General features: G+C 35.8%; 44 protein-coding genes, 1 tRNA gene and 1 pseudogene. 23 read left to right on the top strand and 23 right to left on the bottom strand.

Translation table 11 applies throughout. The features are described from left to right. Nucleotides 1-82 precede the first annotated feature (82 nt). Together QRN68_RS03695 and QRN68_RS03690 are read left to right on the top strand one after the other, a co-directional pair. On the top strand, nucleotides 83-220 hold the full coding sequence (locus QRN68_RS03695; protein WP_285395338.1) for a hypothetical protein: 138 nt from the start codon (nucleotides 83-85) through the stop codon (nucleotides 218-220). 467 nt (nucleotides 221-687) lie between these two features. Then, on the top strand, nucleotides 688-2,169 hold the full coding sequence (locus tag QRN68_RS03690) for a malate:quinone oxidoreductase (RefSeq protein ID WP_285395337.1): 1,482 nt from the start codon (nucleotides 688-690) through the stop codon (nucleotides 2,167-2,169). Between the two features lie 94 nt (nucleotides 2,170-2,263). Here the strand turns inward: QRN68_RS03690 and QRN68_RS03685 are convergent, their stop codons facing one another. After that, nucleotides 2,264-2,398 (bottom strand): hypothetical protein, encoded by a 135-nt coding sequence (locus QRN68_RS03685; RefSeq protein WP_285395336.1) that lies wholly within the window; start codon nucleotides 2,396-2,398, stop codon nucleotides 2,264-2,266. Between the two features lie 363 nt (nucleotides 2,399-2,761). Between QRN68_RS03685 and QRN68_RS03680 the strand changes: the two are divergent. Together QRN68_RS03680 and QRN68_RS03675 are read left to right on the top strand one after the other, a co-directional pair. Then, nucleotides 2,762-2,931, top strand: a pseudogene (locus QRN68_RS03680) (Crp/Fnr family transcriptional regulator); the annotation flags it as partial. A gap of 202 nt (nucleotides 2,932-3,133) precedes the next feature. After that, nucleotides 3,134-4,213: an ankyrin repeat domain-containing protein gene (locus QRN68_RS03675; protein ID WP_285395335.1), complete on the top strand. Its 1,080-nt coding sequence runs from the start codon at nucleotides 3,134-3,136 to the stop codon at nucleotides 4,211-4,213. 182 nt (nucleotides 4,214-4,395) lie between these two features. Here QRN68_RS03675 and QRN68_RS03670 read toward each other — a convergent pair whose 3' ends face one another. After that, nucleotides 4,396-5,151 carry an SDR family NAD(P)-dependent oxidoreductase gene (locus tag QRN68_RS03670; RefSeq protein ID WP_285395334.1) on the bottom strand — a complete coding sequence of 252 codons (756 nt, stop codon included), beginning with the start codon at nucleotides 5,149-5,151 and terminating at the stop codon, nucleotides 4,396-4,398. Between the two features lie 198 nt (nucleotides 5,152-5,349). Here QRN68_RS03670 and QRN68_RS03665 point away from each other — a divergent pair, with 198 nt between their 5' ends. Continuing rightward, the gene (locus tag QRN68_RS03665; RefSeq protein ID WP_285395333.1) at nucleotides 5,350-6,003 is read left to right on the top strand and encodes a TetR/AcrR family transcriptional regulator; all 654 of its coding nucleotides are present in this window, start codon (nucleotides 5,350-5,352) and stop codon (nucleotides 6,001-6,003) included. Nucleotides 6,004-6,059: 56 nt separating this feature from the next. Here QRN68_RS03665 and QRN68_RS03660 read toward each other — a convergent pair whose 3' ends face one another. From QRN68_RS03660 to QRN68_RS03645, 4 genes are all read right to left on the bottom strand, one after another. After that, nucleotides 6,060-6,341: a hypothetical protein gene (locus QRN68_RS03660; protein WP_285395331.1), complete on the bottom strand. Its 282-nt coding sequence runs from the start codon at nucleotides 6,339-6,341 to the stop codon at nucleotides 6,060-6,062. Beyond that, entirely contained in the window at nucleotides 6,338-6,994 is a 657-nt protein-coding gene (locus QRN68_RS03655) for a hypothetical protein (protein ID WP_285395330.1), read from the bottom strand. The genes QRN68_RS03660 and QRN68_RS03655 overlap by 4 nt, the downstream gene beginning before the upstream one ends. Before the next feature lie 313 nt (nucleotides 6,995-7,307). Further along, a complete protein-coding gene (locus QRN68_RS03650) occupies nucleotides 7,308-7,622 on the bottom strand; it encodes a DMT family transporter (RefSeq protein ID WP_285395329.1) in 315 nt (104 codons plus the stop codon). Next, a complete protein-coding gene (locus QRN68_RS03645) occupies nucleotides 7,623-7,970 on the bottom strand; it encodes a DMT family transporter (RefSeq protein WP_285395328.1) in 348 nt (115 codons plus the stop codon). A 504-nt stretch (nucleotides 7,971-8,474) separates the two neighbouring features. Between QRN68_RS03645 and QRN68_RS03640 the strand changes: the two genes are divergently transcribed. After that, entirely contained in the window at nucleotides 8,475-9,041 is a 567-nt protein-coding gene (locus QRN68_RS03640; protein ID WP_285395327.1) for a TetR/AcrR family transcriptional regulator, read from the top strand. Between the two features lie 206 nt (nucleotides 9,042-9,247). Here QRN68_RS03640 and QRN68_RS03635 read toward each other — a convergent pair whose 3' ends face one another. The 7 genes from QRN68_RS03635 to QRN68_RS03605 all read right to left on the bottom strand — a co-directional run bounded on the left by QRN68_RS03635 (nucleotide 9,248) and on the right by QRN68_RS03605 (nucleotide 14,080). Further along, entirely contained in the window at nucleotides 9,248-9,661 is a 414-nt protein-coding gene (locus QRN68_RS03635) for a MarR family transcriptional regulator (RefSeq protein ID WP_285395326.1), read from the bottom strand. 122 nt (nucleotides 9,662-9,783) lie between these two features. Then, nucleotides 9,784-10,005: a hypothetical protein gene (locus tag QRN68_RS03630; protein WP_285395325.1), complete on the bottom strand. Its 222-nt coding sequence runs from the start codon at nucleotides 10,003-10,005 to the stop codon at nucleotides 9,784-9,786. A gap of 179 nt (nucleotides 10,006-10,184) precedes the next feature. Then, nucleotides 10,185-11,216, bottom strand: a complete 1,032-nt coding sequence (locus QRN68_RS03625) for an alpha/beta hydrolase (RefSeq protein WP_285395324.1) — start codon at nucleotides 11,214-11,216, stop codon at nucleotides 10,185-10,187. 39 nt (nucleotides 11,217-11,255) lie between these two features. Further along, on the bottom strand, nucleotides 11,256-11,915 hold the full coding sequence (locus tag QRN68_RS03620) for a hypothetical protein (RefSeq protein WP_285395323.1): 660 nt from the start codon (nucleotides 11,913-11,915) through the stop codon (nucleotides 11,256-11,258). Between the two features lie 3 nt (nucleotides 11,916-11,918). Beyond that, complete coding sequence (locus tag QRN68_RS03615) at nucleotides 11,919-12,326, bottom strand: permease prefix domain 1-containing protein (protein ID WP_285395322.1); 408 nt, start codon at nucleotides 12,324-12,326, stop codon at nucleotides 11,919-11,921. Further along, complete coding sequence (locus tag QRN68_RS03610) at nucleotides 12,323-12,652, bottom strand: PadR family transcriptional regulator (RefSeq protein ID WP_285395321.1); 330 nt, start codon at nucleotides 12,650-12,652, stop codon at nucleotides 12,323-12,325. The genes QRN68_RS03615 and QRN68_RS03610 overlap by 4 nt, the downstream gene beginning before the upstream one ends. 237 nt (nucleotides 12,653-12,889) lie before the next feature. Then, nucleotides 12,890-14,080, bottom strand: a complete 1,191-nt coding sequence (locus QRN68_RS03605; RefSeq protein ID WP_285395320.1) for a M14 family metallopeptidase — start codon at nucleotides 14,078-14,080, stop codon at nucleotides 12,890-12,892. A 326-nt stretch (nucleotides 14,081-14,406) separates the two neighbouring features. Here QRN68_RS03605 and QRN68_RS03600 point away from each other — a divergent pair, with 326 nt between their 5' ends. Together QRN68_RS03600 and QRN68_RS03595 are read left to right on the top strand one after the other, a co-directional pair. After that, complete coding sequence (locus QRN68_RS03600) at nucleotides 14,407-17,121, top strand: ATP-binding protein (protein WP_285395319.1); 2,715 nt, start codon at nucleotides 14,407-14,409, stop codon at nucleotides 17,119-17,121. Between the two features lie 5 nt (nucleotides 17,122-17,126). After that, the gene (locus tag QRN68_RS03595; RefSeq protein WP_285395318.1) at nucleotides 17,127-17,966 is read left to right on the top strand and encodes a CheR family methyltransferase; all 840 of its coding nucleotides are present in this window, start codon (nucleotides 17,127-17,129) and stop codon (nucleotides 17,964-17,966) included. Nucleotides 17,967-18,031: 65 nt separating this feature from the next. Here the strand turns inward: QRN68_RS03595 and QRN68_RS03590 are convergent, their stop codons facing one another. Further along, complete coding sequence (locus QRN68_RS03590) at nucleotides 18,032-19,171, bottom strand: fused response regulator/phosphatase (protein ID WP_285395317.1); 1,140 nt, start codon at nucleotides 19,169-19,171, stop codon at nucleotides 18,032-18,034. Between the two features lie 155 nt (nucleotides 19,172-19,326). Further along, nucleotides 19,327-20,334: a hypothetical protein gene (locus tag QRN68_RS03585; protein WP_285395316.1), complete on the bottom strand. Its 1,008-nt coding sequence runs from the start codon at nucleotides 20,332-20,334 to the stop codon at nucleotides 19,327-19,329. A gap of 386 nt (nucleotides 20,335-20,720) precedes the next feature. Here QRN68_RS03585 and QRN68_RS03580 point away from each other — a divergent pair, with 386 nt between their 5' ends. After that, nucleotides 20,721-21,977 (top strand): GNAT family N-acetyltransferase, encoded by a 1,257-nt coding sequence (locus tag QRN68_RS03580; RefSeq protein WP_285395315.1) that lies wholly within the window; start codon nucleotides 20,721-20,723, stop codon nucleotides 21,975-21,977. Between the two features lie 23 nt (nucleotides 21,978-22,000). Here QRN68_RS03580 and psiE read toward each other — a convergent pair whose 3' ends face one another. Further along, entirely contained in the window at nucleotides 22,001-22,456 is a 456-nt protein-coding gene (psiE, locus tag QRN68_RS03575; protein ID WP_285395314.1) for a phosphate-starvation-inducible protein PsiE, read from the bottom strand. 241 nt (nucleotides 22,457-22,697) lie between these two features. On the opposite strand from psiE, the gene QRN68_RS03570 reads away from it, so the two are divergent. Next, nucleotides 22,698-22,880, top strand: a complete 183-nt coding sequence (locus QRN68_RS03570; protein WP_285395313.1) for a hypothetical protein — start codon at nucleotides 22,698-22,700, stop codon at nucleotides 22,878-22,880. 96 nt (nucleotides 22,881-22,976) lie between these two features. Continuing rightward, nucleotides 22,977-23,198: a phosphate-starvation-inducible protein PsiE gene (locus QRN68_RS03565; protein WP_285395312.1), complete on the top strand. Its 222-nt coding sequence runs from the start codon at nucleotides 22,977-22,979 to the stop codon at nucleotides 23,196-23,198. Nucleotides 23,199-23,679: 481 nt separating this feature from the next. Here QRN68_RS03565 and guaC read toward each other — a convergent pair whose 3' ends face one another. Further along, nucleotides 23,680-24,663, bottom strand: coding sequence for a GMP reductase (guaC, locus tag QRN68_RS03560; RefSeq protein ID WP_285395311.1), 984 nt, complete (start codon nucleotides 24,661-24,663; stop codon nucleotides 23,680-23,682). A gap of 288 nt (nucleotides 24,664-24,951) precedes the next feature. Between guaC and QRN68_RS03555 the strand changes: the two genes are divergently transcribed. After that, a complete protein-coding gene (locus tag QRN68_RS03555) occupies nucleotides 24,952-25,371 on the top strand; it encodes a VOC family protein (protein WP_285395310.1) in 420 nt (139 codons plus the stop codon). A gap of 57 nt (nucleotides 25,372-25,428) precedes the next feature. Here the strand turns inward: QRN68_RS03555 and QRN68_RS03550 are convergent, their stop codons facing one another. After that, complete coding sequence (locus QRN68_RS03550) at nucleotides 25,429-27,378, bottom strand: methyl-accepting chemotaxis protein (protein WP_285395309.1); 1,950 nt, start codon at nucleotides 27,376-27,378, stop codon at nucleotides 25,429-25,431. 229 nt (nucleotides 27,379-27,607) lie between these two features. Between QRN68_RS03550 and QRN68_RS03545 the strand changes: the two genes are divergently transcribed. Continuing rightward, nucleotides 27,608-27,982 (top strand): VOC family protein, encoded by a 375-nt coding sequence (locus tag QRN68_RS03545; protein ID WP_285395308.1) that lies wholly within the window; start codon nucleotides 27,608-27,610, stop codon nucleotides 27,980-27,982. Nucleotides 27,983-28,095: 113 nt separating this feature from the next. Here the strand turns inward: QRN68_RS03545 and QRN68_RS03540 are convergent, their stop codons facing one another. Continuing rightward, the gene (locus QRN68_RS03540; RefSeq protein ID WP_285395307.1) at nucleotides 28,096-28,842 is read right to left on the bottom strand and encodes a hypothetical protein; all 747 of its coding nucleotides are present in this window, start codon (nucleotides 28,840-28,842) and stop codon (nucleotides 28,096-28,098) included. A gap of 254 nt (nucleotides 28,843-29,096) precedes the next feature. On the opposite strand from QRN68_RS03540, the gene QRN68_RS03535 reads away from it, so the two are divergent. From QRN68_RS03535 to QRN68_RS03515, 5 genes are read left to right on the top strand one after another with little or no spacing between them, the layout of a single operon-like run. Then, nucleotides 29,097-30,266 (top strand): acyl-CoA dehydrogenase family protein, encoded by a 1,170-nt coding sequence (locus tag QRN68_RS03535; protein ID WP_285395306.1) that lies wholly within the window; start codon nucleotides 29,097-29,099, stop codon nucleotides 30,264-30,266. Between the two features lie 31 nt (nucleotides 30,267-30,297). Further along, the gene (locus QRN68_RS03530; RefSeq protein WP_285395305.1) at nucleotides 30,298-31,167 is read left to right on the top strand and encodes a transporter substrate-binding domain-containing protein; all 870 of its coding nucleotides are present in this window, start codon (nucleotides 30,298-30,300) and stop codon (nucleotides 31,165-31,167) included. A gap of 48 nt (nucleotides 31,168-31,215) precedes the next feature. Then, nucleotides 31,216-31,965 carry an amino acid ABC transporter permease gene (locus QRN68_RS03525; protein ID WP_285395304.1) on the top strand — a complete coding sequence of 250 codons (750 nt, stop codon included), beginning with the start codon at nucleotides 31,216-31,218 and terminating at the stop codon, nucleotides 31,963-31,965. Nucleotides 31,966-31,977: 12 nt separating this feature from the next. Next, nucleotides 31,978-32,679 (top strand): amino acid ABC transporter permease, encoded by a 702-nt coding sequence (locus tag QRN68_RS03520; protein WP_285395303.1) that lies wholly within the window; start codon nucleotides 31,978-31,980, stop codon nucleotides 32,677-32,679. A gap of 13 nt (nucleotides 32,680-32,692) precedes the next feature. After that, the gene (locus QRN68_RS03515; RefSeq protein WP_285395302.1) at nucleotides 32,693-33,448 is read left to right on the top strand and encodes an amino acid ABC transporter ATP-binding protein; all 756 of its coding nucleotides are present in this window, start codon (nucleotides 32,693-32,695) and stop codon (nucleotides 33,446-33,448) included. Between the two features lie 69 nt (nucleotides 33,449-33,517). Here QRN68_RS03515 and helD read toward each other — a convergent pair whose 3' ends face one another. Continuing rightward, on the bottom strand, nucleotides 33,518-35,824 hold the full coding sequence (gene helD / locus QRN68_RS03510; protein WP_285395301.1) for an RNA polymerase recycling motor HelD: 2,307 nt from the start codon (nucleotides 35,822-35,824) through the stop codon (nucleotides 33,518-33,520). A gap of 608 nt (nucleotides 35,825-36,432) precedes the next feature. On the opposite strand from helD, the gene QRN68_RS03505 reads away from it, so the two are divergent. From QRN68_RS03505 to QRN68_RS03495, 3 genes are all read left to right on the top strand, one after another. Further along, the gene (locus QRN68_RS03505; protein WP_285395300.1) at nucleotides 36,433-37,389 is read left to right on the top strand and encodes an AAA family ATPase; all 957 of its coding nucleotides are present in this window, start codon (nucleotides 36,433-36,435) and stop codon (nucleotides 37,387-37,389) included. A 23-nt stretch (nucleotides 37,390-37,412) separates the two neighbouring features. Next, nucleotides 37,413-38,048, top strand: coding sequence for an RNA ligase family protein (locus QRN68_RS03500; RefSeq protein ID WP_285395299.1), 636 nt, complete (start codon nucleotides 37,413-37,415; stop codon nucleotides 38,046-38,048). A gap of 92 nt (nucleotides 38,049-38,140) precedes the next feature. After that, nucleotides 38,141-38,213 (top strand) — tRNA-Tyr (locus QRN68_RS03495). Nucleotides 38,214-38,386: 173 nt separating this feature from the next. On the opposite strand, the gene QRN68_RS03490 is transcribed toward QRN68_RS03495, so the two are convergent. Both QRN68_RS03490 and QRN68_RS03485 read right to left on the bottom strand, forming a co-directional pair. Beyond that, the gene (locus QRN68_RS03490; protein ID WP_285395298.1) at nucleotides 38,387-38,536 is read right to left on the bottom strand and encodes a hypothetical protein; all 150 of its coding nucleotides are present in this window, start codon (nucleotides 38,534-38,536) and stop codon (nucleotides 38,387-38,389) included. A 52-nt stretch (nucleotides 38,537-38,588) separates the two neighbouring features. Then, nucleotides 38,589-39,779, bottom strand: coding sequence for a coenzyme F420-0:L-glutamate ligase (locus QRN68_RS03485; protein ID WP_285395297.1), 1,191 nt, complete (start codon nucleotides 39,777-39,779; stop codon nucleotides 38,589-38,591). Nucleotides 39,780-39,909: 130 nt separating this feature from the next. Between QRN68_RS03485 and QRN68_RS03480 the strand changes: the two genes are divergently transcribed. Then, nucleotides 39,910-40,830 (top strand): LysR family transcriptional regulator, encoded by a 921-nt coding sequence (locus QRN68_RS03480; protein WP_285395296.1) that lies wholly within the window; start codon nucleotides 39,910-39,912, stop codon nucleotides 40,828-40,830. 19 nt (nucleotides 40,831-40,849) lie between these two features. On the opposite strand, the gene QRN68_RS03475 is transcribed toward QRN68_RS03480, so the two are convergent. Beyond that, nucleotides 40,850-41,734 (bottom strand): LysR family transcriptional regulator, encoded by an 885-nt coding sequence (locus tag QRN68_RS03475; RefSeq protein ID WP_285395295.1) that lies wholly within the window; start codon nucleotides 41,732-41,734, stop codon nucleotides 40,850-40,852. Between the two features lie 113 nt (nucleotides 41,735-41,847). Between QRN68_RS03475 and QRN68_RS03470 the strand changes: the two genes are divergently transcribed. Beyond that, nucleotides 41,848-42,864: a YeiH family protein gene (locus QRN68_RS03470; protein WP_285395294.1), complete on the top strand. Its 1,017-nt coding sequence runs from the start codon at nucleotides 41,848-41,850 to the stop codon at nucleotides 42,862-42,864. Nucleotides 42,865-42,951: the final 87 nt, after the last annotated feature.

The following is a 42,951-nucleotide window of genomic DNA, read 5'->3' as shown; positions in this document are numbered from 1 at the left end:
TTAGATTTAAAGCAAAATCTCAATTTTCCCTGTCCATTTTCTTGACATAGTATCAGTTTTTCCTGATTCAATATTTAAGGAAATGTTTTTAAAAGCATTATTAGAAGAGGACAAACAAAAGATGATGGAGGCATATGAAGAGTTAGTAAACCATGTATTTAATCAGATGGGTGGTTTTAAAATAGATGGTTGGAAAATAAAAAGTCCTGTTGATGTATAGATCTTTCAACTTGCGTTAAAATAAAAAAAATAATTTTAAAATAGCACTAGAAAATATTGAGAAAATTCGCTATATTTTAATGTGGAGTGGGGCAGGTGCAAAAACAAGACTGGGTCCATATTTTTATGTTATTATATAGATATAATAATTAAAAAAACCTCATTATTATATGAAAATGCTAGCCATTTTTAGGCCAATTATTCCATAAAGATTAAATAAAGAGTGGATTTTTTGGTGAGGGAATAGGAGGTTTTTCTCTTGATTTATTAAGAGGAAGGCTCGAAAAATGCACATAACTCTCATATAGATAGTTAATATTTTAATCTTTAGGTAATTGTGATACACTGCAATAAGGTAATAATTGATACAGAAAAGGTGTGCTCCAAGGTTACTCCATGGCTTACTGTACATCTAAGCAGGAGAGCTTACATCCTTTCTGCAAATCTTAATATATAAGGAAGGTAAAAATGAGTAACAGACAAATTAAATCAGATGTTATCTTAATTGGTGCCGGAATCATGAGTGCGACTTTGGGGACAATACTCAAAGAATTAGCACCAGATTGGAAAATTACAGTATTTGAGAAGCTCGATAAAGCTGGTGAAGAAAGTTCTCACGAATTAAATAATGCGGGAACTGGACATGCGGCACTTTGTGAGCTTAACTATACTTCAGAGAAAAAAGACGGATCAATCGATATTAGTAAAGCGATTAACGTTAATGAACAGTTCCATGTTTCAAGACAGTTTTGGTCTTATCTTGTGAACAATAAACTAATCAATAATCCAGAAAACTTCATTATGCCTTTACCTCACATGAGTTTAGTACAAGGTAAAGACAATGTAGAGTTTCTAAAAAAACGTCATGAAACGATGACAAAAAATCCTTTATTCCAAGGGATGGAGTTTTCTGATAACCCAGAAACACTTAAGGAATGGATTCCTCTTATTATGCAGGATCGTCCAGCAGATGAAGCTATCGCTGCAACAAAAATCGACACTGGTACAGACGTTAACTTTGGTGCATTAACACGTATGTTGTTCGACCACTTAAAAACTAAAGACGTTGACATCAACTACAATCACAGTGTTGAAAGCATGAAACGTACTAGCGACGGCTCATGGGAAGTACGAGTGAACGACAAAGATGGCATTAAAATGGAATACCATACAGCAAAATTTGTCTTCCTTGGAGCTGGTGGAGGAAGCCTAGAATTACTACAAAAATCAGGTATTCCTGAAGGGAAACATATTGGTGGATTCCCAATCAGTGGATTATTCCTAGCATGTAAAAACCAAGAAGTTGCTGAGCAACATCATGCAAAAGTATACGGAAAAGCTAAAGTTGGTGCTCCACCAATGTCTGTTCCGCATCTTGATACACGTTATATTGATAACAAAAAATCATTACTATTTGGACCGTTCGCAGGTTTCTCACCTAAGTTCTTAAAAACAGGTTCAAATATGGATTTATTTGCTTCTGTAAAACCGCATAATATTACAACGTTATTAGCGGCAGGGGTTAAAGAAATGGGATTAACAAAATATTTAATCCAACAGCTTATGCTATCTAAAGAACAACGTATGGACGAACTACGTGACTTCATCCCGAATGCTAAGAGCGATGATTGGGATATTATTGTAGCTGGTCAACGTGTACAAGTTATTAAAGATACTCAAGCTGGTGGTAAAGGAACGCTTCAATTTGGTACGGAAGTAGTAAGTGCTACTGATGGCTCAATTGCTGCATTACTTGGAGCTTCTCCTGGTGCTTCTACTGCTGTACACGTTATGCTTGAGGTAATCAATAAATGCTTCCCTCAACATGTTAAAGAATGGGAACCTAAAATTAAAGAAATGATCCCATCTTATGGCAAGTCATTAGCAGAGAATCCAGAGCTTCTTAAAGAAATTAATGCATCAACAGACGAAGCGCTTGGTTTAAAATAAAAACTTGATGTAGAAGCTAAGGATGTAAGCGTTTAAGCAATTGTTTCTACAAAATATACTATAGAACCTTTAATCTAATTTTGGATTGAAGGTTCTATTTTTTTATTTCATAAATCATTATCGGAACGAAGATCACCTTATATTTCATGGCATACGCTTTAACAATTGTCATATCCACTTTTGGTAATAAGTTAAAATAAGGCTCATCGCCAAAAGTTGTGGATGACATTTTTTAAAATATATGCGCTGTATTTTAGTTGATTGTAGTGGAGACTGGGCGACTCCTTGGGGATCAGCGTCACAGATGAGACCCTGGAGCGAGCAACGCGAGTGAAGCGGCTCATCGGACGCCCCCAGGAAGCTCTGCTCTGCGCGAAAGCGAAGCGTCAGCGGCAAATGTTTTAGCTGTGCGAAAGCGAAGCGGCAGCAACAAAGCGCCCAGCCGGAACGGAAATCAACTACACGTTTTGGTGAAGAGCCTAAAATAATCTATAGCGGTGATTTTCATCCATATTAACTAATATATTAAAATTGGCATTAATTAATGACAAATAAACGAGGATTGGATGAAATAAGTTGAATGGAGTTTAAGATGAGAAAAATACTAATGAAGTATATGACGAAGTATTCAACACTTAATGAAGAACAACAACAGGCGATTGTTGAAGAGATAGAAATTGAGGAATTTAAAAAGGAACGATTCTCCTTAGACAAGGAGATGTTCCAACTAAATGTTACTTTGTATTAAAGGGATGTATTAGGTAGTTTGCTGTTGATGAAACAGGAAAAGAGGTCACTTTAACTGGAGCATTGACTTAAATCAAGGGATAAAAATTATTAAATAATGTTACGAATCTTGCAATTTCCAAGACATCTTCCCATTTTCCTGTAAGACTTATGGACCGTTGTGTTCTATAAAGTTGTTTTCTATACTTTTCATAAACTCATGGAAGGAGCAGAATGGATGATAAAGCTAAAAGATATTGGGAATTTTAATGAACTGCCGGAAATTGCAATGCATATATATAACGGAAATATTCCTGCTTTACTGGTTGCTATTGAAGAGGGCTGGGATATTGAAGAAGATATTATATTGAGTAAACATATCTCATTAAGTCCGTTAGATTTGGCGCTTATTTCGCAAAGATTGAATGTAGTAAAGTTATTAGTAGAGCTTGGTGTCGACTTGAACGTTAACAATAATCCAGCTTTTTTGCAGGCTGTTCGTTATTGCAAGGAGGATGTAGTTCGCTATATTGTGGCGCATGGAGCGAAGCTGGACATGCTCAATCAAGTGGGGTCTGGCGCCTATTCACAGGCTTACTATGGTAACAAAAAAAATATTCCACTCATTCATGAACTAGGTTTGGATATAAAGCAACATGGTGGCCCCGTATTGCGTCAAGCTGTGTCGAATCATGATATGAAGACCCTTACATATTTACTCGATCAAGGGGTGGATATTAATTATAATCAGCCGAATATGGTTTACCCTTTTGGAGCGACACCATTAACAGAGGCAACACGAATGGGAAATCTAGCAATGGTGAAATACTTGGTTGAGCGTGGCGCCGACGTTTCTTTAGCAGAAAAGGATGGCGACCGTCCATATACAATTGCAATTGGCAATAAAAATACAGCTCTGGCCGACTATTTGAAATCACAGGAGCCATCTGAGCTGCATGATTTAGAAAACAAAAAATGTGAGCTGAAAAAATATAAATTGAGCGATGAGCTGATTAGCTTTCTAACAGGAGATAAGCTGCATCTTGAGCTAGATGAAAATGATTTTGAAATCAGATATATCGACTTCTTCACACTAACGGATACTATTGAAATGAAGATTGGTCGTCAAAAGCTACTACGTTTGTCAGCGCGTGTCGACAATTATTCAGATTTAGAAATAGTATGGAATCCAAAGAAAGAAGGGCAAATTGGCTGCTATGATGTGGAGCATCAGGAGTATGCTGATTTGTGTAGCTTTAAAGAATTTCTTGTGAAGCCTGAAACATATCTCATCAATTTTCTTGAAGGGGAACTGTAAAGGGGAATAACCATGAATGAAGCATTTATTTTTCCATCGGGCTATCCAGGAAAGTCCCAGCCGGAACGGAGATCAACCCCTTATTTTGTCGAAGAGCCATACTTTATTTACTAGTTTTTCAAAAACAGGAAGCTCCTCTTTTACTTTTAAAGAGGAGCTTTTAGGTTTATTGTAAGTTTTTATTAATGTAATATCGATCCGCCATCTATAATTAATTCAATGCCAGTAACAAATTTTGATTCATCTGACGCTAAGTAGAGAACACCATAGGCAATATCAGATGGTTTCCCTAGAACATTTAAAGGAATGCCTGCTAATGTTGCTTCTCTTACTTCTTTATTATTAGTAAACATTTCAATCATCGGTGTTTCAATTGTACCAGGGTGTACTGAATTCACACGAATATTATATTTTCCGTAATCTAGCGCAACATTTTTAGTTAATAGTCTAAGTCCACCCTTTGAGCTATTGTAAGCAGCATTTCCCACACCGTTTATGCCAGAGAGTGAGGAGATATTGACGATACTTCCACCACCGGCTTTTTTCATTTCGGGAAGGACAGCTTTAATACCTAAAAATGGACCTTTTGCGTTTATGTCTAGAATTTTATCCCAAGTGGATTCATCTAAATCTTCAATTGGTTGCGTAATTAAACCAGTAATCCCTGCATTATTGACAAGAATATCAACCTTTCCAAACTTCTCCGCAGCTGTTTCAACGACATTTTTCCAATCGTCAGTAGATGTTACATTATGTTTAATGGCTAAAGCTTGCCCGCCATTTTCATTAATTTCTTTTACCACGTTTTCGAGCAATTCAAACTGTACATCTGTTGCAACTACTTTAGCTCCTTCACGTGCAAATAATCTTGCTTCTTCTGCTCCTTGACCACTTGCTGCCCCTGTAATGATAGCTACTTTGTTTGCTAAACGTGCCATTAAAATCTCTCCCTTATTTTGCGATTTTAAAAGTGGAACTATAGTGATGATAGCATTACTATCATCGCTATAGTTATATTATAATCTTAGTTTTTATTAATGACAATTAAAGAGATTCATAAGCTAAATCAACAAATTGACGGTCATTAGGTTATTTGTTAGCATCTTAAATATGAATTGCTAAAGGGAGTTGTCAATGTGGATCCTCGAAGTAGATGGGAACAAGAACGACAAGAGGGAAAAAATAAACGAGCGAAAGTCATTATAGAGGCTGCAGAACAAGTTTTTAGTAGAAAAGGCTTCGAAAAGACTACAATGCAAGATATCGCTGCTGAACTAAATTTAGGTATTGCTACGGTTTTTCGTTATTTTCCTAAAAAGGACAAACTAATTGTAGCAGTAGCTGTAAATGTCTTAGCGAGATATCACAGTCTTTTTATTTCTGTTGCATCGAAAAATACTACTTGCTTTGAAAAAATTGAAGAACTTTTTGATTATTTTATTTCAGATATTGAACCCGAGAATTTAGAGTGTACAAAATTACTAGAAACCTTTGATAGCTATGCCTCTACATCGCTTGATGAATTCGGTGATTACGAACAATATATTGTAATTCGTAAGAAAATTGCAGATTTACTTAGTGTCATAATCGAAGAAGGCGTAAAGGATGGTTCTATTAGAACAGATATCCCTGCAAAAGACGTTTTAGCCTCTGTTATCAATGCATTTGGATTATTTTCAAGAAAGCTTTCTTTGTTTGAAAGAATTCCATTTTTTGAAGATGAATTAGATCCTCGTGTACAATTAACGATTATTAAACAAATATTTATGGACTATATAAAAGTAAAATAAATAATTAAAAGCACACCTTTTATGTCAAAACAAAAGGTATGCTTTTCTTTTCCATTTTAAAACTTAAGCTTGGAAAAACAGAATTGGATAGAGCGTTTGACATACATTGAACAATAGAATAGCAACAAGGCAACCAAGAGTGCTAGAGGAATACTGAAAGCGACCGGAAGCTCAACACTATTCCAAATGCTCATTTGTATTTGTTCTAAGCCAAACGTTCGCAAAATACCGGCTACTATTGATAGTAATGCACTTAAGACCAGCCCTGCATAGAGGACAGATAATACGAGAAGGGCTAATGAGCAAAAAAAGCCTTGAATGATTTTTATGAATGTCATTCCTTTTCCCTCCGTATAATTTGATGCACCTTGGCATTTTTAGCAATTGAATAGCTTTTTGTATAATAAAGCGTTTGGATATGACAATTATCGCCTACTACTACAATATCACCGTCAACGATTTCTGCATCTGTATAGGAAAGATGTATTTGTTCACCTTTAATACATTTACAATTAAGCTTTTTCTTTAGAAAAGATATAGATAACGTATCTTTTTCTACATGTATCACATCTGCAATAAGCTTTCCAATCTCATTTCCACCAGACATTTTTAATTGAAAATGTTTAGCCTCTATTTCCTTCGCTTTAACAAAACCGACTGCATGAAACTGTTCTGCTTGTATGTTTTGTTCAATTGTCAGCTTCCCCGAGCTATTAATTTTTTTTACTTGCCCATTGCGCATTTTTAAACTACCGGCACACTTCATTTCATTAATCTCACAATAATCTTTTATCGTACATGATCCGGTACTGTTTAAAACGTGTGCGACCACGGGGGAGTGAAAAGAACTATGTCCATGAGTGGAGATTTTTTGTAGTCGTACTCCTTGATGTACAGCAACAGATCCACGGATATTTAATTGCTCACAATCTGCTGCTAAGTCTTTAATATTACCATTCGTAACGGTTACGGTACGTAGTTTTTGAATCATGGATAATCACCTCGTGTTAATTTAATTAATATATATTTCAATTATTAAAACATATATTAATTAAAGTATATGTTACTTTGTTTTGTCAAGAACAAATAATTTGAAATGAGCTTTTTATGTATTTTCTGGGCAATAAAAAAAGGATTTCAATTTTATGAAATCCTAAAAAATTTTTTTCATGAACTAATTAACTTCACTTAGTACTCTTGCCATATTTGCAAGTTTCTTTCGTAATTCTCACTCATGTAATGGGGAAAGGTTGTCAGCTTAGCCCCGCTGCCTTAAATATCCCAATCTCTTTGTCTTTTGTTTATTATGAAACATATTTTAATCCAGAAACACCGATGACGATAACTATAACAGCGACAATTCTCCCCATGCTTTTTGATTCTCCGAAAAACAGCATATTAATAATCACAGCAGCCGTAGTACCTATACCAATCCAAACAGCATACGCTATACTGACTTGTAAATAATCAAATGAAGCATATAAAAAGAAAAATGCTCCACCAAAACCAGCCATTAATATAATGGCGTCTTTAATACTTTTGGTTGTGCTGAATTTCTTTAAACCTATTACGCCGATCGTTTCTAAAATTGCTGCCAGAAAAACAAGTAACCAACCCATTTACGCCGCCTCCTTTTGAAGCTTGCGCTCATCTAAAGTATCTGCAATATTTAACATTATTACTCCAATAATAATCACACAAATAAATATAATTTTTGGAGTAGTGAAAGTTTCATTGAAGATGAAAATATCCATTAGCGCAGTTCCTACTGTACCTGCAGCTGCGAATATTGCATATACCGTACCGGTTGGCAAACCTTGACATGCTTTTGAAAGGAACCAAAAATCTACAAATATCATTGGTATAATGAGAGCCCAATGCCACCATACACTAGCAACATTGAAGCCAAAAATCCATAATAATTCACATAAACTGGTCAATCCGACATAAATCCAAGACTTGTTCATCTTTTACCTCCAATAGTATGAATGCATTTATTAATTTTAATTAAAGAGTTGATGCACGAAAAAAATTAAAGAAAACCAAGTGTATTGATTAACCATTTTTATATATTTTAAGAGGTTGATTTCCTCTGCGGGCTACTCGCTTTCTCGCAGGAATCGAGTAGCCCTACGCTATAATCAGTTAAAATGGAAATGGATTGGCAAAGTGATAACGAAAAATCCATGTTCACTCGATAATAAACCGATTTTTTCCTAATCAACACCATGAAAAAACATTACAAATTATGAATGACGTTCATTCATAATTTAACATAAAATAGGATGGAAATCAAATTTATTTTTCTGGACTAGAGTAAGGGAGCAATAAATTTCATTGCTAATCTCTCGGCGTACTTCTTTCATTTAGAAATGCTTGTGTTAATAGATGATTGTTCTTTCTTTATATTTTCGTTATGATAAAAATAGCTAATGAATGAAAATCACTCAACAATATGAGGTGGTAGAGCTTTGGATAAAAAACAAAAAATTATAGAGGCAACGATTGATCAGTTTACGACAAAAGGTGTTGAAAATACTAAAATATCTGACATTGTAAAAGCAGCAGGCATTGCTCAAGGTACTTTTTATTTATACTTCCCGTCTAAATTTTCTGTGATGCCAGAGATCGCAAAATATGCGGTTGAAGAAATTATGAAAGAAATCCATGCAAGTGTAAATTTACATGACGCTTTTGATAATAAAATTGAGCAGCTAGTAAAGGCCGTATTTCGTATTACAGAGGAAAAAAAGGAATTGTTTGCAGTTCTTTACGCAGGTTTAGCACAGAGCGAGCATTTAAAACAATGGGAGTCAATTTATTCACCGTTTTATAACTGGGTATATGACTTATTAGAAGAGGCAGCGAGTAAAATGGAAATCAGACAAAATGTTAATAGTGCCCGAACTTCCCGAATTTTAATTGGGCTAATCGAGTCGACTGCTGAACAATTATATTTATATGACTCTCCAAGCCAAGAGGAGATAGATGCTCAATACGATGAGTTAATAGTATTTATAAAAAGTGCATTAAAATAAAATGCACTTTTTTTGTATACATTTTTACGGTTAAAATGTTTTGTTGCATTCGTTCAACCATATCATTTGGCTGGATTGTTGAAGTTTGCTTTAAAAATACTTATTTAAATAAATCGTTATTAAATGTAGGAGCCATTGTAGCTTTAGATAGTGATTGTTATAAATTATTCAGCTTTAAGAATAGCTATTTTATTTCTGTCCCAGCCTCAAAAAATTTTTTTCATTAACTGATTAACTTCACTTAGTACTCTTGCTATATCTGCAAGTTTTTCCTGTGGGAATTTCAAAAATAAATCTTGAACTTTAAGTGCGCCATTATTCGTTAAAACCATTTTTACTACTCGGCGGTCTTCGCTTTCTCTAATCCGTTGTACTAACTCTAATTTTTCCAGCTTATCGCACATCGATGTAACTGCTCCAGGGGTCACACTAAAGAAATCAGCAATTTCAGTTGCTTTCATGCCATCATTAATTTTTAGTTGAAGAAGGAGGATAAGCTGATTTTGAGATAGTGATTCTCCTTCAGAGATAAGATTGACAAACATTCTCGATTTTTGCTGTATTTCAAGCATCTCTCTCATAATGATTTCTACGTTACGTAGTTGATTGTTTTCGGACATATTATCACTGCCTGTTAAAATATTTAATAATTAAATTATATAGCAAATATATAATGTGGGCTACAGCAATCGTTGCTATTGACTATATCGATAGCTTCGATTGCTGTTATCATAAAGGTTGATTATATTAATGATATTAAACAGATGAGTGGCTTACCACCATAACGTGGGGTTGATTTCCGTTCCGACTGGGCGCTTTGTAGCTGCCGCTTCGCTTTCGCTACAGAAAACATTTGCCGCTGCCGCTTCGCTTTCGCGCAGAGCAGAGCTTCCTGGGGGCGTCCGATGAGCCGCTTCACTCGCAAGGCTCGCTCCAGGGTCTCATCTGTGACGCTGATCCCCAAGGAGTCACCCAGCCTCCACTCCAATCAACTAATATACAGGGCATATAAAAAATGGATTGATCAAAACACGCTCTTATTAAATAAATGGGGCAAATTAACTTTTTAAAAAACCCTTTATTGTATGAATGCACCCATTAATAATTTGACTGGACTCAAGATTATGAATAACACAATTGCATTTATTTTATAAAAGTATCACACATCCAGTTATAAAATTTTTCTTTCTCTTCAAATTGTGGATAATGGGCTGATTGCTCAAAAGTAATAAATTCTTTCTTATTGGCTTCAATCATATCAAAGTATGTTTTCGCTGCATTTGAAGAAGTTTGATAATCATAGTTACCCATAACAAAATAGCATGGTAATTCAAGTTTTTTTACTATAGTAGGTAATGTTTTTTTTATTACATCCTTTAGTAAAGTTTCTTGTGAGTAAGAGATCCCATAGTTATAACGGATTATATCTAATAAGTTATACTCGCTACTGAATAACATACCTATGTTATTACCATCGGGATTATCAATAAGTCTTGAAGCTCCACCATATTTCGCAACATATTGTCGTGGAGTGAACGTGTCCCCATTTTTAATTTGTTCAGTTAGCCCTTGCAAATATAAAACGTCATCTATATTGTCAGCATTTTGAGCCTGATGAATAACGAAGTTCAAACCATCAATCTCACTTTCCGCTACATCACTCATCTGTCCAATTCCAATATATGCTTCATATTTTTCTGGAGCTTTATAGGCAGCCTGTGTTGCAATATAAGTACCATAAGAATGACCAATTAGTATTACTTTTTCTTTGCCGAGGTGCTCGGATATATAATCAGTCAAAGCCAATAAATCATCTACCAGTAAGTCTGAAGAAAGATTAGAATAGTCCTCAAAAAAATGATATGATTTTCCACTTGCTCTTTGATCGTAATTGACGACTGTGAAATTATCTTCCAATAAGTCTTGATACTTACGGGCATACGGTATTTCAGAGCATCCAGGTCCTCCATGTACAAAGATAATGACTGGATTATCTTTATCTTTGCCACGTATCATAATTTCGTGACCGCTTCCGTTTATATCTACTTGCTCTAATGAACTTATACTGTTATCGCCCTTTACATGCGGAGTCCATGTAGGGAACAAAAGTGCTGTAATTAGAAATATGATGATAAATACTCCGATATATTTCATTAATTTCTTTACCTTTTTCATCTAATTCCCTCTGTGAATGTGATTTGTCATCAAATTTTTTTAGATTCTTTTAGGAAGAGTTGTTGAATTGTACATTTTTCTTTTATAAACATAAAAGTACATGCTTAGGGGCCACCATAGGACGACAAAAATCGGATAGATCGCCCATATTACACTTGGCGAAGAGACAACATTTACTGTAATAAAAAAGATACTGATAAGTACTGCAGCATTAACTGAAAATGCTACAAACGTCTTTCGTTGTGTATGGTATAAAGCTAATGGCCACCACATTACTAAAAATGCTGGATAGATCGCCCAAGGATAGGGATGGGACAAAATAATATTTAATAAGGAGTAATAAATGATGGTAGTTGCGCAGCCTATGAGCGCAATTTTTAAGGTTTTTGCTTTTTCTTCTAAGTACATCAGAATTGGCCACCAGATGATTGGATAGACCGCATAAATAAACCATAAATGATCGGGGGAGTATAAATAATTTTCAATGATAAGAAAGGCAATAATCATGGCGCTACAAGTAAGAGAATATTGTTTATACATTTTTTTAGACATGAAAAATAAAGTAATCGGCCATAGCAATAGTAATAAACACGGGTAAATGAACCACATCGTTTGAGGAGATGTTGTATAATTGACGATTCCTAAAAATATCATTGTCATCAAACTACCAGCAAGCGAAAAGTTAATAAAGTTCTTCATGTTTTATTCACTCCATTTCTTACGTGTCCAAACGAAGTACATAGATAATGGCCACCATAATATAACGAATATTGGATAGATTGCCCAAATTGTCTTTGGCGTATAGTAAAGATTTATGAAAATAAATAATGCAATAATTAAGCCGCTACCCCATAGAGAAAATTCTAAATTTAATTTGGCCATATTTTTCTTTTCGGGCTCTTTAACACCTAATTCCTTTTTTAAATCCTCAATATCTCCAAACTCCACGATAGCTTTGTTAATGGCATCCTCTTGCTCTTTTCCTTGATCCATCAAATAAAAAACTTTTTCTTCAAGATTTTGAATGATTTCTTGTTTCACCATCTCTGTTTCATTGTTACGAGGAATATCCTTAAAAAGCTCATCAATATGGTTTTTTATTCTTTTCATTCTAAGCCCTCCATAAATAAGTCGATTATTTCTTTTACTTCCGACCACTCTTTTACCAGCTCGTTTAAATATGCTTTACCTAAAGGGGTAATACGGTAATACTTTCTTTTGCCTCCATGTGAAACATCACCATAATAGGCTTCAATAATTTCTTTTTTCTCAAGACGTTGAAAAACTGCGTACAAAGTTGCTTCTTTAATTTGAAAACGATTATTTGTGCGGAGACTTATTTCCTGAGAAATTTCGTAACCATAACGATCTTTCTCTAAAATTAGCCTTAAAATAATGGAATCCAAGTGTCCGCGGATGATGTCACTTCGAACCATAAGTCACCTACTTATTTTTATTGCTCTATCTGTCAGAGTAATATTAGCAAACATTACTCTACCTGTCAAAGTAATTTTTCCAAATACGTCCAAAATATTTCAAGAGTAATAATTAAGGTTAAAAATCAAATCCCCATTCACTTCAAAAGCGAATGGGGATTGGGGATATTTTATTTCGATTTCATAAACAAGATCGGTTTTTTACGAAACAATAAAATCTTCTTGTGAACTATTCTATTACATATACAATGCTGCTAGAAAGATCCCTAATACTTCCTCATAGATGTCGTCGAATTGGTTGATTGGAAGTGGATTTGTACCGCTACCTAACTCAACGGTGAAGCCAGGTCTACGCCAATCCTGAATAAACCAATCTTTATAGCCCGCATAACTGCCTGCAGACTTGATCGGCTCATAACCACTGACTCGACTAAACTCGTTAACAAGAATTTCTGACTCGGGTGGTTCGAGATTTTCAAAGCCCCAATAAATCACTCTTCCTTGTGTATGAAACGCAAGAACTCTTGCAAAATCGCGCTTTTTTGTCAAATCAGCCATAGCAATGGCCTCTGGCTCGGACAAAGGTCGTTCTCCACCATAATCTCTAGGTCCAGGTGTTTTTGGATTGCGAGCATTCTCTAGCGCCCATTTTGCAGGGAACTGGTCGTTCAAATCGACACCATGTATATTTGCCTTCCAATTAGAGAAATTGGTGCTACCGCTGTTCCAACTAATAAGCTGATCTCTTAATGCTTCGTCATTAGGTGGGCCTTGTATTACTAAGTCGACACCATCAGGATTGACCATCGGAACTATGGAAAGGGTTGTTTGCTGATACAGTGGGAGTGTGTAAAGACCTCGAATTGTGCTTTGATTGGTGAGAGTGAGTAGGTAGTCATTTAAAAAGGTTAAAATAATCGGAGTTGTAATCCATTCATTCGCATGAAAGGAGCCATTATAATGGACACGCTTAGTTCCGTTTCCGATTAGAAGCTCAGGAATTTCATGTTTTAAAACAGAATGTCCGATTGTAGAGCTTTGTAGAAATGGATAAGCATCAAGTAGTTTTTTGAGATCATTCATCATGATGGTGTAGGTATAATTTTGTTTACCATCTACGAGCCTCCATGTAATTCGTTGGGGAATGCGAATTGTCTGGCCAATTTGTAATTGATTTGGATTAAGACCAGGATTGACAAGCAAAATGGCTCCTAATGGGAGATTCCTGCTTTGGGCTATTTGCCAAAAAGTGTCCCCTTGCTTTATTTGATAATTGTCCGTAACAAAACCGGGAATTCGAATGCGCTGTCCAACCCTTAAAAATTGAGGGTTAATATTTCGGTTGGAATCTATAATTAGCTGAAGAGGTATTTTAAACACTTCACTAAAATGCCAAAGGGAATCCCCCGGTCTTACGAAAATGTCCACTATTGATCTCTCCTTAATATCATTTATGCCTTGGCATAATAGTTCAATATAAATGTATATGAAGAAAATAAGAGATTTATTAACTTTGAATAAGTTCATTTTGTTACGTATTTCTCAGGAAGTGTAATGAGGCAGCGCCACAGATGAGACCCTGCAGCGAAGCGAAGCGACAGCAACAATTGTTTTATCTGTGCGAAAGCGAAGCGACAGCAACAAAGCGCCCTGTTGGAACGGAAATCAACCACACGTTATGGTGAGGAGCCTATTTTTTGATGTACAATTATACTAGAAGTAGATTTTTATGACAGGTAAAGGTAGGGGAACAAATGCTAAATAAATTAAAGCTAGGTATACGAACCAAAATTACGTTAGGCTATATTGTTATCATACTTTGTTTACTCGCATCAGTGATCATCTTATATAGTCAAGTTACCTCTATAAAAAAAGAAAGAAACGATATTATAAAACATGATTCAAAAATACATGCGCTAACCAATCGCATTGAAAAATACATTTTAGATATGGAATCGAGCCAAAGGGGATATGTTATTACGGGTGATTCAAATTATTTAGAGCCTTATAACATAGCTAGTGAAAATTGGGAGACGGATTTTAATGAACTTTATCAGCTTTTAGAAAATAAACCAGAACAACAAGAGCAGTTAAATGAGATAAAAGTAACGATAGAGCATTGGATCACAACATCGGGCGAACCTTCCATAAAATTAATAAAAGAAAACAATATAGAAGGGTTAAAGGAACTCTATACAATAGATATAGGTCGTAAAGACATGGAAACAATACGGAATCAGTTTGAATCACTCCGTTCAGCCGTACTTGCAACCTCACAAGCTAAAGTAACCAAGTTGGACAAAAGCAATGGTATATTAGCACTTACATTGCTTGGCATACTTGTATTTGTTTCAGTTGTTGCGATTATCATTGCAAATGGCATATCTCGTTCTATCGTAAAAACAATAACCGAGGTTACGCAAACGATCAAAGAAATCGCAGCTTCTAAGAGCAATCAAAAAGAAAGAATTCATGTTACATCAAATGATGAAATCAATGCTCTAGCAAATGCTACAAATGAGTTATTAGATACCTTTGAGAAAAGACAATGGCTACAGTCGAATATCGCAGAAATCGTAACGACGTATCAAGGCATTTCTGCCATAACTAAATTAGCTGAAACCTTCCTTTCAGAAATAGCGCAAAAAACGCAGTCATCCCTTGGAGCATTTTATCTTCGTGAATCTATTGATAATAATATACAGTTTGTAAAAAAAGCTGCTTTTGCGGATGAAATTGATAGCGTTGGAATCGAAAGCTTTAGATTGGGGCAAGGCTTAATCGGTCAATGTGCCTTAGAAAAAAGAGTTTTAATATTTAACGATGTTCCAGAAGACTTTCGTTTAATAGGCACTAGCTTAGGGGAAGTTCCGCCAAAAAGTATTTTTATCATCCCTATTGTATTTGAAAATGATGTAATAGCTGTCGTTGAATTAGCTACAATGACTGGCTTTAGTGAGCTGCAGCAAGATTTAGTAAAGCAAGTTATTGGAACCTTTGGATTAAAGATTAATAGTGTTTTAGGACGTATGGAAATTGTACGTTTATTAAATGAATCAAGAACGATGACAGATGATTTACAGGTACAATCAGAAGAATTGCAAATGCAGACAGAAGAACTGACAATGATTAATGAACAATTGGAAGAAAGAACAAAAGAGGCCGAATCTAAGTCGAGAGAATTAGAAAAAGCTAAAAAGGAATTAGAGGCAAGTGCAGAACAGCTGTTACTAAATTCAAATTATAAATCGGAATTTTTAGCCAATATGTCACATGAATTGCGAACGCCACTGAATAGCATATTAATTTTATCTGAAATGTTAGCTGAAAATAGCCAAAATAATTTAGCAAAAGAGGAAGCTGAATTTGCTAAGGTTATCCATTCTTCTGGTGAAGATCTACTTGCGTTAATCAATGATATTTTAGATTTATCGAAAGTGGAGGCAGGCAAGATGGATATTACTTTTGATGAAGTGAATATGAGTGAGGTTCCTATACAAATCGAACAAACCTTTGCGCCTGTAGCAATGAAAAAAAATCTACACTTCCATATTTCGATAGCCAAAAATGTAGTAGATGTTTTCTATACGGACGAAAAGAGATTCCAGCAAATCTTGAAAAATTTAATATCAAATGCCTTTAAATTTACGGAACAAGGCTCAGTGAATCTTGAAATCAAACAGCTTGGTCAAGAACAGTTAACTAATAATATGAAGGATGTTAGTGCTGACTGGTTAGAAATCACAGTGTCAGATACGGGTATAGGTATACCGAAGGACAAGCAACAGCTTATTTTTGAATCATTCCAACAGGCTGATGGGGCAACTGTACGTAAATACGGTGGAACAGGACTCGGTTTGTCCATTTGTAAAGAGTTTGCGAAATTACTGGGTGGTTGGGTTTCCTTACAAAGTGAAGAGGGACAAGGTAGTAGCTTCACGCTGACAATTCCAAGCTTACCAAATGGAATCGAAGAGCAAAGGTTTGAACTAGCATTTCATGAGGTAGGGGTTACTAATGAAGTAAATGTGTCAGAAGAACAGCTATTAGAAATTAAAGAAGACTTTCAACATGAGGTAGAAGTTTTTCAGGGGAAAAATATTTTAATTGTAGACGATGATTACCGTAATATATATGCATTAACAAATGCACTTGAAAAACGAGGCATGAATATCTTCGTTGCAAAAGATGGAATAGAGTGTTTAGCTATTTTGCGAGCCCATGATGACATAGATCTTATTCTTATGGATATTATGATGCCTAATATGGATGGCTATGAAACGATGTCGATTATACGAAAACAAATGAAGATGACAGAATTACCGATTATCGCTTTAACAGCGAAAGCCATGAAAAATGATCGAGATAAATCACTCGAGGCTGGTGCTTCAGATTATATAAGTAAGCCATTAAATTTAGATCAATTAGTATCCATGTTAAGGGTATGGCTAATTTCTAAAGGGAGTTAATAACTATGAATCAATTTCAGCCTTTTGAGCAAAAAATGCATAGTGATTTAGAAATTGATTTTTTACTAGAGGCTATTTATCATTTATCAGGATTTGATTTTCGGCAATATAATCGTTCTACCATATCGCGAAGAGTTTTTAATAGTATGCAGGTGAATAATATCCCAACGATTTCTCGTGTGCTTGAAAAAGTAATACACGAAAAAGGGTTTTTAGAGCAACTATTGAATGATTTTTCTATAAGTGTTACTGAGATGTTCCGTAACCCTAGCTTTTTTAAAGCTTTCCGTCAAGAAGTTATACCGTATTTAAGAGATTATCCTGAAATACGGATATGGCACGCAGGATGTGCCACGGGTGAGGAAGTCTACTCTATGGCTATTTTGCTACAGGAAGAAGGGTTACTCGATAAAGCTGTTTTGTATGCTACGGATATGAACGAACAAGTATTGGAAAAGGCAAAAGAAGGAGCGTTCCCAATTTACAAAATGCAGGCATATACTAAAAACTATATGCTTGCAGGTGGCATTCATGCTTTTTCCGAATACTATAAAACAGAAAATCAATATGCCTATTTCCATCCGACACTGTTACAAAACATTATATTTGCACAGCATAATTTAGTGACAGATCAATCATTCAATGAATTTCATGTCATTATGTGCCGAAACGTTTTAATTTATTTTTCATCTGGGTTACAGAACCAGGTTCATCATTTGTTTTCCGAAAGTCTAAGTGATAAGGGGTTTTTATGCCTAGGAGATAAGGAAACACTAAGATTTGAAGATATTATTTCAAAATATAAAGAACTCGTAGATCATGAAAGAATATATCAGAAGGTATAGTGAGATAAAAAAATGGCTGTCGCCTAAGCTTCTTTAGCTTAAGTGACAGCCTTATTTTATGTAGTTTAAGCATGTGCTTGAATCATTACTACACACATATCATCTGGTTGATTTTCTTGCTGCTCCTTAGACAGTAAATTGTCAATTAGGCGTTGAGAAAAATCCCATTTCGTAGATGCTAGTGCTTGCAATTGCTTCTCAGATTCTATTTCACATGGTCCCATCGCCTCTAACACACCATCTGTAAATAAAATAATTTGTACATTCTCGTTATATTGAATGAATTGCTTTTGTACGTCGATCTCATCGAAAAAGCCTACTGCACAGCTTCCTTGATTTAATGGTACGAGTGTCTTTTCATCAACTAGAGCATAACCAGAAGGATGGCCGGCGTTCACGTATTCAATTGTTTTTTGTTTTGTATCGATCACTAAATAAATCGCTGTAAAATAAAAAAGATTTCCCTCTTTTCCGTTTTGTAAAAGTGTCATATAACGGTTTAACTCTTTGATAACTAATTCAGGTTCTACCAATTGTTTAACAGCTTCTCTTAGGACCGAGGAGATAAACATACAAACAAGTGCTGCAGAGATACCATGTCCCATCATATCAAGCAAAATGATGGCGTATCGATGATCGTTTATTTTATGCCAATAATACATATCCCCAGCTAAATTAGAGGAAGGAAGATAGGATACTTCTATTTGAATATTATCCTCATTTATAGGGGCACTTAAAAGGCTCCTTTGAACATGTGTTGCTAAATCTAGTTCATATTGTATTTTCTTTTCTTGCTGAGTGTGCCAATCTAATTCTGCTTTCAATCGTAAAGCAACGCGCATTCTAGCAAGAAGCTCAGTTTTATTTATCGGCTTTGTAATATAATCTACTCCTCCGATATCAAGTGCTTCTGCGAGCTTGTTTTTATTGTCTAGAGCTGTGACAAAGATAATTTGAATATCTTTTAATCGTTCATTTTGCTTAATACGTTTACACGCTTCGATACCATCTATTTCAGGCATCATAATATCTAATAAAATTAAATCCACTGAATTTCCTTTTGGATTGGGTGCATCTAACTGTAAATAATCAAAAAGCTCATAGGCAGATGTTAGAGAAATACAGTTATCATAACCTGCATTTTTTAATACATTTTCAATTACAAATAGATTGACTTTATTGTCATCTACAAGAAGAATTGTCATAATTATTTCCCCTTATTCTGTTTGAATTAGTGCAGATTATAACTTTCAACTTTAATATTATACAAAACATTAGAGAACAACGGTATGAGTATCTTATTAGGTAATAAGGAAAGAGCCGACATAGAACAAGGAGAGTCAGCTCTCAAAATGTAGTTTCAAATTTTAGCCTTTTTAAAGCCACTATAAATATCGAATGCATTTGCTATGATGGTAATAGCAATGCTGATAAATAATATTCGATCTATAGCAACAAAAATTTTAGCAGAGGTCGTTTCAGTAATCGCAGCGATATAAGGTATTGCCGGACGGTGTATGAAATCAGGGTGAATAACCATGAAGATAAAAACAATGATTCCTATACATTGAAGAATGGCATTCGCTACGGCAATTAACATAGTCCATTGACCGGCCTTCATTTTCCAGAACGTTAAAGCTACACTTAAAGCTATCCAAAATAAAACGATTGGTGCAAAGGAGAGTAAGACATCTTGATTAAATATAGGCATAACAAATTTCAGGCCGCCTTTATTGTGAGAAGTATAGATTCCTAAAAGGTGATTAGCATTAAAATAGACAAAGGAGAAAATAACGATACCTAAGAGACTAAAAATATTTTCATTAAGTGAAATCGTTTTTTCTTTAGGAATGATTTTAACTTTTGTTAAATCATCAGGTGTCCATTTTGGATGTTCTTTTATAATGGGTATTCGAATATTATTTCTGCCAGATCGTTCAATGATAATGAAAGTTACTGTAATCCAGAACAGTACGTAGATGATTACTGAAATAATATGAGCGATAGTTAGAGAAAAAGTTTTGATAATGGCAGTCAGAAGCGCACCTTCTCCGCTATAAAGCGCAATACTTTCTATTATTTGTACAATCACTGTAATAAGAATTGCCCAAGGAATAACTAATTTTATTGTCCTAATATAAGTGTCAAACACTTTAGGACTGATTAAAAATCGTGGCGTATCTTGATAGCTTGCTGCGACTTCAATAGGATTTCCTAGCTTTTTGAGCACTTCCTTAATATCTGATTCTGAATAATCTTCAGGTAACATATCTTCAATAGTAGATTTTAGTTCTAGACTGGTTTCATCACGTTTTTCTTTGCGGATCCTTTTAGTTACTTCATGAATATATGCATCAATCAGGTTCATTCTTTCATTCTCCCTTCAATAATTCCTGCAATCCTAAGTCCACTTTTTGAGTTGAGCTATATGTGCCCAACAGATAATATTTCTGAGCTGTACGTTTTATGCCTTAATTGCTGAGGCAACGAGAATAGTGTACTCAGTTCATTGTTCCTTCCGACTTGCTCGAGATGCTGAATAAGGAACGGTGTATGGAGTTGACTTAAAACAACAAGCACTAATAATCCATTGAGTATACCTTTAATAAGGGGCTTTCCTTAACCACCGCGGGTTTTAATACTGTCAACATACAGTACTATTTGCGTGTGGTAATATATGTTATTATCAAGACCTGAAATTAATGATGAAAAGAGCGTGCCTTAAAATAAATTTAGTGTAGGGTGGGGATGTATATGAAGGTCATTGAAAAATTATTGAAGGAAGAAGATTTTATAAGTTTTGTTAATATTGTGGTCGGTGCTTATCCAGGAAGGATGGGTAGTTTACAGCCGACAAAAGAGCAGCTAAAAACACTGTTTATGCACAATCAAAACAATGAGGCATCCATTCATTATTTTGGGCTATGGGAAGATAACAAACTAGTTGGTGGCATGCGACTTCATGATTATGAAATGAACCTTTTCTCTAAAATGATTCCAGTCGGGGGAGTTGGACTAGTTGCAGTTGATTTACTCCATAAAAAAGAAAAGGTCGCCAAAGAATTAATAGACCATTTTTTTAAGGTTTTTTTAGAGAAAAATGTTCATTTTGTTGCTTTATATCCGTTTAGACCTGACTTTTATAAAAAAATGGGCTTTGGATACGGACCGAAAATGCATCAATATTTAGTGGAACCATCAAGCTTTCCGAAAGGGCCAACAAAAAAGCATCTTACGTTTTTAACAGTACAGGATCAGTATAAATTAGCAGATTGCTATAAAAGAGTAGCAGCGAAAAAGCACGGTATGTTTTTTAAAACCGAATCGGAGCTTTCATCAATTTTTAACAACCCACAACACTATATTATTGCTGTTGAAAAGGAAGATACAATACAAGGTTATATGGTATTTTCTTTTAACAAGCAAAGTGAAACGAATTTTTTACTTAATAATCTAGTCATTAAAGAATGGATATATGAGACACCAGAGGCTTTATTAGAGCTTAGTACGTTTTTAAATAGTCAGGCGGATCAAGTGAATCGTATTGAGTGGAACACACAGGAAGAAAATATTCACTTCTTTTTAGGAGATGTACGAAATGGAACAAATCATTTAATTCCCAGCGTCTATCATGCAAGTACTGTTTCTGGTGTTGGCTTAATGTATCGTATTATCAATGTTAAAGGTTTTTTCGAGGAGCTAAAAACACGTAATTTTAATGGTCAAACAGTAACTTTTAAACTTACAGTATTTGATTCGTTACTAATTGAAAATAATCAGCAAATCGTAATCGAGGTTATCAATGGTGAAATGAAAATTTTTGAATGTGATAACTATGCTGTAGAAATGATGATAGATATCGCAGAGCTTTCTTCTCTTGTAATGGGTGTTGTTACGGTGCAAGAGCTATTTATGCTCAGTAAGGTGAAAATTAGTGATGAACAATATTTACATGTACTCCATCAATTCTTCTTTGTTTTTGATAAACCAAGATGCATTACAGCATTTTAGGGAAGCCCAAAATAGGCATCCCGTTATTGTTCTTTTTTTATAAAAAGTGATGAACGTACAGGTCGTTCTAGTGGCGTAATATTAATAATAAAATAGCTAATAATTAATATTAAAATAATAAGTGAATAAATTAAAGTGTTGATAGGGTGGTCATGCTCTACGATAATTAATCGAATCATGGCTGTAATACCTATATATATAAAGTACCTTAGAGGAAAATGATAATTCTCTTTAAAATATTTAATAATCATTGTGATAAATTCAAAATACAAGAAGAAAATAAGAATATTAGCGAGGAAAAGTTTATAGTCACCGCCGCCTTTGTTGAAAATTAATATTTTAAGAAATTCGATAAGTTCTTTGAAAAGCAGGAAGGATAAAATGAGCGCTAGAAGCACTAGGCAAACATTCAAAAACAACTGTAAAGATTTCGGCACAGCCTTTATTAGTTGTAAATATGTTGAGTTCTTTTGGTTCACAGAATTCCTCCAATCTTGTAAATCGTCCTAAGTGAAAATGGAAAAACTAAATATAGAACAAATAATCATATGATTGAGCGTCATCATTTTATGATTTGAATATAACATTTTATCGTAAATGTACGATCATTTATTTGTAAAGTTTTGGTGTATATTGGATTATCACCAAAAGCTGTGGATGATATTTGTTTAAACGTATGTTATGTATATAGGTTGATTGGAGTGGAGGATGGGCGACTCCTTGGGGATCAGCGTCACAGATGAGACCCTGCAGCGAAGCGGATGTTTTCTGTGCGACAGCAACACGGTTTTTGTCTGTGCGAAAGCGAAGCGACAGCAACACGGTTTTTATCTGTGCGAAAGCGAAGCGACAGCAACAACAAAGCGCCCAGCCGGAGCGGAAATCAACCACACGTTATGGTGATGAGCCTATATATTCGCGAAAGAAAGTTTTCAAAATAAATTAGCTGTATGCTAAAATAGATGTGCATGAATATAAAATTTAAAAGGGGTTTTTAAAATGGCTAAAGCAGAAAAAACAGGAAAAATTACACCAGAGCGTTTAGAAGAAGCATTAAACGTACGTGATCGTCTTATTATCGAGTTACTAGTACAAGTACTTGATGAAAAGCTTGTAATTGAGCGCCCTGTATTACGTGAGCGTGTAGCAAACCTTGTAGACCTTTCTGATCATGATGAAGAATTAAAAGAAACAATCCACGCTGTTATTAATAAACTATAATCTTAAAGAAAATGCTACACGTAATCGGTAGCATTTTTTCTTTTGCTGAAAAGTTGCATATAAAATAAGAGAACTGCTCAGGTAAGAGTCAAAAGTGCTCGGATAGCCGGAAGCGTGATCGGGTAACGCTTCGAACTGCTCGGGGATGGAGCAAAAGTGATCGGGTATGCCGAAAAAGTGATCGGGTAGCGCCCAAAAGTGATCGGGTATGCCGAAAAAGTGATCGGGTAGCGCTCAAAAGTGATCGGGTAGCGCCCAAAAGTGATCAGGTATGCCGAAAAAGTGATCGGGTAACCCCCGAACCGCTCTGGTAACCGTAAAAACTGCTCAGGTAAGAAGCAAAACTAACCTCAAAACAGCTCGCATACACCCAAAGAATTGCCCCACCAAGACTACCCAATACTCGGCTATTAGAATATCGAAATCCAAATAAAAACCCAAACAAGAATTCTTTCCACTCTTGTTTGGGCTTCCTTAATTTTTAGTATACTTTATCGCCATTAAATATAGAGTTTTTCACAATTACATAATCTACATTTCGAATAGCATCTAGTTTATTGCCGCCTGCATAGGAAATAGATGATTGAAGGTCTTGCTGCATTTCAACTAAAGTATCTTTAATGCTACCTTTATGTTCAACATACATTTTTTTACCTTCAACATTTTTGCGTTCACCTTTTTGGTATTCAGATGCAGATCCAAAGTATTCTTTCACCGTTTTACCGTCGATTTCGATTGTTTCGCCAGGTGACTCTTCATGACCTGCAAATAATGACCCAATCATCACCATTGAAGCGCCAAAACGAACAGATTTTGCAATATCACCATGTGTGCGAATACCACCATCAGCGATAATTGGTTTTGTAGCAGCTTTTGCACACCAGCGTAGTGCCGCTAGCTGCCAACCGCCTGTACCAAAACCAGTTTTGATTTTAGTAATACATACTTTACCTGGTCCAATACCAACTTTTGTTGCATCTGCACCAGCGTTTTCAAGTTCACGTACTGCTTCAGGTGTGCCCACATTACCAGCAATAACAAAGCTATTTGGTAGATGTTTTTTGATATGTTGAATCATACGAATGACAGCATTTGAATGGCCATGTGCAATGTCGATTGTAATAAATTCAGGCACTAAATTAGCAGCCGCTAATTCTTCAATAAATGGATACTCATCATCTTTTACACCAACACTAATTGATGCGATTAATCCACGGCCTTGCATATCTTTGATGAAATCAGCTCGTGTCTCTGGATTAAAACGGTGCATAATATAAAAGTAACCGTTTTCAGCGAGCTTCACAGCAAGACTATCATCGATAATTGTTTGCATATTTGCTGGTACTACAGGAAGTTTGAATATATGACCTCCTAAAGTAACAGAAGTATCACATTCTGAACGACTTTCTACAATACATTTTGCGGGAATTAGTTGAATATCTTCATAGTCAAATACGTTATCCATTATATACACTCCTAAAATACGAATATTTTTTAAGATTTATTTAATATTGTTCGTCATTTGGTAATTTACACGATTTTTGAGTAAATGTCAAAGCTTTTATTCAAATAAATAAAAATTAGCAGGATTTCTGTTATAGATGAAAAGTAAAAGTTGCAATTTTATGCATTCGTTTTTGCGGAATAATGATTTTTGTAAGCAGTTTTAAATCGGCTCATTTAAAATTTGTATTATTATTCGTTATCCATGTACAATAGAGTTGTTTCAAAAAATGCTAAAGGAGTGTTGGAAATGGCAGTAGAGGCATACTTAATTTTTAATGGAAATTGTCGAGAGGCAGTATCGTTTTATGAGAAAGTTTTTGAAACGGACAAGGCAGAAATTATGACGTTCGGCGATTCACCACAAAATCCAAATTATCAATTACCAGAAGAAGCTAAAGATCTTGTGATGCATACACGACTTTCGATTTTTGATAGTACTGTAATGTTTTCAGATACATTTCCAGGCTCACCGTTCACAATCGGCAACAATGTAACGTTAGCTGTTGTCTCAGATGATGAAGCTAAGATGCATAAAGCTTTTGAGGCTCTTAAAGATGGTGGAGAGGTTACTATGGAGCTACAAGAAACATTTTGGAGTAAATGTTATGGCTCACTTACTGATAAAATTGGTATTAAATGGCAATTTAGTCATGAGGACAATAAATAATAACAATGCTGAAAAGCACGATGAATGGGGAAACCCTTTTTCATCGTGCTTTCTTTTTTAGTATTTAAAACGATTTACATAGCTTTGTAATTCATCGGCCATATCGAGCAGTGATTTTGCGGCTACCGCCATTTCCTGCATCGAAGACAATGTTTGTTCAGTTGAAGCGGCAACTTCCTCTGACGCAGCTGCATTTAATTTAGCATGATCTGTTAGTTCGATAGCAGTTGCAGAAACTTCCTCGACTACCGCTGACATCTCCTGAGCAGACGCAGATATATCCTCCATTTTCGGGGCAATAGCGCGTAGACTCTTAATAATACTTGCGAATTTTTTACTCGTATTTTCTGATAGCTGTAAACCATCCTGGACATCCGCTGAAGCCTTAATCATAGTTTGAACAGATTTTGCCGTCTCCTGCTGAATGCCAGTAATGAGTGCAGATATTTGCTCTGCCGATTGATGGGATTGTTCTGCTAACTTCCGAACTTCATCGGCGACTACTGCAAAGCCTTTCCCATGCTCTCCAGCTCGTGCGGCCTCAATAGCAGCATTAAGGGCCAGTAGATTTGTTTGATCTGAAATAGTACTAATAATCTCCAAAATGGAACCAATTTCTTTTGTTCGATCATAGAGTGATTTAATCATCGTATCTGATTGTGTCACAGATTCATGGATTGAAATCATTTGGTTAACAGATTGTTCTACTGCTTGACCGCCCTCTTCCGCCAATTCGATAGCATGGCTAGATAAATCTGAAACCTGCAAGGAGCTATCGGCAACCTCAACGACTCCTTTTGCAATTTCCTCAATAGAAGCAGCATTTTGGTCAATACTTGTTGTTTGTTTTTCTGTACTGCTAGCAACCTGTTGCATAGCTTCAGTAACTTGCTGTGACGCAGCTATATTTTGTTCGGCATGCGCAGATAATCCATGTGCCGAAGTTTGTACATGTTGAGAGCTTTGATCGACGTTACAAATAAGTGTTTTTAAGTTAACCTTCATTGCGATAAAGGCTTCTCCCAACTGTCCAATCTCATCTTTAGAATGAGTTTCAATAAACTCTGTTAAATCGCCTTCACTAATTTTTATAGCACTTTGTTTAAGTCGATTAATCGGATTGACAATCGATTTTATCATGTAAAGCATAAAAATAATGCCAACAATAATGGAAACAGCCATAATAATTAGATTGATGTTAAAGGTTGAAGCAGCAGCATTTGCAGCCTCGGAGGTAAACATTGTACCGACAACTTTCCAGCCTGTTAGCTTATTTGTGACAAATTGTAGCTGGCGATCTTTTTCTATAATTGTTCCACTATCTTGTTCATACATTTTAGTAATATAGCTTTCTGTTGCCTCAGTGCCACTTTCTTTATCTGGATGGGTAATGTAGATTTTATTGCTATCTAAAAGTGAAGCAAAGCCAGTTTCTCCAATGCGTATATCATTCGTGATGGTACGTAGTGTAGATATATTTAAATCTAAACCTATTACCCCGGAGCCATCTGGTAAAGCCTTGGTAATCGTAAGAACGATATCACCGGTAGTCTGTGTAGTGTATGGAGCTGTAATGGATACTTGGTTTTTGTTATCTAAAGCGTGCTTATACCAAGGTCTTGTACGAGGATCAAAACCTTCCGGGTATTTTTGAGCAGGCTCGTCCAGTAGTCTGCCATCAGAGGTTCCAATATAAATTAGCTCCACCTCTGGATGCATGTTTATGTATTCGTGGAAAAGAGATTTAAGTTCTGAAATTTTACCTTCTTGTAAATAAGATTGATTAAGCTTTTCTGAAAAATATTGAATGTCTTTCACTTTGGGCTCAATCATGTTGTTAATATTCGTATTAAGCATGCGCACGCTTTCGGTTGCGCTTGCTTGATGTTCTTCCGATATTTGCTGTTCAGCACTTTGGTAAGATACAATTCCAATTAACAGTGTTGGGATGATAAGCATTGCTAAAAACGAAAAAATGAGTTTTTTTCTTAAACTTAGTTGTTTCACATGAATGATCCTCACTATAATATTATTTTTCTATACTTTTCCGTTGAAGGAAAATAATAGACGACTAGCTCATTTTATCAAAAATAAAATAAAAGTTAAGTATTTTGAAATAATAGAGTAGTAGTGATATCAATTAATATTTCGAAATTCTCCTAAAAACGATCATGAATATGACATATAAAGCTACTTTTTGATGTATACTAATGCTCAAAAGAGGAGGGAATTGCCCATGATTCGACAAATTGGACAAGTAATGCTATACGTAGATGACCAAGATACTGCCGTGAAGTTTTGGACAGAAAAAATCGGCTTTGTTGTAGTAGCTGACCAGGAAGAGTCGGGAGTGCGTTGGATTGAAATTGCTCCAACTAAAGATGCTCAAACTACTTTTGTTTTACACCATAAAGAAATCATTGCAAAAATGCAGCCTGAATTAAATTTAGGAACGCCTTCTATTATGTTTTATGCCGATCATATAGAACATCTATATCAAGAGTTTCAAGCAAAGGGCGTTAAAGTTGGAGATTTAGTCATGATGCCAATGGGCAGAGTGTTTAATTTCGCTGATCACGAAAATAATTATTTTGCATTGGTAGAAAAATAAATCACGGTTGTCCTATAAGAGAGATAATTAAAGGGGAATCTGTCCGATTTCGATCGTTTTATACAGAAATCGAGCAGATTCTTGCTTGTTATTCTATATAAATGCACAGTTATTTACGTTAAATCTTCTCCGAAAATCCCCACAGTTTGACGGTCAACTATAAATTCATTGCCGCTCCATTTCAGAATGTTTTCAACATCGCCTAATCTATCAGCATGGAATCTGCCTGCGATTGCCTGATAAGCTAAAAGCTCATATATTCCGTCACGCTCATAGTCCACTGGATACAATCCGCTGATCGGGTCAACCCATCCTTCAATAGGCTGTTTTAAAGTACCATCTTGATTATAAATTTCCGCTAAATAATCGTGCCCCTTATATTGTAAATCGATAATATATTGCTTTTTAGGATTCATACTACGGACGACTACTTTGTATTGATCTTGATAATTAACCGTGTACTTTAGCTTATTATTAAAAGATTCTGCATCAAAAATTGAACGTATTTTCCCGTTTATGGAGGAGAAGATTTCACCATTGATAATACCTCCACTGCCACCAGTATCAGAAATAGCTAAAATATCTTCTAGATGATTGCCAGTAAAGTCACCTAAAAATATAGTTGGATTATAGCCGCTGTTTTGTTTTAGCATTAATTTTTCAAATTGTTGAGTATTGCCGTAAAAAATAGTAAGCGTTAGGTTTTGCCACAAAGGGCTATCTGGCGTTTTAGTCCCCATCAAAAGAACCGTTTCAAGAGAGCCATCTCCATTAATATCCCCGAATTTCGTCTGAATAACCTGAGGAGCCATAGGTGAAATAGCAGTATTATTTAAAGATGGATTCATATTATTGGTCATACATACACCTCTTTCTATAGTTTTAGCATATGTTGTAAATATGACTTGGTGAACAAATGCTTATAAAACTAATAAAAAAACTTGTAATTAAGCCATTGACATTTCCAAATGTGGAAAGTATCATAAATGTCAACGAATCAGAAAATTCAGTACCAATCATAATCTCGCTACGAAAATGTAGGTAGAGATTTTTTTATAGCTTTAATCCGTAGTAAATTTATATGTTTTATATAATTTGGGAGGAGGAGATTTTCTTGAAGGATTTATTTATTAAAACAGAGCGACAACAGTATTGGCTTGAACAGCTAGCATCTATTTCTGAGCCAATCAAGGCTGAGGCTAAAGAGGTAGACGAACAATCTCATTTTCCATACGAAGCACATAAGTTACTTTTGCAAATTGGTTACCCAAAACTAACTTTACCGAAAGAATATGGCGGTGAAGGTTTATCAGTCTATGATATGGTGCTCGTTCAAGAAACGTTGGCGAGCTATGACGAGAATGCCTCACTCTCACTAGGGTGGACATTAGGTGTAGTAGGTGAAATATATGAGAAAAAGCTATGGGCAGATGATTTACTCAGTTTCTTTGCTCAAGAAATAAAAACCGGTGCAATCATAAATAGGGCGGTGAGTGAAGCGGCAACCGGGAGTCCAACACGTGGAGGGCGACCAGAAACAAACGCTGTTTCAATAGAAGAAGGTTGGCTCTTAAATGGACGTAAAATCTTTACGACAGCTTCTCCGGTGCTAGATTATTTCTTGACCTCAGCTTGGATTGAGGAAAAAAATCAAATTGGCTTCTTCCTTGTTCATAAAGATGCCCAAGGACTTTCAATTGAAGAAAACTGGGAAATGTCAGCAATGCGAGGCACTAGTAGCCATGATCTAGTGTTAAACGATGTAATTGTCCGTACAAATCATTTAGTAGAATTACCAAGTCATCCAAGCGGGGGTAAGATAAATGGTTGGATTCTACATATTCCAGCAACGTACTTAGGTATTGCGCAGGCAGCTCGTGATTATGCACTACATTTTGCCAACCACCATCAACCAAATAGCTTGAATGCTCCAATTAGTACATTACCAAATGTACAGCAACTTCTAGGCGATATTGAATTGAAACTACATCAGGCACGCTTTGTACTGTATGGAGTAGCCGAGGCTTATGATGACCCAGCTAGACGTGGGCTTATAACAAATGAAATGGCAATTGCTAAACATACAGTAACAAATTTGGCGATTGAAATTGTAGATAAGGCAATGCGTGTAGTAGGTGCGAAAAGCTTACAATTAACAAATCCATTACAGCGCTATTATCGAAATGTTCGTGCTGGACTTCACAACCCACCGATGGATGATATGACCATTATTACATTAGCAAAAGCTGCAATTGAACAGCAGAAATTGAATGAAAATCAATGACAAAACCATAGAGAATAAGGGGAAATGATACATGTTAAAACAAAAGAAAAAGATATTTCAATTGGCAGCAATCGGATTGGCTTCACTTGCTATTTTAGCGGGCTGTAATTCAGATGAAGCTACAGATAAAGACTCAGAGGATGGCGTGAAGGTACGTACAGTGAAGGTTGCATTCGATCAGGCGTCCAAGCCGATAAGTTATCTTGATGATAAAGGCAATCCAACAGGCTACGATGTGGAAGTTATGAAGCTAGTGGATGAACTATTACCCGAATATAAGTTTGAATTTGTAGGGACAACGAGTGATGATTTACTGATCGGTGTTGAGCAAGGGAAATATCAAGTAGGTGTAAAAAACGCATTCTTTACGCAGGAACGTACAGAGAAATTTATTTTCCCTAAAGAATTTTTAGGCTTAAGTAGTGCAGGTTTAGTTTTACGTAAAGAAGATGAAGGTGTGAAAACTTTAGCTGACTTTGCTAAAAAAGGTTATTCATTAGCACCAATTGCTGCGAATAATGCTCAATACACAATTATTGATGAATACAATAAAGCGAACCCGGATAATAAAGTTAAATTACAGGCTGGGGATGCGTTCACTATCGATGTCGTGCAATGGGTAAATGAAAAACGTGTTGATGGTGGTGTCATGATTGAAGGTCCGTTTAAACAACAAGTTTTAGCAGAAGATGGCCCCTATTATAATTTAAAGGATGACGTAGTGTACAACGAATTTGCCGTTATTAAAACATGGCCGTTGTTCAATAAGAAGGAACAAGCATTTGCAGATGCTTACGATAAAGCGATAGCGCAGATTAAAGAACAGAAGAAAACAAATGAATTAAGCACTAAGTTTTACGGTCGAGATTTATTTGAAGTGTTAGAAACTGTGAATCGTTAATACTCTTTTAAAGAGCAATTGGTAACGAATAAAAGGCTGCCTGAGTCAGTGTACTCAGCAGTCTTTATTAATATAGAAGTTGGTGAGGAAATGGAGAAGTATTTTGATGCATCATATATTTGGAACTCAATTCCTGTATTATTGCCGTTTTTAAAAGTTACCTTCTTAGTCGCAGGGTCTTCCATTGTACTAGGCACAATTTTTGGCTTACTATTAGCAGCTGCCAAGTTAAGTGCAATAAAGTTATTGCAAAAATTGGCAAACTTATATACAACGATTATGCGTTGTACACCATCGATTGTCTTATTATTCCTCGTCTATTATGGTGTTCCGGCGTTAGCGGAAAACTTTGGCGTGAATCTCCATTCAATTGAAACAGCCATTTTTGTAGTCGTAACATTCACTTTGCAGTTTGCGGCGATTATGTCAGAGGTTATTCGTTCGGCCTATTTAGCCATTGATAAAGGGCAATTTGAAGCGGCGGTTAGTGTGGGATTAACACCACTTCAAGCATATCGACGTATTATTTTCCCACAGGCACTCGTTATCGCTTTACCGAACTTTGGGAATGGAATGATTGCGTTATTACAAGAGGGGGCACTTGCTTATACAATTGGCTTAATTGATATTGTCGGAAAAGCAAATTTAATTATCGCAAGTAATATTAATGCACATGCATTAGAAATATATATTGCCTTGGCGATTGTTTACTGGGTGCTATCGATTATTATCGAAAAATTCTTTGCTATGCTAGAAAAGTTTTTTGGCAAAGGTAAAAAGACATTAGAAACGACGTAAGGAGGCGTAACCATGAATTATCAATTTTTAATGGAAACATTTTTTGTTGCATTATCAGGTGTACCTGTCGCACTCCTTGTGACAATTGTTGCTATGCTTGTTGCCCTGCCACTTGGTTTTCTATTGGCACTAACACGGATCAATAAAATCCCAGTGATCCATCATATAGCAAAAATTTATGTTTCCTTTGTTCGAGGTACACCTATTATCATTCAAATCTTTATTATTTATAGTAGTATCCCATTACTACTTAAAATTATTTTTGAAAAATATAATATTGCCTTTGATATTTATAAAATCAATCCGATTTGGTATGCATTTATCGTCTTCGCCTTTAGTACGACTGCAATTTTAATAGAAGTATTTCGTTCTGCTCTAAGTACGATTGAAAAAGGTCAGCTAGAGGCTGCCCATGCAGTAGGCTTATCAACATGTCAAGCCTATCGCCGTATTATTATTCCACAAGCTTTAGTAGTAGCTATGCCAAATATTTGTACGGCTACAGTTAATCTCATTAAAGCGACGTCTTTAGGCTATGCAATGTCCTTGCCTGAAATTACCCTGAAGGCTAAGGTAGCTGCAAATGTTGGCTACAATTACGTAGAAGCATATATTGATATTTTCATTGTGTACTTAATTTTATGTAGTACGGTTGAATACATTTTTAAACGATATGAAAAACATTTAAGCAAATTCAAAGTGGCAAAAGCCTAAGGGGTGAACGAGTATGTTAGAAATAAAAAATATCCATAAATCATTTGGTGACAATGAAATTTTAAAGGGTGTCGATTTAGCCATTGATAAAGGTGATGTTGTCGTTATTTTAGGTCCTAGCGGATCCGGAAAAACGACATTATTACGTTGCATTAACTTTTTAGAAAAGGCCGATCAAGGACATGCGACATTTGGTGATATTCAAGTGGATTTTCAAAATGTGAAGAAGAAGGACGTACATTCCATCCGTCAACGTGTAGCCTTTGTATTCCAAAACTATAATCTTTTCACGAATAAAACAGCGCTAGAAAATGTGACAGAAGGACTTATTATAGGACGTAAAGTTCCAAAGGCAGAGGCCATTGAAATTGGCAAAAAGGCACTCGATAAAGTAGGTTTATCAGAAAAATACGATTCCTATCCAAGTCAATTGTCTGGAGGTCAACAACAGCGAGTTGGTATTGCACGAGCAGTGGCGTTAAATCCGGATATTATTTTATTTGATGAACCAACTTCTGCACTTGACCCAGAGCTAGTAGGAGAAGTCCTTCAGGTTATGAAAAACATTGCTGCGGAAGGGACGACGATGCTTGTTGTCACACATGAAATGGGCTTTGCCAAAGACGTCGCCAACCGAGTAATTTTTATGGACGGTGGTGTCGTTGTAGAGGAAGGAAGCCCTTATGATATATTCGTTAATCCGAAAGAGGAACGCACGAAGAAATTCTTAAAACGTGTGATTCCAGAGGATTATAATTACTACATTTAAAGATAATAAAAGAACAAAAAGAGAATCTGCAAGCCTTCCGTGAAAGCAAGCAAATTCTCTTTTTTGAAATTAAATATCTAAAAAATGTGTTAACTCGTTAATAGCATAGATATGCAATTCGTGCATAGCTCGTGTACAAGCTGTGTAGAAATAATGGCGTTCTGTTTCTCTAAAATAATTAGCTGCGGAGGCATTATAAAGCAATACAGCATCGAATTCAATTCCTTTTGCCATATAAGCAGGTAATAGTAAAATGCCTTTTTTAAATTGATTTGTATGATGGGTAATGAGCTGAATATCTACTTGGTCTTTCATTTGATCAAAAACCTTCGTACATTCTTGCTCTGTTTTACAGATGACTGCAATTGTTTCGAAATTTAGGGACAAGTTTTTTATCTTTTCGACAAGCTGTTCATTTAAATCTATTTCATTCGGAACGATCGTGATAGTCGGTTCGGGACCCGTTCGATTAAAGGCTTCTACTTTTGCGTCCTCATGTAAAATCTTCGAAGTTAGGTGAATAATTTGTTTTGTTGAGCGATAACTTTTCGTTAATATCATTTTTTCTGCTTGTTCACCATATAATTGTGGCGTCAGCAGTGAGGGGTTATTAAAGGTATGAGGATGGATGGTTTGATGTCCATCACCCAATATCGTCATACGTGCACGTGGGAATAATTGTTGTAATACAAATAGCTGAAATGGAGAATAGTCTTGTGCTTCATCAACTAAAACATGACGAATCATCGTATTTGTTCGTTGACCTTCTATTTTGTCCTGTAAGTATAAAAATGGAGCCGCATCTTCATACGAAATAATGCGCTTTGCTAAATTAGGGAGTGTATGTTGACAGATTTCTCCCCAACAGTCGGGTAAAAAGTTCTGTAATTGCTGGTGAATAGTATTGTTCATGTTAAACAATTGACGATAAATGCCTAACATATGAACGAATTTTAATTGCTTCACAGATTGACGAAGTGGCTTGAACTGTTTTTTAACAATTTGGATGGCTAATTTCTTACGCTCTTGCTCAAAATCATCAAAAGAGTTTTCTGAAAACCGACCTTCATGTAAAAGCTCGCTATAGGTTTTTGTATACTCTTCAATGTCTAAAAGCTCACTAGCCTCTTCTACCCATTCTTTAGTCCGTTCTGCTTTTTCCATTTTCGATAATCGTTGTAATAACCATTCTGTCACTAATTGCAGTCGATTTGGGATGGGAATTGTGGCATTGAACGAATAAAAGTATTCAGCAATTTCTTGAGCTGTAATAATTCTCTCTCCGTGAAAAACAATATTTTTAAAAAGTAAACCTTCGTGTGCAAGGACCTGAATGTATTTGTCCATCAATTCTCGATATTGGAGGCTAGCTTTAAAAGAAATAATCGTAAGCTTCGTTTGGTAGAGCGGCTCATCTTTCTCTGTTAAAAGTGACTCCAATTGCTCATAAGGATATTCCAATTGGAACTGTCGACCTAAACGTTTTGTTGCATATTCGGAGAAAGTTAATTGCTGCATATTATCTTCACCTAAATCCGGTAAAACGGTATGAACATATTGATTAAAGAGCTGATTAGGTGTAATTAATAAAATTTGATCAGCAGTAATTTGGTCTCGATAATGATACAACAAATAAGCAACACGTTGGAGAGCAACAGCTGTTTTTCCACTACCCGCTACACCCTCTACGATGAGATAAGGAGTGTTGACATGTCGAATAATTTTATTTTGCTCAGCTTGAATCGTTGCTACAATGCTCCGGATATGTTCGTTTGCATTTTGAGCGAGAATATCGAGTAATAAGTCATCACCAATCGTTAAACCTGTATTAAACATCGATTGTAATTGACCATTCTTAATGATAAATTGCCGTTTTAAAAGCATTTCACCTTGAATTTCTTCAGTTGCCGTTTCATAAGTAGCTGGGCCAGGCGTATAATCATAATACATACTTGATATAGGGGCTCGCCAATCATAAATTAATATGTTTTCATTCTCTTCATCCATTAAGGTTGTGACACCGATATAAATCTTTAAAGGTTCGTTATGACCATCCTGTAAAAAATCAATACGAGCAAAATAGGGTGATTGCTGTAAACGATAGTAAATTTTTACATCCTTGATGGCACGTTGCTGAGCATGCTCGGAATCAGAAAGGAGCTCTGCCTGTTGTTTGATAGCATAATAGGTCTCGTCTAGGTCCTCTGGCGTATCTAAATTCACTCTGACGTCGTCCCAAAAGGTTTTCCTTAACGTTAAAACATTGTCTCTAAAATCTTCTCCTTTTCGTATTAATTCCTCTTTTTTGTGACCAACTGTGTTTAAACAAAGAACAAGATATTGTTTTTCTTCTGTCCATTCATATTGCTTTTCCAACGTTACTCACAGTCCTCTCCATATAATTATTTGTATGGTTTTTGAATCGAGAAATTTATCATACAGCCAGTCCAGAAAGAAGTATAGTCTAGTAATTATGGGAAATTTATGATATAATAAAATTATAAGGGAAAATCAAATTTTTAATAAAAAGACTGTTCCGGAAAAGTTGGAGCAGTCCTTTTTATATCCTAATTTTTCCCTTTTGAAGAATGTTCCTTTTTATGGATGGTCACCTATATTTTGGTGTTCGGGCAGTCGACTCCTTGGGGATCGGCGTCACAGATGAGAACCTGGAGCTAGTTGGTAGAGGAACGAAGGCTGAAACATCATGTCTTGTGATAACGCCTTCGTGACCTACGTAGTGTAGACCTAAGAGGGCTCATGGGACGCTCCTGGGAAAGCGCCCTGTTGAAACGAAAATCAACACCACGTTATGGTGATTATCCCTGTGTGACTTCGTTATCATTTTAACCATCAAAAATTAATCTCTATACTTTAATTGAGACGATGGTTAATTTTTGATAAAGAAAGAAGGGTAGAAGTTAATTGCTAACTAAAGAATAGGTTTCTATAAATGATATAGACACTTGAAAGGGGGTGAAAAAATGAAGGTGATATTTACAGTTGGGTTACCTGGAAGCGGCAAGAGCACGTTTGTTAAGAGACTAGCCAAAAGCGAAAATGCAGTTGTTCTTTCAAGTGATGCTATACGTCAAGAGTTATTTGGTGACGTTGCAAGACAGAAATCACGAATAGTATTTCGTGTTTTGTATGAGCGTTTAAATGAATTTGTGGCTAAAGGTCAATCTGTCATTGTTGATGCGACAAATATCGAACGGGAACGTAGGATGTTTGCGTTGGGTAAATTGTCTGATGATGTGGAGACTGCATGCTATTATTTTGATACACCATATGCGTTGTGTATAACAAGAAATCAACAAAGAAAGAGAAAAGTTCCGTTAATAATAATGGATAAAATGAGGAAGAATTTAGAGTTTCCGATATTGGGGGAGGGATTTGATGAGGTGCATATTGTACATGAATCGAGTCCGTATGAAATCTCGAAAGAGCAGTTTCTTTCACTAATCCAAAGCGAACCCGCATATGATGAGCTTTTTCAAAAGCTGAGATCAGTCCAACTATTTAAAGAGATTTATCAATTTAATCAAGAAAATCCATATCATCAATTTTTACTTTGTCAGCATACGTATTTTGTTTATGAATATATGAACGAATACTATATGGAGAGTGACAAGCTAGCATTACAAATTGCCGCTTTATTTCATGATGTAGGCAAACCATTTTGTAAAAAATATAAAGAATTACAACAAAGATATGGGTATTATGGACATGAAAATGTATCTGCTCAAATGGTATGCCATTTTTTATTAGAGCTAGGCTTTGAAGAAGACTTTGTTTTAAAGGTTGTCAATTTAGTGCAATTTCATATGTTAATTCAATATGGGGGCGATAAGGGAGGAAGTAAGATTTATCATTTAGTAAATGCTGACTTATTAACAAAGCTTTATTTCTTTCGCGAGGCAGATCAATTTGCCAAATAGATATAAACAAAGGAAGTGAGATTATGACCAATTTGATGAAATATCCAAGAAGCTTTCATTTGCCGTGGAGTAGAGGGTACACACACGATGATAAGGTTGCTAAAAATGTGGATCATTTTCTTGGAAAAGAGGTTGTTGTAACCGAAAAATTGGATGGTGAAGGAACAACACTTTATCACAACTATATGCATGCTAGAAGCATAAATTCAGGAGATCATCCATCTAGGCATTGGATAAAAACGTTTCATGCTACATTTGCATTTCAGATTCCAGAAGATTGGAGATTATGTGGTGAAAATGTTTATGCCAAGCACTCTATTTACTACAATGAATTAACTAGTTACTTTTATTTATTCAGTATTTGGAATGACAAAAATATTTGTTTAAGCTGGGATGAAACCGTCGAATATGCAGCTAAACTGGGCATTGAAACAGTACCTGTATTATATCGAGGCATTTTCGATGAAGAAAAAATAAAGAAGACTTTTACGGGGAAATCACTTCTTGGGGGTGAGCAGGAAGGGTATGTTATTAGAAATGCGGCTGCTTTCCATTATGATGATTTTCGATATAACCTAGGGAAATTTGTTAGAAAGAATCATGTTCGAACAAGTGAACATTGGTTAAATGAAGAAATGATGCCTAATCAACTGAAATAGATATTATTTGGAAAGAAAGATTTAATCTACTATAAAGCAAAAGGACTGAGAAAAATGTAATTCTTAATGGGGTTAAAAATACATAATGTATATGAGGAAGATGTAGTGGTAGCATGTCCCTTTATAGGATAGGGATTTAACAGGTTCGATTCCTGTCATCCTCACTAAATAAATGAAAAGCAGTAGTGACAAGGGCTTGATCCTTATTACTACTGCTTTTTTCTATCTTTCTATAATTTTGGCTCTTCACCAAACCGTGTGGTTGATTTCCGTTCCGACTGGGCGCTTTGTAGCTGACGCTTCGCTTTCGCTACAGAAAACATTTGTTGTTGCTGTCGCTACGCTTTCGCACAGAGCAAAGCTTCCTGGGGGCGTCCTATGAGCCGCTTTTTAACATGCTTTTCCCCTGTTTGCACCTCAAAAGGGAACCTGTTACTTAAGGATGGGGTAGCGTTTTTGATATAGCGTCGATATTTAAGCAGATCCACTATTAAAAAAAGAACTCCCAAACGAAAATGGGAGTTCATCTTTATACTCTTTTTATTTTGTATAGTTATCGAAATAACCTTGAATATAAATCATTGGTGTTCCTTTGTCACCTGAACCTGAAGTTAAGTCTGAAAGAGAACCAATTAGGTCTGTTAAGCGACGAGGTGTTGTACCTTGAGCGGCCATTTGCCCAGTTAAATCTTCATCTTTGTTTTGGATATACTCAGAAATTGCTGCTTTTAACTCTTCACCACGAAGATTTGCGAAATCGTTATCTGCTAAATATTTCAGCTTTACTTCGTTTGGTGTGCCATCTAATCCAGCAGTGTAAGCAGGAGATACGACAGGGTCTGCCAACTCCCAAATTTTACCTACAGGATCTTTAAATGCGCCATCGCCGTAAACCATTACTTCAACTGTTTTACCAGTAGCTTCTTTGATTTTTGCTTGGATGCCGTCAACAATTGGTTGGCAAGTGTGTGGGAATAATTTTACACTATCTTCAGTTGCTTTATTTGAACCAAGTAGACCATATTCCGCATTGAAGCCAGAACCGTTATTAGATACAGATAAAATATTGTCAAGACTGTATACTTTTTCAGCGCCATTTGCCGTTAAAATACGTTTTGTACGTAAGCGTGTATGAATATCACACGTTAAAACACTCTTCGTATAGTCTAAAATTGTTCTTGGGTTATTTGAAAAGATAACTTCACAAGCAGCGCCTTCAGCTTCGATTAACTCTTTATAATACTCAATATAATCTACACCTGTAAATGTGTGTTTTTTATAGCCAAAATGCTCACGGAATTCAACCTCAGTTAAAGTATCCGTCCAAGGGTTAATCCCTTTTACATCTAGCTCATCGATATCAACTAGGTGATTACCAACCTCATCTGATGGATAGCTTAGCATAAGAACGACTTTCTTCACGCCTTTAGCGATACCACGTAAGCAGTTAGCGAAACGGTTACGGCTAAGTATTGGGAAAATAACACCAACAGTATCGTCACCAAATTTAGCAGCTACGTCTGTTGCGATGTCATCGATTGATGCATAGTTACCTTGTGCACGCGCTACGACAGATTCTGTTACTGTTACGATGTCACGATCTTCAATTGAATAGCCTTCAATCTTTGCTGCGTTTAATACTGTGTCGACAACAATTTGTTCAATATTATCGCCTTCGTTAATAATTGGACCACGAAGACCTCTTACTACTGTACCAACTACACGTTCCAAAATAATCTCTCCTCATAAATGGTAAATGTATGTTAATTAAATAAATATAACCAATATGATTTTACTATACGCCTCTTTAGTGATATAAGTAAAATTAATAGTTCATATAATAGCTATAAGGAGTGCTTATATGATAGGGAAATTAGATTTATATCGTGTTTTTACTGTTGTTGCTAAAAATAATAGCTTTTCAAGCGCTGCTAGAGATTTATATATGACTCAACCAGCAGTTAGCCAAGCCATGATGCAATTAGAAAAGGAGCTCGGTACACGTCTCTTTAATCGTACTCCTAAGGGGGTAACGTTAACGACTGAGGGTAGACTTCTATATGAATATACGAATTCAGCATTAGGTCTTTTAGATGCTGGTGAGGAGAAGTTGCTAGAGTTTAAAAATTTAACAACCGGTCAGCTGAAAATTGGGGTAGGGGACACTATTTCTCGTTTCTTTTTAATGCCTTATCTAGAGGCGTTTCATACAATGTATCCTAATATAAAATTACAAATGCTAAATGGAACGACTTCGGAAATTTGTAACTTTATTAAATCCGGTGAGGTTGATATTGGGCTTTGTAATTTTCCGATAGAAGATCAGGCATTACAGTTAACCGCTTGCACGGAGGTACAAGATATTTTTGTATGTGGTGAGAAGTACAAAACGTTAGCGTCAAAAAGTTTAAGCTTAGAGGATCTTTTAAAGTTTCCACTTGTTTTTTTAGAGAAAAAGTCAAATTCAAGAAAGTATGTAGAAAATTATTTATTTGCAAGAGGAATCCACATTGAACCTGAGTTCGAGCTTGGTTCACATGATCTTGTGTTAGAATTTGCACGCAGTAATTTAGGGATTGCTTGTGTGACGAAAGAATTTTCTAAAGATTATTTGCAGCGAGGGCTTCTCTATGAGCTAACATTAACAGAAAGTATACCAGCACGAAGCATTGGCATGTGTTATTTGAAAAGTGTACCTTTATCTCGAGCAACGTTGAAATTTGTAGAAATTATTGAGCAAAAGCAGGAGCGTAAACGTCTAAATTTAAGAACTATAAAGTAAGCTTAGCGATTAAAATCCGCTAAGCTCTTTTTTTTAGTAGTGCCTCTATGAGGGTGTCAACATTGCGTTTATTTTTCATCGTAGGTGAGTACAAATAAGAGAATGTTCGCATAAACTGCTGTCCTTCAAGCGGCAAAATATTTATATCACCATTTTTTAGTTCACGCTCAATAACACTGGCAGACAGTAGAGAAAGGCCAAGCCCTTGTATAACACTCTCTTTCACACCTTGATTGCTACTAATAGTAAGAAGTGAACGCACTTGGAGCCCATTTGTTCTAAATAAATGATCTAAGTAATAACGAGTGCCAGAGCCTTCTTCACGTGCAACCCAATTTTGCTGCTGTAAGTCCGCAACCGTAATAGTCGACTTCTTTACAAGAGGGTGACTGCTAGCACTAACAATAAAAAGCTCATCCTGCATAAACGGTTTAATAATAACTTCATTGTCGTTTGACTGTCCTTCGATAAGGCCAATATCGACCTGTAACAATTTTGTATATTGAATGATTTCTTCCGTATTGCCAATAATAACTTGAAGCTCAAGCTGAGGGAATTGCTGTTGCAGACTCGCTATTATAGGTGGCAATATATATTCGCCAATTGTAAAACTAGAGCCGATAACAAGTGTACCTTGAATTTCATGATGATAAGCTAGAATATCTTCCCTAGCTACCTCTGCAATTGCCATCATTTGCTTAGCTCGTTTATATAAAATTTCTCCAGTTGGTGTAATTTGTACGGACTTTGGAGATCGGATAAATAACGTCGTTTGAAGTTCCTGCTCTAAGTTTTTTATGTGTAAGCTGACACTGGGCTGTGAAATATGAAGTATTTCGGATGCTTTCGTAAAATTATTGACTTCCACTAGTGTAATGAATGTTTTTAAAGCATCATATAGCATGTCATCACTCCTATTATTAGAAATATTAATCATTGCGATTATATATATGTATTTTACTAATGATTAACTTTTTAATAAAGTTATAATTATCAAGAATGAAAGAAGTGAACAACATGGATATTGGACAGAAGTTAAAAGGTTTCCTAACCCCTGCGTTTATGAAGGGGATATTGTTGACACTCATGATTGCCTTAGTGGCAAAGTATATTTCGACATTTCCGTTCTTCTCAATCCTGGGGCAGCTTGTTATTGCAATTATTTTAGGGATGGCTTGGAGAGCAGCTTTTAAGGTACAGGATTCATGGCAAAGTGGCATATCATTTTCAAGTAAAAAGCTATTACGATTAGGCATTATTTTACTGGGTATGCGTTTGAATTTAGCGGACATTTATCATGCCGGAGCGAGTGTCTTTCTTATTGCATTTATTGATTTGGTATTTGCTTTAGTGGTTGTATATGCTTTAACGAAGGTATTTCATGTTGAGAAGAAGTTAGGCATATTAACAGCTTGTGGCACAGCCATTTGTGGAGCAGCAGCTGTTGTCGCTATTGCTCCTCAAATTAAGGCAAATGAAAAAGAAACAGCAGTGGGTGCAGCGATTGTCGCATTACTAGGGACTATATTCACATTAGTTTACACAGTGCTATACTCAGTATTTAATTTAACGCCTACTGAATATGGTATTTTCGCAGGAGGCACGCTACATGAAATTGCCCATGTTATTGCCGCCGCCGCTGCTGGTGGAAATGAAGCAGTTGATATGGCGGTTATTGTTAAGCTAACACGTGTCGCATTGCTTGTACCGGTAGCTATTGTCATTGGTATTTTCTATCGGAAAATTGACAAGGAGCAGGAAAAAGAAGGCTTTTCACTGTCAATCATTCCGTGGTTTATTCTCGGATTTTTAGCAATGAGCGCTATTAATTCGTTAGGAATTATACCAGCCAATGTAGCGCAAACAATTGTCAATATCTCTTATCTTTTAATTGCGATGTCGATGGCTGGACTAGGTTTAAATGTAGAGATAAAAACCTTTAAAGAATTAGGTGTAAAAGCGTTTGTTGCAGGACTTATCGGTTCGGTTTTCTTATCAATAATCGGATATGTTTTAGTTATTTTAATGTATTAAAGTGTATCAAAAAAAACCTGCACATTGGAAATGAGGGCACTGAAAAACATCCAGTATTTATTGTTAAAAGAGTTTAACTTTTAAAAA

The organism is Lysinibacillus sp. fls2-241-R2A-57 (genome assembly GCF_030209535.1).
Classification (GTDB): domain Bacteria; phylum Bacillota; class Bacilli; order Bacillales_A; family Planococcaceae; genus Lysinibacillus.
The sequence above is the reverse complement of the archived record's forward strand: the minus strand, read 5'-3'. Positions and strand labels throughout refer to the sequence as shown.

What these genes read in the sequence shown, in the direction of transcription:
- QRN68_RS03540 (WP_285395307.1), bottom strand. Translation starts at nt 28,842, where the DNA reads ATGACCAATAATATGAATCCATCTTTAAATAATACTGCTATTTCACCT.
- guaC (WP_285395311.1), bottom strand. Translation starts at nt 24,663, where the DNA reads ATGGATAACGTATTTGACTATGAAGATATTCAACTAATTCCCGCAAAA.
- QRN68_RS03565 (WP_285395312.1), top strand. Translation starts at nt 22,977, where the DNA reads ATGGCTAAAGCAGAAAAAACAGGAAAAATTACACCAGAGCGTTTAGAA.
- QRN68_RS03650 (WP_285395329.1), bottom strand. Translation starts at nt 7,622, where the DNA reads ATGGGTTGGTTACTTGTTTTTCTGGCAGCAATTTTAGAAACGATCGGC.
- QRN68_RS03615 (WP_285395322.1), bottom strand. Translation starts at nt 12,326, where the DNA reads ATGAAAAGAATAAAAAACCATATTGATGAGCTTTTTAAGGATATTCCT.
- QRN68_RS03480 (WP_285395296.1), top strand. Translation starts at nt 39,910, where the DNA reads ATGATAGGGAAATTAGATTTATATCGTGTTTTTACTGTTGTTGCTAAA.
- QRN68_RS03695 (WP_285395338.1), top strand. Translation starts at nt 83, where the DNA reads ATGTTTTTAAAAGCATTATTAGAAGAGGACAAACAAAAGATGATGGAG.
- QRN68_RS03555 (WP_285395310.1), top strand. Translation starts at nt 24,952, where the DNA reads ATGGCAGTAGAGGCATACTTAATTTTTAATGGAAATTGTCGAGAGGCA.
- QRN68_RS03505 (WP_285395300.1), top strand. Translation starts at nt 36,433, where the DNA reads ATGAAGGTGATATTTACAGTTGGGTTACCTGGAAGCGGCAAGAGCACG.
- QRN68_RS03635 (WP_285395326.1), bottom strand. Translation starts at nt 9,661, where the DNA reads ATGTCCGAAAACAATCAACTACGTAACGTAGAAATCATTATGAGAGAG.
- QRN68_RS03590 (WP_285395317.1), bottom strand. Translation starts at nt 19,171, where the DNA reads ATGACAATTCTTCTTGTAGATGACAATAAAGTCAATCTATTTGTAATT.
- QRN68_RS03685 (WP_285395336.1), bottom strand. Translation starts at nt 2,398, where the DNA reads ATGTCATCCACAACTTTTGGCGATGAGCCTTATTTTAACTTATTACCA.
- QRN68_RS03515 (WP_285395302.1), top strand. Translation starts at nt 32,693, where the DNA reads ATGTTAGAAATAAAAAATATCCATAAATCATTTGGTGACAATGAAATT.
- QRN68_RS03580 (WP_285395315.1), top strand. Translation starts at nt 20,721, where the DNA reads ATGAAGGTCATTGAAAAATTATTGAAGGAAGAAGATTTTATAAGTTTT.
- QRN68_RS03690 (WP_285395337.1), top strand. Translation starts at nt 688, where the DNA reads ATGAGTAACAGACAAATTAAATCAGATGTTATCTTAATTGGTGCCGGA.
- QRN68_RS03620 (WP_285395323.1), bottom strand. Translation starts at nt 11,915, where the DNA reads ATGAAGAACTTTATTAACTTTTCGCTTGCTGGTAGTTTGATGACAATG.
- QRN68_RS03670 (WP_285395334.1), bottom strand. Translation starts at nt 5,151, where the DNA reads ATGGCACGTTTAGCAAACAAAGTAGCTATCATTACAGGGGCAGCAAGT.
- QRN68_RS03660 (WP_285395331.1), bottom strand. Translation starts at nt 6,341, where the DNA reads ATGACATTCATAAAAATCATTCAAGGCTTTTTTTGCTCATTAGCCCTT.
- QRN68_RS03595 (WP_285395318.1), top strand. Translation starts at nt 17,127, where the DNA reads ATGAATCAATTTCAGCCTTTTGAGCAAAAAATGCATAGTGATTTAGAA.
- QRN68_RS03475 (WP_285395295.1), bottom strand. Translation starts at nt 41,734, where the DNA reads ATGCTATATGATGCTTTAAAAACATTCATTACACTAGTGGAAGTCAAT.
- QRN68_RS03500 (WP_285395299.1), top strand. Translation starts at nt 37,413, where the DNA reads ATGACCAATTTGATGAAATATCCAAGAAGCTTTCATTTGCCGTGGAGT.
- QRN68_RS03645 (WP_285395328.1), bottom strand. Translation starts at nt 7,970, where the DNA reads ATGAACAAGTCTTGGATTTATGTCGGATTGACCAGTTTATGTGAATTA.
- QRN68_RS03585 (WP_285395316.1), bottom strand. Translation starts at nt 20,334, where the DNA reads ATGAACCTGATTGATGCATATATTCATGAAGTAACTAAAAGGATCCGC.
- QRN68_RS03610 (WP_285395321.1), bottom strand. Translation starts at nt 12,652, where the DNA reads ATGGTTCGAAGTGACATCATCCGCGGACACTTGGATTCCATTATTTTA.
- QRN68_RS03600 (WP_285395319.1), top strand. Translation starts at nt 14,407, where the DNA reads ATGCTAAATAAATTAAAGCTAGGTATACGAACCAAAATTACGTTAGGC.
- QRN68_RS03470 (WP_285395294.1), top strand. Translation starts at nt 41,848, where the DNA reads ATGGATATTGGACAGAAGTTAAAAGGTTTCCTAACCCCTGCGTTTATG.
- QRN68_RS03655 (WP_285395330.1), bottom strand. Translation starts at nt 6,994, where the DNA reads ATGATTCAAAAACTACGTACCGTAACCGTTACGAATGGTAATATTAAA.
- QRN68_RS03530 (WP_285395305.1), top strand. Translation starts at nt 30,298, where the DNA reads ATGTTAAAACAAAAGAAAAAGATATTTCAATTGGCAGCAATCGGATTG.
- QRN68_RS03520 (WP_285395303.1), top strand. Translation starts at nt 31,978, where the DNA reads ATGAATTATCAATTTTTAATGGAAACATTTTTTGTTGCATTATCAGGT.
- QRN68_RS03625 (WP_285395324.1), bottom strand. Translation starts at nt 11,216, where the DNA reads ATGAAAAAGGTAAAGAAATTAATGAAATATATCGGAGTATTTATCATC.
- QRN68_RS03545 (WP_285395308.1), top strand. Translation starts at nt 27,608, where the DNA reads ATGATTCGACAAATTGGACAAGTAATGCTATACGTAGATGACCAAGAT.
- QRN68_RS03675 (WP_285395335.1), top strand. Translation starts at nt 3,134, where the DNA reads ATGATAAAGCTAAAAGATATTGGGAATTTTAATGAACTGCCGGAAATT.